Annotated in this window: 53 protein-coding genes, 2 tRNA genes and 1 rRNA gene (1 of these 56 running past the window's edge); 5 read left to right on the forward strand and 51 right to left on the reverse strand. The window is 43.3% G+C overall.

Going from position 1 to position 57,671, the window contains the following annotated elements:
- The 9 genes from FZC79_RS23490 to pabB form a co-directional block, all read right to left on the reverse strand.
- A 16S ribosomal RNA gene (locus tag FZC79_RS23490) occupies positions 1-413 on the reverse strand; the annotation flags it as partial.
- A 321-nt stretch (positions 414-734) separates the two neighbouring features.
- Positions 735-2,231 (reverse strand): lysine--tRNA ligase, encoded by a 1,497-nt coding sequence (gene lysS, locus FZC79_RS20875; RefSeq protein ID WP_187442914.1) that lies wholly within the window; start codon positions 2,229-2,231, stop codon positions 735-737.
- 489 nt (positions 2,232-2,720) lie between these two features.
- The gene (locus tag FZC79_RS20880) at positions 2,721-2,933 is read right to left on the reverse strand and encodes a helix-turn-helix domain-containing protein (protein ID WP_148942080.1); all 213 of its coding nucleotides are present in this window, start codon (positions 2,931-2,933) and stop codon (positions 2,721-2,723) included.
- On the reverse strand, positions 2,885-3,412 hold the full coding sequence (gene folK / locus FZC79_RS20885) for a 2-amino-4-hydroxy-6-hydroxymethyldihydropteridine diphosphokinase (RefSeq protein ID WP_148948611.1): 528 nt from the start codon (positions 3,410-3,412) through the stop codon (positions 2,885-2,887). Before folK ends, FZC79_RS20880 begins: the two co-directional genes overlap by 49 nt.
- 1 nt (position 3,413) lies before the next feature.
- Positions 3,414-3,773, reverse strand: a complete 360-nt coding sequence (folB, locus tag FZC79_RS20890; protein ID WP_148948612.1) for a dihydroneopterin aldolase — start codon at positions 3,771-3,773, stop codon at positions 3,414-3,416.
- Positions 3,766-4,602, reverse strand: coding sequence for a dihydropteroate synthase (gene folP / locus FZC79_RS20895; protein WP_148948613.1), 837 nt, complete (start codon positions 4,600-4,602; stop codon positions 3,766-3,768). The genes folB and folP overlap by 8 nt, the downstream gene beginning before the upstream one ends.
- A gap of 5 nt (positions 4,603-4,607) precedes the next feature.
- Positions 4,608-5,474: an aminodeoxychorismate lyase gene (gene pabC, locus FZC79_RS20900; RefSeq protein ID WP_148948614.1), complete on the reverse strand. Its 867-nt coding sequence runs from the start codon at positions 5,472-5,474 to the stop codon at positions 4,608-4,610.
- Between the two features lie 11 nt (positions 5,475-5,485).
- On the reverse strand, positions 5,486-6,073 hold the full coding sequence (gene pabA, locus FZC79_RS20905; RefSeq protein ID WP_148948615.1) for an aminodeoxychorismate/anthranilate synthase component II: 588 nt from the start codon (positions 6,071-6,073) through the stop codon (positions 5,486-5,488).
- On the reverse strand, positions 6,070-7,464 hold the full coding sequence (pabB, locus tag FZC79_RS20910) for an aminodeoxychorismate synthase, component I (RefSeq protein ID WP_148948616.1): 1,395 nt from the start codon (positions 7,462-7,464) through the stop codon (positions 6,070-6,072). The genes pabA and pabB overlap by 4 nt, the downstream gene beginning before the upstream one ends.
- A gap of 275 nt (positions 7,465-7,739) precedes the next feature.
- Here pabB and FZC79_RS20915 point away from each other — a divergent pair, with 275 nt between their 5' ends.
- A complete protein-coding gene (locus tag FZC79_RS20915) occupies positions 7,740-8,030 on the forward strand; it encodes a hypothetical protein (protein ID WP_148948617.1) in 291 nt (96 codons plus the stop codon).
- Between the two features lie 194 nt (positions 8,031-8,224).
- Here FZC79_RS20915 and cysK read toward each other — a convergent pair whose 3' ends face one another.
- From cysK to spoIIE, 10 genes are all read right to left on the reverse strand, one after another.
- Positions 8,225-9,148 carry a cysteine synthase A gene (gene cysK / locus FZC79_RS20920; RefSeq protein WP_148948618.1) on the reverse strand — a complete coding sequence of 308 codons (924 nt, stop codon included), beginning with the start codon at positions 9,146-9,148 and terminating at the stop codon, positions 8,225-8,227.
- A 195-nt stretch (positions 9,149-9,343) separates the two neighbouring features.
- Positions 9,344-10,246: a peptidyl-prolyl cis-trans isomerase gene (locus tag FZC79_RS20925; protein WP_187442915.1), complete on the reverse strand. Its 903-nt coding sequence runs from the start codon at positions 10,244-10,246 to the stop codon at positions 9,344-9,346.
- Positions 10,247-10,269: 23 nt separating this feature from the next.
- Positions 10,270-11,157, reverse strand: a complete 888-nt coding sequence (hslO, locus tag FZC79_RS20930) for an Hsp33 family molecular chaperone HslO (RefSeq protein ID WP_148948620.1) — start codon at positions 11,155-11,157, stop codon at positions 10,270-10,272.
- Between the two features lie 11 nt (positions 11,158-11,168).
- Complete coding sequence (locus FZC79_RS20935; protein WP_148948658.1) at positions 11,169-11,939, reverse strand: type III pantothenate kinase; 771 nt, start codon at positions 11,937-11,939, stop codon at positions 11,169-11,171.
- Between the two features lie 695 nt (positions 11,940-12,634).
- Positions 12,635-14,590 carry an ATP-dependent zinc metalloprotease FtsH gene (ftsH, locus tag FZC79_RS20945; RefSeq protein ID WP_148948621.1) on the reverse strand — a complete coding sequence of 652 codons (1,956 nt, stop codon included), beginning with the start codon at positions 14,588-14,590 and terminating at the stop codon, positions 12,635-12,637.
- Between the two features lie 123 nt (positions 14,591-14,713).
- Positions 14,714-15,262: a hypoxanthine phosphoribosyltransferase gene (hpt, locus tag FZC79_RS23710; RefSeq protein WP_252183423.1), complete on the reverse strand. Its 549-nt coding sequence runs from the start codon at positions 15,260-15,262 to the stop codon at positions 14,714-14,716.
- 12 nt (positions 15,263-15,274) lie between these two features.
- Positions 15,275-16,675: a tRNA lysidine(34) synthetase TilS gene (gene tilS, locus FZC79_RS20950; RefSeq protein ID WP_252183424.1), complete on the reverse strand. Its 1,401-nt coding sequence runs from the start codon at positions 16,673-16,675 to the stop codon at positions 15,275-15,277.
- 89 nt (positions 16,676-16,764) lie between these two features.
- A complete protein-coding gene (locus FZC79_RS20955) occupies positions 16,765-17,745 on the reverse strand; it encodes a serine/threonine protein kinase (protein WP_148948622.1) in 981 nt (326 codons plus the stop codon).
- Positions 17,714-18,451: a vWA domain-containing protein gene (locus tag FZC79_RS20960; protein ID WP_148948623.1), complete on the reverse strand. Its 738-nt coding sequence runs from the start codon at positions 18,449-18,451 to the stop codon at positions 17,714-17,716. Before FZC79_RS20960 ends, FZC79_RS20955 begins: the two co-directional genes overlap by 32 nt.
- A 765-nt stretch (positions 18,452-19,216) precedes the next feature.
- On the reverse strand, positions 19,217-21,706 hold the full coding sequence (gene spoIIE, locus FZC79_RS20965; RefSeq protein WP_148948624.1) for a stage II sporulation protein E: 2,490 nt from the start codon (positions 21,704-21,706) through the stop codon (positions 19,217-19,219).
- Between the two features lie 280 nt (positions 21,707-21,986).
- Between spoIIE and FZC79_RS20970 the strand changes: the two genes are divergently transcribed.
- A tRNA-Met gene (locus FZC79_RS20970) sits at positions 21,987-22,063 on the forward strand.
- 9 nt (positions 22,064-22,072) lie between these two features.
- Positions 22,073-22,144 (forward strand) — tRNA-Glu (locus tag FZC79_RS20975).
- Positions 22,145-22,561: 417 nt separating this feature from the next.
- Here the strand turns inward: FZC79_RS20975 and FZC79_RS20980 are convergent.
- From FZC79_RS20980 to yabG, 21 genes are all read right to left on the reverse strand, one after another.
- Positions 22,562-22,984, reverse strand: a complete 423-nt coding sequence (locus FZC79_RS20980) for a S1 domain-containing RNA-binding protein (RefSeq protein WP_148948625.1) — start codon at positions 22,982-22,984, stop codon at positions 22,562-22,564.
- A 75-nt stretch (positions 22,985-23,059) separates the two neighbouring features.
- Positions 23,060-23,458, reverse strand: a complete 399-nt coding sequence (locus tag FZC79_RS20985; RefSeq protein ID WP_148948626.1) for an FtsB family cell division protein — start codon at positions 23,456-23,458, stop codon at positions 23,060-23,062.
- Between the two features lie 14 nt (positions 23,459-23,472).
- Entirely contained in the window at positions 23,473-24,099 is a 627-nt protein-coding gene (gene yabQ / locus FZC79_RS20990; RefSeq protein WP_148948627.1) for a spore cortex biosynthesis protein YabQ, read from the reverse strand.
- Entirely contained in the window at positions 24,096-24,398 is a 303-nt protein-coding gene (yabP, locus tag FZC79_RS20995) for a sporulation protein YabP (RefSeq protein ID WP_113928187.1), read from the reverse strand. The genes yabQ and yabP overlap by 4 nt, the downstream gene beginning before the upstream one ends.
- A gap of 80 nt (positions 24,399-24,478) precedes the next feature.
- Positions 24,479-24,751 carry an RNA-binding S4 domain-containing protein gene (locus FZC79_RS21000; protein WP_187442916.1) on the reverse strand — a complete coding sequence of 91 codons (273 nt, stop codon included), beginning with the start codon at positions 24,749-24,751 and terminating at the stop codon, positions 24,479-24,481.
- Between the two features lie 168 nt (positions 24,752-24,919).
- Positions 24,920-26,386, reverse strand: coding sequence for a nucleoside triphosphate pyrophosphohydrolase (mazG, locus tag FZC79_RS21005; RefSeq protein ID WP_148948629.1), 1,467 nt, complete (start codon positions 26,384-26,386; stop codon positions 24,920-24,922).
- Positions 26,387-26,507: 121 nt separating this feature from the next.
- On the reverse strand, positions 26,508-28,106 hold the full coding sequence (locus FZC79_RS21010) for a putative polysaccharide biosynthesis protein (RefSeq protein WP_252183425.1): 1,599 nt from the start codon (positions 28,104-28,106) through the stop codon (positions 26,508-26,510).
- 293 nt (positions 28,107-28,399) lie between these two features.
- Positions 28,400-28,936, reverse strand: coding sequence for a stage V sporulation protein T (spoVT, locus tag FZC79_RS21015; RefSeq protein ID WP_148948630.1), 537 nt, complete (start codon positions 28,934-28,936; stop codon positions 28,400-28,402).
- A gap of 1,056 nt (positions 28,937-29,992) precedes the next feature.
- Positions 29,993-33,529 carry a transcription-repair coupling factor gene (gene mfd, locus FZC79_RS21020; RefSeq protein WP_148948631.1) on the reverse strand — a complete coding sequence of 1,179 codons (3,537 nt, stop codon included), beginning with the start codon at positions 33,527-33,529 and terminating at the stop codon, positions 29,993-29,995.
- Positions 33,530-34,150: 621 nt separating this feature from the next.
- The gene (locus FZC79_RS21030; protein ID WP_148948632.1) at positions 34,151-34,381 is read right to left on the reverse strand and encodes an anti-sigma-F factor Fin family protein; all 231 of its coding nucleotides are present in this window, start codon (positions 34,379-34,381) and stop codon (positions 34,151-34,153) included.
- A gap of 71 nt (positions 34,382-34,452) precedes the next feature.
- Positions 34,453-35,010, reverse strand: a complete 558-nt coding sequence (gene pth / locus FZC79_RS21035; RefSeq protein WP_148948633.1) for an aminoacyl-tRNA hydrolase — start codon at positions 35,008-35,010, stop codon at positions 34,453-34,455.
- 89 nt (positions 35,011-35,099) lie between these two features.
- Positions 35,100-35,753, reverse strand: coding sequence for a 50S ribosomal protein L25/general stress protein Ctc (locus tag FZC79_RS21040; protein ID WP_148948634.1), 654 nt, complete (start codon positions 35,751-35,753; stop codon positions 35,100-35,102).
- Positions 35,754-36,922: 1,169 nt separating this feature from the next.
- The gene (locus FZC79_RS21045) at positions 36,923-37,882 is read right to left on the reverse strand and encodes a ribose-phosphate diphosphokinase (RefSeq protein WP_148948635.1); all 960 of its coding nucleotides are present in this window, start codon (positions 37,880-37,882) and stop codon (positions 36,923-36,925) included.
- Positions 37,883-37,895: 13 nt separating this feature from the next.
- The gene (gene glmU, locus FZC79_RS21050) at positions 37,896-39,272 is read right to left on the reverse strand and encodes a bifunctional UDP-N-acetylglucosamine diphosphorylase/glucosamine-1-phosphate N-acetyltransferase GlmU (RefSeq protein WP_148948636.1); all 1,377 of its coding nucleotides are present in this window, start codon (positions 39,270-39,272) and stop codon (positions 37,896-37,898) included.
- Between the two features lie 228 nt (positions 39,273-39,500).
- Positions 39,501-39,797 (reverse strand): septation regulator SpoVG, encoded by a 297-nt coding sequence (gene spoVG / locus FZC79_RS21055; protein WP_113928178.1) that lies wholly within the window; start codon positions 39,795-39,797, stop codon positions 39,501-39,503.
- 246 nt (positions 39,798-40,043) lie between these two features.
- Positions 40,044-40,418 (reverse strand): 2-iminobutanoate/2-iminopropanoate deaminase, encoded by a 375-nt coding sequence (gene ridA, locus FZC79_RS21060; protein WP_148948637.1) that lies wholly within the window; start codon positions 40,416-40,418, stop codon positions 40,044-40,046.
- A gap of 1 nt (position 40,419) precedes the next feature.
- Positions 40,420-41,268 carry a pur operon repressor gene (gene purR / locus FZC79_RS21065; RefSeq protein ID WP_148948638.1) on the reverse strand — a complete coding sequence of 283 codons (849 nt, stop codon included), beginning with the start codon at positions 41,266-41,268 and terminating at the stop codon, positions 40,420-40,422.
- A gap of 62 nt (positions 41,269-41,330) precedes the next feature.
- Positions 41,331-42,200 (reverse strand): 4-(cytidine 5'-diphospho)-2-C-methyl-D-erythritol kinase, encoded by an 870-nt coding sequence (gene ispE / locus FZC79_RS21070; RefSeq protein ID WP_148948639.1) that lies wholly within the window; start codon positions 42,198-42,200, stop codon positions 41,331-41,333.
- 351 nt (positions 42,201-42,551) lie between these two features.
- Positions 42,552-42,731, reverse strand: coding sequence for a small, acid-soluble spore protein, alpha/beta type (locus FZC79_RS21075; protein WP_148948640.1), 180 nt, complete (start codon positions 42,729-42,731; stop codon positions 42,552-42,554).
- Positions 42,732-43,020: 289 nt separating this feature from the next.
- On the reverse strand, positions 43,021-43,287 hold the full coding sequence (gene veg, locus FZC79_RS21080; protein ID WP_006837798.1) for a biofilm formation stimulator Veg: 267 nt from the start codon (positions 43,285-43,287) through the stop codon (positions 43,021-43,023).
- Positions 43,288-43,880: 593 nt separating this feature from the next.
- Entirely contained in the window at positions 43,881-44,774 is an 894-nt protein-coding gene (gene yabG, locus FZC79_RS21090; protein ID WP_148948641.1) for a sporulation peptidase YabG, read from the reverse strand.
- 148 nt (positions 44,775-44,922) lie between these two features.
- Between yabG and FZC79_RS21095 the strand changes: the two genes are divergently transcribed.
- Positions 44,923-45,324, forward strand: coding sequence for a VOC family protein (locus tag FZC79_RS21095; protein ID WP_148948642.1), 402 nt, complete (start codon positions 44,923-44,925; stop codon positions 45,322-45,324).
- Positions 45,325-45,572: 248 nt separating this feature from the next.
- On the opposite strand, the gene rsmA is transcribed toward FZC79_RS21095, so the two are convergent.
- The 5 genes from rsmA to metG all read right to left on the reverse strand — a co-directional run bounded on the left by rsmA (position 45,573) and on the right by metG (position 51,757).
- Entirely contained in the window at positions 45,573-46,451 is an 879-nt protein-coding gene (gene rsmA, locus FZC79_RS21100) for a 16S rRNA (adenine(1518)-N(6)/adenine(1519)-N(6))-dimethyltransferase RsmA (protein WP_148948643.1), read from the reverse strand.
- On the reverse strand, positions 46,444-47,004 hold the full coding sequence (gene rnmV, locus FZC79_RS21105) for a ribonuclease M5 (protein ID WP_148948644.1): 561 nt from the start codon (positions 47,002-47,004) through the stop codon (positions 46,444-46,446). Before rnmV ends, rsmA begins: the two co-directional genes overlap by 8 nt.
- A gap of 229 nt (positions 47,005-47,233) precedes the next feature.
- Positions 47,234-48,469, reverse strand: coding sequence for a G5 and 3D domain-containing protein (locus FZC79_RS21110; protein ID WP_148948645.1), 1,236 nt, complete (start codon positions 48,467-48,469; stop codon positions 47,234-47,236).
- A 242-nt stretch (positions 48,470-48,711) separates the two neighbouring features.
- Positions 48,712-49,479, reverse strand: coding sequence for a TatD family hydrolase (locus FZC79_RS21115; protein ID WP_148948646.1), 768 nt, complete (start codon positions 49,477-49,479; stop codon positions 48,712-48,714).
- A 310-nt stretch (positions 49,480-49,789) separates the two neighbouring features.
- Positions 49,790-51,757, reverse strand: coding sequence for a methionine--tRNA ligase (gene metG, locus FZC79_RS21120; RefSeq protein ID WP_148948647.1), 1,968 nt, complete (start codon positions 51,755-51,757; stop codon positions 49,790-49,792).
- A gap of 482 nt (positions 51,758-52,239) precedes the next feature.
- Between metG and FZC79_RS21125 the strand changes: the two genes are divergently transcribed.
- Entirely contained in the window at positions 52,240-52,533 is a 294-nt protein-coding gene (locus FZC79_RS21125) for an AbrB/MazE/SpoVT family DNA-binding domain-containing protein (protein ID WP_187442919.1), read from the forward strand.
- 217 nt (positions 52,534-52,750) lie between these two features.
- Here the strand turns inward: FZC79_RS21125 and FZC79_RS21130 are convergent, their stop codons facing one another.
- The 6 genes from FZC79_RS21130 to holB form a co-directional block, all read right to left on the reverse strand.
- Positions 52,751-53,596 carry an STAS domain-containing protein gene (locus tag FZC79_RS21130; RefSeq protein WP_148948648.1) on the reverse strand — a complete coding sequence of 282 codons (846 nt, stop codon included), beginning with the start codon at positions 53,594-53,596 and terminating at the stop codon, positions 52,751-52,753.
- Between the two features lie 108 nt (positions 53,597-53,704).
- On the reverse strand, positions 53,705-54,580 hold the full coding sequence (gene rsmI, locus FZC79_RS21135; protein ID WP_148948660.1) for a 16S rRNA (cytidine(1402)-2'-O)-methyltransferase: 876 nt from the start codon (positions 54,578-54,580) through the stop codon (positions 53,705-53,707).
- A gap of 37 nt (positions 54,581-54,617) precedes the next feature.
- Positions 54,618-55,364, reverse strand: coding sequence for a tRNA1(Val) (adenine(37)-N6)-methyltransferase (locus tag FZC79_RS21140; protein ID WP_148948649.1), 747 nt, complete (start codon positions 55,362-55,364; stop codon positions 54,618-54,620).
- 409 nt (positions 55,365-55,773) lie between these two features.
- The gene (gene yabA, locus FZC79_RS21145) at positions 55,774-56,145 is read right to left on the reverse strand and encodes a DNA replication initiation control protein YabA (RefSeq protein WP_148948661.1); all 372 of its coding nucleotides are present in this window, start codon (positions 56,143-56,145) and stop codon (positions 55,774-55,776) included.
- Between the two features lie 13 nt (positions 56,146-56,158).
- Positions 56,159-56,986, reverse strand: coding sequence for a PSP1 domain-containing protein (locus tag FZC79_RS21150; protein ID WP_148948650.1), 828 nt, complete (start codon positions 56,984-56,986; stop codon positions 56,159-56,161).
- 6 nt (positions 56,987-56,992) lie between these two features.
- On the reverse strand, positions 56,993-57,671 hold the 3' portion of the coding sequence (holB, locus tag FZC79_RS21155) for a DNA polymerase III subunit delta' (RefSeq protein WP_148948651.1). 305 nt of this gene lie beyond the right edge of the window; only the last 679 of its 984 coding nucleotides appear in the window; its start codon lies off the right edge, out of view; it ends in the stop codon at positions 56,993-56,995.

Genomic DNA, 57,671 nt, shown 5'->3' on the forward strand with positions numbered 1-57,671 from the left:
CGCCGCGGCGTTGCTCCGTCAGACTTTCGTCCATTGCGGAAGATTCCCTACTGCTGCCTCCCGTAGGAGTCTGGGCCGTGTCTCAGTCCCAGTGTGGCCGATCACCCTCTCAGGTCGGCTACGCATCGTTGCCTTGGTGAGCCGTTACCTCACCAACTAGCTAATGCGCCGCGGGTCCATCTGTAAGTGGCAGCCGAAGCCGCCTTTCCACTTTTCCTCATGCGAGGAAAAGAACTATCCGGTATTAGCCCCGGTTTCCCGGAGTTATCCCAGTCTTACAGGCAGGTTACCCACGTGTTACTCACCCGTCCGCCGCTGATTTCAGGGAGCAAGCTCCCATCAATCCGCTCGACTTGCATGTATTAGGCACGCCGCCAGCGTTCGTCCTGAGCCAGGATCAAACTCTCCGAAAGAAGTTTGACTTGCTCATTTGCTAATTAAAGTGTTAGCAACTTTGTAAGAACAGTGTTCTTACTAGATTAACGTTGACGTTTTGTTTGTTAATGTTTTGTTCAGTTTTCAAGGTTCAATCTGCGTCGCTCGATTTTGGCGACTTGATTATCTTATCATTTCTCTGAAGCTGAGTCAACAACTTTTTTGAAAAAGTTTTCTGTGTCGGCTGCCGTGTTTCGCGGCAACAGATAATAATATACCACCATTCAGAGGCCCACGCAATACTTTTTTAAAAATAAAATAAAAAAGCTCCGGCCGATGACAGCCAGAGCTTATATATATTAGTCTTTATGACGCATTAACGGGAATAACAGTACGTCACGAATGGAAGGTGAGTTTGTCAGCAGCATTACCAGACGGTCGATACCGATGCCCAGCCCGCCTGTTGGCGGCATACCATACTCAAGCGCTTCGATGAAATCATCATCCATCATATGCGCTTCATCGTTGCCTTCTTCTCTTTCTTTCAATTGAGCTTCAAATCTTTCTCTCTGATCGATAGGATCATTCAGCTCCGTAAATGCATTTGCATGTTCACGGCCGACGATGAACAGTTCGAAACGGTCGGTGAATCGCCCGTCTTCATCATTCTTCTTGGCAAGAGGGGAGATTTCAACTGGATGGCCGTAGATGAATGTCGGCTGGATCAGTTTGTCCTCTACTCTTTGCTCGAAGAATTCGTTAAGGATATGGCCGTATTGCATAGTAGGTTTCACTTCAATACCGTGTTCTTTTGCAAGAGCATGCGCCTCTTCATCGCTCATTTCCTTCCAGAAGTCTGCTCCTGTGTGCTCTTTTACGGCGTCTGCCATGTGAAGACGTGTCCACTGAGGCTCAAGATTCACTTCGTACTCCCCGTATTGGACGGAAGTAGAGCCGAAGACCTCTTTAGCAATATGAGCAACCAGGTTTTCCGTAAGAGCCATAATATCGCGGTAGTCAGCGTATGCTTCATACAGCTCAATCATGGTGAATTCCGGATTGTGGCGGGTGGAAACACCCTCATTACGGAATACGCGCCCGATCTCATATACTTTTTCCATTCCACCGACAATCAGCCTTTTCAAGTGAAGCTCAATGGCAATACGCATATAAAGCTGCATATCAAGGGCATTATGGTGAGTAATGAATGGGCGTGCTGATGCTCCGCCCGCAATTCCATGCATCATTGGTGTTTCAACTTCCAGGTATCCGTTGTTGTCCAGGTACCTTCTCATGGATTGGATGATCTTGCTTCGCGCTATGAAAGTCTGCTTGCTTTCCTGGCTTGTGATCAAATCAAGATATCTTTGGCGGTAACGCTGTTCAACGTCTTTCAAACCGTGGAATTTTTCAGGAAGGGGTCTCAGCGCCTTGGTAAGAAGGATGAACTGTTTCGCTTTAATGGAAAGTTCCCCTACTTTTGTTTTGAATACCGTTCCTGTAATTCCAACAAGATCACCAAGGTCGGCTGTGTTGAAGATTTCGTATTCTTCATCGCCGACTGCATCTTTACGGACGTAAATTTGGACTTGACCGGCAAGGTCCTGAATGTGGGCAAAGCCCGCTTTTCCTTTTCCTCTCTTGGTCATGATTCTTCCTGCGATGGTAACAGAAACTTCTTTCTCTTCAAGTTCCTCTTTAGTGAAGGAATCAAACTGCTCTTTGATTTCTTGAGAATTATGTGAACGATCGAAACGTTTACCAAATGGGTCCATTCCTTTTTGACGAAGGTTGTCCATCTTTTCACGTCTCACCCGCAGCTGGTCATTAATTTCTTCGTGACTCATTTTCTTCACTCCTGTTCTATCTGCTAGTTTTAAATAAAGCTGAACGCCATGATTGCAAGCCCTTATTTCTAAATTGAAAGCTTATCCTTGCGGGGAAAGCTGTTCAAAGTCATAACTATTGTCAATTTTCACGAGAAGAGCCTTATTAAATTAGCCTATATGATTTTATACCATACTATTTTACACAATATATGTAATTCGAACACCCCTAAAGGCCTCTTTAATTGAAAAAGGTTGGTTTTTGTTGAGAAATCCACCTCGCCTGTAGGAAATTCCACTAACCAAAAAGGGACTGTTGCTCTGCAGCACTTCAGTCCCCCGGTGAATAACCTCATTTTCTATCTCTGCTCTGACCATTATGATTTCGTTCCATACTTTTGCATTACTAGTTGTACGCAGTGCGCTTCCGTCTATGTTTCCTTTACTGCGTTCTTCTATATAAGTTCCCCTTTTAGTAATACACATTGCAAACTTGCTATTTGCTACGAATCAATAGGGCTACTTATCCTCAGAAGGTTCGAGGTCCTCGCGCTGAATCCCCAGAAGTTCCGCCACATTTTCAAGAAATTCCTCTGTGGGCAGACGGCTGCCTCTTTCGATCTCTCCAAGGACAGAAACGGAGATGCCCAGCTTCTTGGCCAGACCTTCCTGCGTTAAGCCTTTCAGCTTTCTGAATGCACGTATACGTCTTCCCCACTTATCTGTTTCCATAATCGAACTCCTTCTTTATCAGGTATTTCGTCTAAAAGAGCCATCATAGAGGTATTAAACTTAGGATGTTTGATTGTTTGGGACAGTTCCGTCAGAGGCACGAGCACAAAGGCTCTTTCATGCATCCGCGGATGAGGAACAATAAGTTCTTCTGTTTCAATATTTTCTTGATTATAAAGCAAAATGTCAAGGTCTATAATTCTTGGTCCCCAGCGGAATTCACGTTCCCTTCCAAGATCTTTTTCTATCTGAAGACATTGGTGCAGAAGGTTTTGAGGCGTTAATGAGGTCCGGATTTCCACCGCCAGATTCAAGAAGCTTCCTTGATCTGTATATCCAACAGGATCGGTTTCGTATATGGAGGAGACCCTCTCCAGCTCAATTTCAGGGTGCCCGCTCAACTGTTTGATGGCTTTTTTGAGGTATCGTTCCCTGTGACCTACATTGGATCCAAGTGATAGATAGACCGTCTTTTTCATATCAGCGCCCCCTGGTAATTTCGACCGATACAGAGCGGTAATGGCCAGGAATCGGCGGATCTGGTTTGATGACTTCTATTGTGCAGTTCTCTACCTTGGGAAAATCACCGAGAATCCGGTCAGCGAGCGTTTCTGCGAGAGCTTCAAGCAACTTATACGGTTTTCCTTCGACAACTTCTTTGCACAAGGAGTATACTTCACCATAATTGACAGAGTCATCGATGTCATCACTTCTTCCCGCTTTAGAAAGATCCATCTCCAAGGACAGGCTTACCCTGAATCTTTGTCCAAGCTTTGTTTCTTCAGGGAAGACACCATGATAGCCGTAGAATTCCATGTCTTTCACGTTGATTTTATCCATCATACTCACCCTTCCCAAGCATGGCATCCATCATGACCGCCATCCTCTTGATTTCTTTCACATCGTGGACGCGGACAATTTGGCAGCCCTTCTGAATACCAAAACATACAGTGGCGCCGGTCCCTTCCATTCTTTCATCGACAGGCAGATCCAAGATGGTTCCAATCATCCGTTTTCTAGAAGTGCCTAGAAGCACTGGATATCCCATGGCTGCAAGCTGATCGAGATTTCTCATCATTTCAAGGTTGAGCTTTAGGTCTTTGGCAAACCCGATGCCCGGATCGAGGATGATACTTTCTCGAGAGACCCCCGCTTCCAATGCAATATCCACACTTTCCTGAACATCCTGCAGAGCATCTTTTATGAAGTCCTGATATTCCATGTTTTCCCGATTGTGCATCAGGATGATCGGAGCATTGAATTGGGCTGCCACCCCGGCAATTTCCCTATCCTTCTTCGCACCCCATACATCATTAATGATATGAGCACCAGCTTCAAGGGCTTTTCTAGCCGTTCCAGATTTGTATGTGTCAATTGATATCGGCACATCTACTTCTTTTGAAACAGCTTCTATAATCGGGCATACCCTCTCAATTTCTTCTTCTTCCGGTACTGGTTCATGTCCGGGCCTGGTCGATTCTCCGCCTATATCAATTATATCGGCGCCCTGGTGGACCATTTCCTTCGCACGGAGAACCGCTTCTTCTGACACATTAAACCTTCCGCCATCGGAAAAGGAGTCAGGCGTGACATTCAGGATCCCCATGATAAGTGTCCTTTTTTGGTAATCCAGCTGATAAGGCCCTGCTTTTATAATTGAAGAACTCATATACATCAGCCCCCATGAAGTTCATTTTTAGAAAAAAGCACTTGTGTATCGCGCTCGTAATGCGAATAGAGTTGTTGAGTGATTCTCCCTCTTTTACCCGGGAATGTGCGTCCCTCAAAAGTATGGATCGGGATGATTTCCTGGACAGAGTTCGTGAAAAAAGCTTCATCGGACTCTATCAAACTTTCCGGCTTATACAATCCAATCTCACTAGGAATGCCTAATGTACCTGCCAGCTTCAAGATATACTCCCTGGTGATCCCATTCAAGACTCCTGTCTCCAAGGCTGGGGTATAAAGCTTTCCAGCTGAAACCCAGAAAATATTTGAAGTTACACCTTCAGCAAGATGACCTTCCTTTGTCAGGAACAGACCTTCTTGTCCCGGGTCATCGCCAACCTCTCTTTTAGCCGCGATATTATTGAAATAATGGTGCGATTTCAGCCTTACCGGTGTCTCCGGAGTATTTCTTCTTAGTTCCAGTAAAACCGCTTCTTTTTCCTTAAGCGGTATAAGAGGCGGAAGTTCCTTCTGCAAAAGCAGAGTGTTCGGCTGATTATAAGGGGTTGTCCTCAGTCCTATTTCTCCTTCTCCTGCCGATATGTTCAGGCGGATATACGAGTCTTGCAAACCATTCTTCTCAGAAAGTGAGGCAATCATTCCGGAAATATCGAGTTTCTGTAAATCCAGATCTATATTGAATGTATTCAGCCCCATCTGCAGCCGGTCTAAATGATCATTCAGCAAGAAGGGATGACCGCTATAGGTCCTCATCGTTTCAAAAAGGCCCATCCCGTATAGAAAGCCATGGTCAAATGGAGAGATTTTGGCCTCATCCTTATGCAATATTTCACCATTTAAAAATAAGTACACTTCCGTTCCCCCTAAACAGTTACCGGTGCTTTCTTATAGGTGTTGAGGAAATTGGCGAGAAGCTGTTTTCCTTCTTCCGTGATGATGGATTCAGGATGAAACTGGACGCCTTCAATAGGAAGATATTTATGGCGGATGGCCATAATTTCTTCATCTTTTGTCTCAGCTGCAATTTCCAGACAATCCGGCAGCGTTTCTTTCCGCACTATAAGAGAATGATAGCGTCCAGCTTGAAATGGGTTTGAAATCCCTTCAAAGAGTGTTCTGCCATCATGTTTCACAGCTGAAGTCTTTCCATGCATCAGCTTGTCCGCTTTCACTACTTCCCCGCCAAAAACCTGAGCAATCGCCTGGTGTCCAAGGCAGACGCCAAAAATCGGGATACTTCCAGCAAAATAGCTGATCGCCTCAAGACTTATGCCCGCTTCATTAGGTGTACAGGGGCCAGGTGATATCATGAGATAATCCGGTGCCAGCAGCTCAATTTCAGCAATATTAATTTCATTGTTTCTTTTGACGACGATCTCTTCGCCCAGCTCTCCTAAATATTGAACAATGTTATATGTGAAAGAATCAAAGTTATCTATCATTAAAATCATGTGTCTGCACCCTCTGCCAATTCTTTTGCTTTCCAAACCGCTTTTGCTTTTTTCAGTGACTCCTTATATTCGTGGTTCGGATTAGAATCTATCACCACTCCTGCTCCGGCCTGTATATGAGCTTGTCCATCTTTAGCAAAGAGTGTCCTGATGACGATGTTCAGTTCCATGTCTCCATTAAAGCCGATCCAGCCGATTGAACCTGTATAAATCCCTCTTCTTACCGGTTCAAGTTCTTCAATAATTTCCATGGTCCGCACTTTGGGCGCTCCCGTTATCGTTCCGCCCGGGAATACAGATCTGATCAGATCCTTGCCGTTTTTATTATTGGCCAATGTCCCTCTCACATTGGAAACAATGTGCATGACATGTGAATATTTTTCTATGACCATGAATTCGTTGACTTCAACAGTTCCGTACTGGCAGACTCTGCCCAAGTCATTTCTTTCAAGATCAACCAGCATGACATGTTCTGCCCGTTCTTTTTCATTATGGATCAATTCATCTGCCAGCATCTGGTCTTCCTTTTCATTGTGACCGCGGGATCTTGTGCCGGCAATCGGCCTCGTACTGACTTCTGCTCCTTTCTTTTTCACAAGAAGTTCAGGAGACCCCGATGCGATTTGAAAATGGGGGGTATGGACATAGCTCATGTAAGGAGAAGGGTTCAGTTCCCTCATTCGTTTGTATATAGCATATGGCGAAGCGGCCAAATCCTGCGACTGCCTCACAGACAGGTTGACTTGGAACACATCGCCTTCCTTGATATAGGCCTGAATCTTCTCGACAGCTGAAATGAACTGCTCTTCATTCATAGAAACGGAGCGGTCAGCCGATACGGGGCCAAGGGTTTCATTCTTTTCAGGTATAGATCGATCCAATGCGGTTTTCCACTCACCCACATAAGAATCAAAGGTATGTGCTCCCTCTTCATCTGCCATCAGCCAAATCTGTTCGGAGTCGTGGTCATAGACAGCCCATTGGGAAAATATCATGTAGTAAAGATCCGGGACTTCGAGGTCATCATGGGCTCTGTTCCCAAGTCTCTCTATCTGGCGGGCATAGTCGTAACTGATGAATCCCATCGCTCCTCCCTGAAAGTCAGGAAGCTCCGGGTCTCTTTCCATATGCCGTTTTTGAAGACGGCTGTACAACACATCCAATGGATCTCCATTCACGATCTCTGTGCTGCCATTTTCGCAGATTTCCACCCTATTATCCTTTGCATTTAGTATGGATACCGGGTTGAATCCGCCAATGCTGTATTTCCCGCCCCGTCCGCTTTCAAGAAGGATATGGTGATCGATTTCAGCCGTCAGTAATTCATAGGCACGAAAGAAATCTGCTTTCGAGGATCGTATTTTTTCAAAATGAAGTTGTGTAGTATCCACGGATGGTTCACTCTCCTAGTTTTTCTCTTTCTCCATCATACATGAATTTCAGTAATGTTTCATAGTCAAAATGCACGCTTTAAACTGCCAGTTTGCAAAATCCCAGGGGAACAAATCGCTATTACCCTTCTTATAAACGCTCTATTCGATTATCGCAATTTATGAAGTGATTGAATTTCTAACACTCAGGTAATTTGTAAATATATGTTAAAATAGAAAGAGAGATAAATTTATTAATTTATTTTGAGTTCCCTTAAAAAAGAAAGGAGTAAAAAATGCCATTTCTTATAGGATACGGAGTAGCTATAATAGGTGCTCTTCTAGCTGATAATGCAAGTAAAGGAAAGTCTAAGAAAAGAAAATACATTGTGTGGGGTATTGCCCTTATGACAGCCATATCTCCGTTCTTATCCTTCGCAATTGGTTTAACCTATGGGAGCATCGTGCAGAACGGCTGGGCAATACCTGCAGTCATTCTCATTTTGTTTCCGATAGGTTTCATTACTGGGCTAATCATGCTGGTGAGGGGAATATTCATGAAGCAAGAAACTGATCATGCGATATAATTCTCCATCAAACACTTTTCACCCTCTTACCTGTACGTTTTTTCGCTTTGCTTTTAAGACGTATCGCTTTTTCATTTCTCTCATAAAAGCGGTAATGTCCGCCCCACTCCCTTAGTACGCCAATTCAAAATCAGTGGTTATTCAATACAGCCATAAAAAAAGATCAGGAAAGTTGCTTCCTGATCTTTAAAAAATTAATCTTCAAATTGATATAGCGGTGTGCTTAGATATCTTTCACCGTTACTAGGGATTACTGCCAGCACTTTCTTACCTTTGCCAAGCTGCTTTGCAACTTTCAATGCTGCACTGATGGCAGCACCAGAAGAAATCCCTCCAAGGATCCCTTCCTCTTTAGCCGCACGGCGGGCAAAATCAAAGGCTTCCTCATTTTGCACGGTGATGACTTCATCATAAACATCTGTGTTCAAAATATCCGGTACAAAGCCAGCGCCGATTCCTTGGATTTTATGAGGGCCAGGGCTGCCTCCGGACAGAACCGGTGAATCAGAAGGTTCAACAGCGTAAATTTTAACATTAGGGAAGTTTTCCTTCAGCACCTGTCCTGCGCCTGTAATGGTACCCCCTGTGCCGATTCCTGATATGAAGGCATCCAAACTGTCCATCTGCTCGACAATTTCCTTTCCTGTTGTTCTTCGGTGAACCTCAGGGTTTGCTTCATTTTTAAATTGCTGCGGCATGAAGAAGCCCTTTTGATCAGCGAGCTCTCCTGCCTTGCGAATCGCACCGCCCATGCCTTCAGAACCAGGTGTCAGGACCAATTCGGCACCATAAGCCCTGAGAAGGTTTCTTCTTTCCATACTCATTGTATCCGGCATAACCAGCACGGCTTTATATCCTTTAGCAGCCGCAATCATCGCAAGACCGATACCAGTGTTCCCGCTTGTCGGCTCTACAATTGTGTCCCCGAACTTTAAGTTCCCGGATTCTTCTGCAGCTTCGATCATAGCCAGGGCGATTCTATCTTTTACACTGCTGCCCGGGTTCATATATTCTAATTTCAAATAAACCTCAGCACTATCTTCTTCCACGAGACGATTAAGTTTTACAATCGGTGTCTGTCCCACTAAGTCGGTGATCGAGTTTGCTATTCTTGCCATACTATCACTCCTAATCCCAAGTAGTTTGATGGGTTTTCATTAAAATTATCAATTTTCTGTAAATATGTCAAACAAATGGATTCTGCTTTTTATAAGGGCTGTTTGCAAAAAAGAAGCACGGCGACTACCGGACTTCTTTCATTAGACTGCCTTTTAAAACAGCAGCTCTATAAAAGACATATGATCATCCGTTCTTTAAAGGCTTCCTTCATAAAACCACTCGACATCAAGTTCTTTCCAGAAATCCTCTGGCTTCATCGACTTTTCCACTTGTTCCATAGCGAGCCGCCTGTGGATTTGACCTTTTACATCCTCCAGAGAATACTGCTCGGCTTCCAGCTTATCATGGAGAAGGAAGATATAGAATTTCCCATCCATCTCAATGACCTTAGAGATGCTGCCCGGATCTAATGATTCAATTTCTTTGGCTGAATCCCCTGCTAATATATGCGAGCCCGCAGGAATATATCCAATATTTCCTCCTTGAACTGCAGACGGAGCATCCTCGGACAACTCCATTGCCATAGCTTGAAAGCTGGATCCGTCTTTGACCTCATCAGCAATCTGTTCTGCTTCTTTATGTGAGGCTGAGACGATTTGCGAAAGATTGAACATTTCCGGTATGGAGTATTGCTCCTGGTTCTCTTCATAATACCTTTCAATCTCTTCTAAAGGAATGACAACATCTTTGGTGACCACCTTTTCCAAAAGAAGCTCCATCCTTACTCTCTCCCTTAGAATCTCATCATCAACCGCCAAGTCTCTATCATAAGTATTATAAACACTTTTAATCAGCGTGATTTCTTTGTCTAGTTCCTCATCAGTCACCTTAATATCATACTTCGCAGCAAGCTGATCCATGACCTTTTGATTAATCAGCTCCCTAAGGACCTCTTTTCCATAACGCTGTTCCATTTCGTACATCCAAGACTCACGGCTGATCGACTCACCGTCTATTGATGCTGCGGTTTCAGTTCCAGCTAGCTTAGCGAACCCGGAGGCATCTTCGGATTTTGTAAAATAAAGCAGCAGCGTCAATAAGTTTGCTGCTGCCAAAATAAAGATCAACCCTATTAAAACCGACCTTTTTAATCTCACCTTTGCATCCATCCCCTTAGATGTTATTGCAGATTTTCTCCTTCATCCTTCAACGCTTTCAGCTCTTCCACTGTATAGTGATACGTTTCGTTGCAGAAATGACATTGAGTTTCAGCACTGCCGTCTTCATCGATCATTTCCTGGATTTCATTTGATCCCAAACTGGCAATCGCATCCCCGAAGCGTTCTTTGGAGCACCTGCACTCAAATTGGACAGGCATCTTCTCAAGGATTTTAACATTTTCTTCACCCAGCAGCTCATGTAGAAGCTCCTCCGGTGTGAGACCTTTTTCAATCAATTTGGATACAGGCGGAATAGTCTTTAGCCTGTTCTCGATTTCAGTGATGGTTTCATCAGCAGTCCCTGGCATTAATTGAATAATAAAGCCGCCGGCTGCGAGGATAGAGTTATCTGGATTTACCAGTACCCCTACTCCGACAGAAGATGGAACCTGTTCTGATGTTACAAAGTAATACGTGAAATCTTCCCCAAGTTCACCAGATACAATCGGCACTTGGCCGGTAAAATGGTCACGCATGCCGATGTCTTTAACAACAGACAACGTGCCGGAAGAACCCACTGCTCTTCTTACATCCAGCTTTCCTTGCTCATTCAAATCAAAGTGAACTTGAGGATTGGTCACATAGCCCCTCACACTGCCTTTCGCATCACTGTCCACGATGATAGCACCTAAAGGCCCGTCCCCTTCAACTTTGATGGTCAGTTTCTCCTCACCCTTCAACATTGCACCCATTATGACACCCGCACTCATCGACCTTCCGATAGCGGCTGAAGCCGTCGGCCATGTACCGTGCCTTCTTTGTGCCTCATTCACTGTATCTGTACTTCTGACAGCATATGCTCTGACTTGTCCATCAAACGCCAATGCCTTTACTAAATAATCGCTCATATTATTTCCTCCTATACTGTGCTGTTTCTTTCATAAATGAGCTTAAGCCCTTTTAATGTTAAATATGGATCAACAACGTCAATGACATCTGATTCTTTTGATATTAATTGTGCAAGTCCACCAGTCGCAATGACCAGCGGGTTAGTCGAACCTGTAGCTTTCATCCTTTTCACAATGCCTTCCACCTGACCTACGTATCCGTAAAGAATCCCGGATTGCATCGCAGACACCGTATTCTTGCCAATGATGTGATCAGGCCTCCCAATTTCTATTCTAGGCAGTTTTGCTGCTTTAGAATAAAGGGCTTCGGTTGAAATCCCAATTCCAGGGGCAATTGCTCCGCCCATATATTGTTTATCTTCATTGATATAACAGTAGGTTGTTGCCGTACCAAAGTCGACGATGATCAATGGCCCGCCGTATTCTTTAATTCCTGCTACCGCGTTGACAATGCGGTCAGCACCCACTTCACGGGGATTTTCATATTTAATGTTCAAACCCGTTTTAATCCCGGGTCCGACAACCAATGGTGTGATGTTAAAATATTTCTCACACATTCTTTCCAAAGAAAACATAATGGGAGGGACAACAGATGAGATGATGATTCCCTCAATGGAGTCCAGCGATAATTTCACATGCTGGAATAGATTCTTTACGATCATGCCATATTCATCTTCTGTCTTATGGCGGTTCGTCTCCATTCTCCAGTGATACTTTAACTCTTCGCCTTCATATACTCCAAGTACTATATTGGTATTCCCTACATCCAAGACAAAAATCACTTTTTTCACCCACTAAACATTGATTTCATTCTGCCAACATCATACCACAATTGAATCCGTTTGGTGAAAGCTGTTGTCTTACTCGTAAGCTGTTTTTAAACAAGTCTGTTTTCCCAAAGATTGTGGTTGATAAAATCGTAATGGATTTCCGCTCCAGGCGTGCGACTCCGCGGGGCGGGCGCCCGGCCTCCTCGGCTTCTCCTGTATAAAAAGTGGAAGCACCTTGGTCAGATCCGACAGGCAGATGTTCTCAAGAGAGGAAAAGGCGGGCTTTCCTTTTATTCTCTTGGGGTTAATTGATCCCGAGGGGCTGGGCGCTGGATCTAGACGCATCAAAAGTGGAAGCGCCCTGGTCAGCCCCGACAGGCAAATGTTCCGCATCGAAAAAAAGGGGGGCTTTCCTTTTATTCGATGCGGGTTATTTGATCCCGAGGGGCTGGGCGCTGAAACTAGACGCCCGCTATTCCCACAGGAGATCGCACGCCTGCAGCGAAGATCCCTCTATGTAAAAAAGTAAGGGGGGAGAACAATATAGACATCAAAAGCAACAATCTTTTAGAAAAGAACCTTAAACACACAGTAGTTTCTTTCCGCTATATATGCACCCCTCTGCGGGAAGTGTACCTTCCACAGCCATCAACTATGTCTTAAAAATACAAAAGACACCAGCATGGATGCTGGTGCCTTTGTATTAGTTAATCTTCTTTTTTATCCTCTGCAGCTGACTCATCTGATGTCTTTGGAGTATCATCCTTCTTTTGGATGTTCACTTTGACATCATCTTTGCCAGGTGCTTCGTCATCTCCATAACCGCGGTCCGGAAGTTTGCCGTGATCCATTAGATGCTTGATTTGTCCGGCATCCAATGTTTCTACATCCAACAATGTGTTTGCGACAAGTTCCAGTTTATCACGATGCTCTGTAAGAATTGTTTTAGCTCTTTCATAACAACTCTTAATCAAGCTTTGCATTTCCTGATCAATTTCATAGGCAATTGCATCAGAGTAGTTTTGTTCATTGTTAATATCCCTGCCAAGGAATACCTGCCCCTGTGAAGTAGAACCGAATTGCATTGGTCCAAGCTTATCACTCATCCCAAATTCAGTAACCATTCTGCGGGCAATGCCTGTGGCACGCTGGAAGTCATTGTGAGCACCAGTTGATACTTCACCAAAGATAACTTCTTCTGCTACACGGCCGCCAAGCAATCCGGTAATCTTATCCAAGAGCTCAGGCTTTGTCATGAAGTAACGATCTTCTTTAGGAAGCATTACAGCATAACCGCCAGCCTGGCCGCGTGGTACGATGGTAACTTTGTGGACCATTTCGGCTTCATCAAGCACAAGACCGATAACGGTATGCCCAGCTTCGTGGAATGCCACAATCTTGCGTTCTTTTTGAGAAACGACCTTGCTCTTTTTGGCAGGACCTGCAATGACACGGTCAGTCGCTTCATCGATGTCACGCATATCGATTTTCTTTTTGTTTTCACGGGCAGCTACAAGCGCCGCTTCATTTAACAGGTTCTCTAAGTCTGCACCAGAGAAACCTGGTGTTCTCATTGCGATTGCTTTTAAATCTACTGAATCATCAAGCGGCTTGTTTCTGGCATGTACATTAAGCACCGCTTCACGGCCCTTGACATCTGGTCTGTCCACTGTGATCTGACGGTCGAAACGTCCAGGACGCAGTAAGGCAGGGTCCAGAATGTCAGGACGGTTTGTCGCTGCGACGATGATGATTCCTTCGTTCGCTCCGAATCCATCCATTTCAACAAGCAATTGGTTCAATGTCTGCTCACGTTCATCATGGCCGCCGCCTAAGCCTGCGCCACGCTGGCGTCCCACTGCATCAATCTCATCAATGAAGATGATACACGGAGCATTTTTCTTCGCATTTTCGAATAGGTCACGCACACGTGATGCACCGACACCGACGAACATTTCGACGAAATCAGAACCACTTATAGAGAAGAATGGAACTCCCGCTTCTCCAGCAACAGCACGGGCAAGCAATGTTTTACCAGTACCCGGCGGTCCGACAAGAAGGACCCCTTTAGGAATCCGCGCGCCGACCTCAGAGAATTTTCTCGGGTCTTTAAGGAATTCCACGACTTCGACAAGTTCATTTTTCTCTTCATCCGCTCCCGCAACATCTTTGAATCGCACTTTCTTCTTCTCTTCGCTGTAAAGCTTGGCTTTGCTCTTGCCGAAGTTCATAACCCGGCTGCCGCCGCCCTGCGCCTGGTTCAGCAGGAAGAAGAACAGGATAAAGATGATCACGAACGGGATGATCGTTGTAAAGAAAGATACCCAGCCGCTTGTTTCTTTTGCCATAAGGACATCGACTTCAATGCCGCTTTCATCAGCTGCTGTATTGATCCGTTCCAATATCTCGGAGTCATTCCCCAGTACATTGGTAAGGAAATATTGCTCCTCTTCATATCCAGTCAGTTGTCCCCTAACCTGATAAACGCCTCTTTCAGGCTGGATGGAAAACGACTCTACCTCACCATCTTCCAAGTGAGTGATGAATTCGTTATATTTAATGTTTTCTGTTGGCTCGTTGCTGTTATTAAAGTAACTCACCACACCTATTATGACGAGAAATACTAGTAAGTAGAATATGGTGTTTCGAAAGATCCGGTTCATCCCTTACCTCCTCCCACGGTAAAAAAGCTATATAAAATAGTATCATAGAAAATCATGGTATGACAACAATTAGCTTCCTTTATTGATAGTTCCTGACAAATCTGCGTTCTCATTAGATTATTCTTATTCCTTGCCGCTATACACTTCAGGTTTCAGCACACCGATATACGGCAGGTTGCGGTACTTTTCTGCGTAATCGAGTCCGTATCCAACAACAAACTCATCAGGTACAATAAACCCAACGTAGTCAGCCTTAATGTCTGCTTTTCTTCCGGATGGCTTATCCAAAAGCGTTACAATCTTGATTGACTTTGCTTTACGGTAACGGAACAGTTCCACAAGGTAACTCAGAGTCAATCCGCTGTCAATGATATCCTCGATGATCAGGATATCCCTGCCCTCGACTTTTGTGTCAAGGTCTTTGACAATTTTCACTTCTCCAGAAGAAACGGTAGAGTTTCCATAGCTGGAAACATCCATGAAGTCCATTTCCAAATATGTATCCATACGCTTAAGCAGATCACCCATAAAAGGCATAGCACCTTTCAGTACTCCTATAGCCAGAGGAAAGCCATCCTTGTATTCCTCTGTAAGCTCAGCGCCCAGTTTCTTGATTTTCTCTTGAAGCTCTTCTTCAGTAATAAGCACTTTCTCGATATCTTTGTTTAACACTTGGTCTGCCTCCTAGGAAGATGTTTGCTGTGAATAGATTAACCTTACATGTTCACCCGGATCACCTGATTCATAACAGACAAAGACTGATTTCTTCAGGTTCGGGACCCAGAGTATCTCACCGTGATCGTCCGTGACGAGCGGCCAATTGTCTCTGAGGATGACTGGTATCTTTTCATCGATAAATATATCTTTTACCTTTTTGGTACCATTCAATCCTTTAACTTTCATGCGGTCCCCCGGTTTCCTTGTCCGAATCCTCAGCGGTAAGGCAATACTGCCTTTCTGGAAAATGACGGAATCAGCCTGGATGCCCGGTTCTTCAGCCTCTTGAAGTATAAATGTTCGATGATCAGGCAGTTCAACACTTTCACCTATGTTCAATGTATAACAAAAATCGCCGCTGTCCTCTGCTCTGCCTCCAAATGTAAATATACATTGATTATAGGAACGGATTGCTTTGAGGTTTCCTGGAAGGTCGAGACTCAGTGAGGGGCTGTCTTTCATTATTATTGCTAAGACATCTTGAATATGTATAGATGATAAGGATGAAGGCCTATCTTTGTAAAGATAATTTAATATTAGATGAATCACTCTTCTTTGTAAAGGCAGAGGCATCAGCCGGAAACCTTTAATATCAACAATGGCTTCATCCTTGCCTTTTGTAAGGATACTTTTCATTTTTTCTTGTGCCAGAGTCTGTAAAAGCGCTTCATCTTCAGCTGCTTCTTCACTGAATTGTTGAAATTTAAGATGAACAAGCGGATTTTCACCTTTAAGGAAAGGCAGAACCTCATGCCGGAACCTGTTCCTGGTATAGTCCCTTTTTTTATTGCTTGGGTCATGTTTCGGCTCCAGTCCGCTCTCAGAACAGTAAGCCAGGATTTCCGGCTTATCCAGGCAAAGAAGGGGGCGGATAATCTGTGCTCCATGAAAGTCCCTTATGACGGGTATCCCGCTGCGAGCCATGCTGCTTCCTCTCGTCATCCTCATCAGAATGGTCTCCACCTGGTCATCCCCATGATGCCCGAAAGCCAGCTTTGTGAATCCCTCTTCAATAACAAGCTTGGCAAACAGGCTGTACCTGATATTACGGGCACCTTCCTGCAGACCTTCCTTGCGTTCTTTCATGATTTCCTGCACATTCACTCTTTCACCATAAAAAGGGATGCCCATCTTCCCGCATGTGCCCTGCACAAAAAGGAACTCTTCGTGAGACTCTTCTCCTCTGAACATATGATCCACACACACGGCTGCCACCTTAGCATTCCAGAGCCTTTTGTATTTATCCAAGAAGTAAAGGAGTGAAAGCGAATCAGGCCCTCCGGACACGGCAGCCAGTATCGAGTCCCCCTCTTGAATCAGGTTGTGTTTCCTTATAAAGTCTAAGACTTTTCTTTCATATATGAACATACTTCCTCTTCCTGATCTATGTTTTCTTCCATCTTAACAATTTACGGTTCCGATTACACTTCAAGCGGCTCTGCTTCAGTAAGATAAAATTATAAAAGTTCACCATAGATGTATAAAAAGTATAGAAGAGATACGATCATGACAACCAGTACGGTCTCGAGGAAACCTCCCCCTGTTTTCTGCGACCTGAGCTGAGTACGGCTGGCTGCGGCCGGCTTCCTCTGAGGATTAGCTGCTGAGGCTTTATTATTGCCCGGTTTGCTTTTTACGGAGAACGTATCCAGCAATGCCTGGCGCATTTCCTGAGCTGTCCTGTATCTGCCCTCAATGGCACCCAGGATGGGCACTTTCATTTTCGCAAGCTCCGGCTTTGCCATTACAGCATTCCTTAATTGCTCTATTCCCTCACTCCCGCTTTTATTAAACCTTTTCGGATAGGAGAGGTTAATAAGAATCATTGCAGCTGAAAACAGGTCGTAGGATGGTTCTGCTTTCCTCGAATGCCCAAGCCAGTATCCTCTATCGAAGAACTCTGTGAACTCTTTAATTGCCCGGCCCTGTATTGTCGTTCCTCCAACATCAATACAGCGGAGTTTATAAGGCGGACCTGTTACAATCAGATTATCCGGTTTTAAATCTCCAAAGACCCAGCCTTCCTGGTGGATACGATGAAGGTCATTCAACAGCTGTACAACAAGGACACCTGTCCATGAGAAGCCTTTCTTTTGAACAAACTCCAGCAGGTCCGGTCCTTGAATATATTCCATGACATAGAAAGGGATTCTCCTGCCCCCCGCCTCCCAGTCATCCACATCAAGCAAAGAAGGTCCAAGAGGCGCTCCTTGGACCTTGGCAAAAGCCTTTAACACATTTACTTCCGAGGTGATGGACATCGAGCTGTCACTCATTTTAAGTGCTGCATAATCCGCACCCGCCTGAGCCAGGTAGACGATTCCGTTTGCCCCGTATCCAAGTTCTTTCACGATCGTATAATGTTGTTTGTGCCACTTGCCGGTAATTCTTGTTCCTGAAGAAAAATTATATTGTTTCTTCCAAGTATTGTTCATCATCACGTGAGAGCAAACCCCTTAATGAACGTTTTTTCTTGAATGAAGAAATCGCTTCACTAATTGCCGGCCCCGTTGGCGTTATTCCTCCTGATGACAGCTTTGAAAAGACGCTCGTCAGCGATTCAAGCTTTGGAGTCCAATCCAGCAATTTTTCGACATCTTTTCTTTTCCCGGGAAATACGAAAACCGAAAACATGTTATCTCCCATTCTTGCATTCATGCTGAGAGACAGGTCCAGCAAGGCTTCTTTAACCGTTGGCAGTTTATGCTTCATGCTCGCTGAAGTGTCGACAAGAATCAACACTTCAAGGTCTGCGGACTCGCCTAATTCATCTACCACTTCCATCACTTCGCCCCGCTGTTCCGGAGGAAGTTCTTCCATTGAGGTGTTTTTCCCCAAGATCTGCTTCAATTCCTTATTGACGACCCCCTGCAGGGTTTGGGTCATTGCTTTTCTTGTAACCATCTGGACTGTCTGTGACAGCTGCTGGGCATAAACGATCTGGCTTACACCGCCGCCCGACATGGCAATGCCTTCTATTTCCTCCATGCCTCTTTCATCAATAGAATCATTTTCCATCACACCTATTACATTCACGGTAATTCCTTGTTCCTTTGCCAGTGCAGCCATCGCTACCGGATCTTCGCCTTGATTGGAGCAGCCATCAGTGATTAATAGAACTTGTCGAAGTGTACCTGTCTTCAACAGTTTCCCCTCCTCTAACTTTGTTTGTTACCATCATCGCCAGTTTAGGAGGGAAATATACTTGGGATTGCTGATAGAATCTGCATATCATGCTGTTTTCAAAGTACCTGACACTGTCTCAAAGACCTTCCTTTCATTCTTTCTTCTGCTGTATACACGTTAGTAGACTTTCCCGGATCAGCCGATCAATCCAATTCCTTTTATGTTAAAAAGCTCTTTCGTACACTTTGCTGCTATTCCATATAAATTCAGAAAACAATTCGCCATAATTGAGCAGAAATAACCTGTTCAGATAAAAGTTCTGATTTCATCAGGAAATTCCGACACCAGGGATTTTTCTGAAATCAGCAATTTACGAGAAAACCCCTTGCTTTAGAATGCGATTCTACCTTAATCCCCTTTAGGCAGGAGGATTGGAGCAGAACCGGTGAGACCCCGCAATCTAGTTCCAGCGCCTAGTCCCTCGGTGTCGTGCGCCTGGAGCGGGAGTCCATTACTTTAAACATCCACAACACTTTGTGAAAACTCCTTTCGTAAACTTTGAAAAATACCGCTATCAATCACCGTAAATATTATGAGAAGTAAGAAAGAAAAGAGCTATCTCCTCCTTTAGAGAAAAACCTTGTACTCATGGGATACCCGAAAGCAGCAACCAATGCGAATGCAGCCTTTAACTAACTAAATAGAAATCACTTAGTGGCCACTTGGCAATGACAGAGATTCTAGCAAACTGCTTAAATATTTATTGAAAAGAGATACCTCTCATTACGAGATTTTTTCCTTTCTTTTGTATTTTTGCACTGGGATCGAACTCCATTTCGGGATATTGTGCTTTATTTTCGAAACCACGATGGTCATATCGTCTTCTATCTCTCCTGATCTTGTTCTTATCACTTCCTCCATGATAATATCAGCCATGGTCTGAGGATCGTCTGAATCCACTTCTTTAATCTTCCGTTTCATCCACACATCATAATTCTCCACATGCTTCGGCCCTTCAAATACTCCATCACTCATCATGACAAGCAGGTCTCCCGCCTTCAATTGTTCGCTCACCACATCGACATCGAACTCGTAGAAAATCCCCATTGGAAGATTGCCTGCTTCCACCTTCACTACCTTATCCCCTCTTTTTATAAAGCTTGGTGTGGAACCGATCTTCAAAAATTTGGAGGACGCATCCTGCAAATCAATCATCGCCAAATCAAGAGTCGAAAATATTTCATCATTCGTTCGTAAAGAGAGAATCGAATTGACCGCCTTTATCGCCACCTTTTCTTCTATACCGGACTGTAAGATCTTCTGAAGGAGACTCAATGTTTCATTACTTTCATAATGTGCCCTTTCCCCATTTCCCATTCCGTCACTTATCGCTACAGCGTACTTACTTGCACTCAATTCGATCATCGAATAGCTGTCTCCTGAAATAAGCCCTCCCCCTTTAGCCGCATGGGCTACACCAGTATCCACCATATAGGCCTTTGCAGAGCCGAAGGTTAATTGACAGTGACCACTTGGGAAAGCAGCAGGCTCCTCACGCAGGACAATGATGTTTTCTCCCAAAATATCCGAAAGCATTGGCGCAATCAGTTTTTCTCCTTCTCCGTGTCCATTCCCATTTGGCAGGGCCATCTCTATGTCAACACTTCCTTTATCCAGTGAATAGATTTCTACATTCTCTATTTCCATACCGAATTCTTGTAATGATTCGAGAATCTGTTCCTCCTGCTGTTGGTGGTTTTCTCTTTCTCTCTGAATCTCTCGGGCAAAATCGCCCATCACTTCGGACACACCTAACAATTGGTCTGCCACAAGTTTTCGGCTTTCTTGTACTTGTTTTTTTAATTTGAGGTTTGCTTGATAATAAGTCAGCTCCTGGGAAATGACATCTTGGACTTTTTTGGAACGAACGCAGTGTTTTTCAAGCTCCCTTCCTGTTTTTCCGCTAAGCGGGACTTGTCCCTGATCTATTTCATACATAACATCTTTCATAAGATCGTATGTTTGATTGAAGTTTCTGGCCCAGCATTGATCCTTTTTAAAGCAGGTCTGGCAGGTCTTTTCAGTCACATTGCTCAAAAATTGATCAAACTCTCTCTCCTCCTCCTCCTCATTGTTCATCTTATCCTCCAAGCCTGAGAAACTATTTGAAAGTGCCTGAAATACGGAAGAAAACTGTTCAACCCTGCTTGCTGTCACATCACGGACTTTCCTGATATACTGCTGCTGTTCCTGGTTGTATTCAGTTGTTCCCGGTATGTGTTTTGCCAGTTTTCCAGTGAGGGCAGGCGGGGTCAGAAACAATAGAAAGATGGCTGCACCCGACTCATACAGGGTTTTGGCCAGTGATGTATCACCATCCCCGTACATGCCGACAAGCAGCGTCGCGATAAGCAGACCAATGGCTGCTCCTGCTTTCTTCCCTTCTTTTAACAAACCTCCAAGAAGACCCGAGAATGCCAGGAGGCTCATCTGATAAAAGCTGGCCACATTCGCAAGGCTGAAAATCAAGCCGGTCACCACTCCGACGGTGGAGCCAACAGTAGCTCCCGCAACAAAGGAAAACAGCAAAACAAGATATCGCGATAGAATATGTTCTATAGAAAGATCATATACAGACCAACCGATGGTCCCGGTCATGACAGAAGCCAGGAGTATGATCAGACTTACCACTTCTTCTGTTTTGAGGGACTTCTTACGTTTGCTGATTGAGAACAGCGGGACACTTTGGATGAAAATCAGAGTTAAAATAAAGGAAAGTGTCGCTTCCACCCCCGCCATCGCACCGTCATAAATGGTAACGGCCCCCCTATTGACTATATAATCAAAGGCCAGGCTGGCTGTAATGGTCGTGAAGAACACAAAATACGGTATCGCCTTCAGCTCACTCTTTTGAAATTTCCTCGTTATCCTGAAAAGAATCAGGAATAATAGTGAACTGGCAAACGTATACGTAATATTAGATATGGATAATGTCATCGACCCGGCCAGCAGGCCCATCAGCGCGACAGGAGCACGGTCTCTTCGCACCATATAAACGGCCGCGAAAAAAGGCATGGCAAAAGGTGTCAAATGTGAGAGTATCAGGGCCCGTCCCAAAAGAAATCCCAAACCGAAGAGAACAAAACCTTTTTGAATGAAGAACCACTCCACCTTCTGCAAAAAGACTTTCATCCCCATCGCGAACTCCGATCTAGTTTGCTGGATGTCCACATTCCTCACCGGCTCCATGACACTATGCTCAGCTTTCTCCATACATATCCTCTCCCCTGGTCTTATTCATTGTAGTTAGTATATAGCGGACAAGCTTAGAAGTTTGTCAAAATGAGGACTTTAAATTCAAGAAACGTTCGACTTCTTTCTGCGAAAGGTCAGAAGATGGAAAGATACATGATTCTCAGGCTTTCCTGAAGCATCAAGGAGTGTATCCTATAATACAAGATTTATAAACTGACATTTTTCTCGAAAAATCTGTTGACAATATTTTTAGTTCTATGTATTATATTACTTGTGTCTCAAAACATTTTATTAATATGGCGGTGTAGCTCAGCTGGCTAGAGCGTACGGTTCATACCCGTGAGGTCGGGGGTTCGATCCCCTCCGCCGCTACCATATTATACCGGCCCATTGGTCAAGCGGTTAAGACACCGCCCTTTCACGGCGGTAACACGGGTTCGAATCCCGTATGGGTCATAGTGAAAAACACGACAGAATTCTGTCGTGTTTTTTTGTTTGTCCGCTGCTCAAACTGACTGCACTGATTCAGTTTCTGCCAAATCGATGCTGCCCGTAAATTCCCCAAGTCACACTGCAATCTAATCAAACAAAAAAACAACCGACCGCTTTCCAGGGATGAAAGGCAGTCAGTTGTTTTTTAATGGCTCTTTTCGTAAATTTGCTGCTATATGATACTAATTTCCGAAAAAACCTAGTCTACATGAAAAGAAAAGAGCTGCTATTTCCAAATAGAAAGAGAATCCTAGGTATCCGGGGAAAAATCCGGCTCATGGGATTCTTCCGAAAGCAACAATGCATGCGAAAACAGCCTTCTTACTAGTGGTTCTCACTCAGAACCCTCTATAAACCTGCTATATATAAATAGACAGCAAGTTATCCTCTTTTTGCTCCTCTGCCGCCGCGTTTTGATTCTGTATGGCGCTTTAATGAAGTTAAACGATCTTCGCTATCCTTTAAGAAGCGCGCCATCTTCTGCTCGAAATTTTCTTTCGGGCGAATGTCATTCGGTTTGTTGCTGCGTGGACGCTGAGGACGCTGCGGGCGCTGGGGGCGTTCCGGCTGGTCTTTTGCCTTCCGGATGGATAAACCGATCTTACCGTCTTTTTCAACATTCATGACTTTCACTGTCACTTCTTCACCGACTTTAAGATGCTCATTAATATCCTTTACATAATTGTCGGCAACTTCGCTGATGTGGACAAGACCTGTTGCACCTTCCGGCAATTCTACAAACGCTCCGAAATTTGTAATCCCTGTTACCTTACCCTGAACCTTGCTGCCTACTTCAATTGACATAAAAAGAATGCTCCTCCTTAGAATAATTAAAAAATAAAGCTTACTATATATTATAGCCAATTAAAAAAAAGAGTGTCAATGCGACGACTCTTCTTCTTCTTTTTTCGCTTCCGGCTCCGGAATATTAAAAATAATTTCGCCTTCGTCTGAGAGAAAGTAATCTCTTCTGGCCAATTTGGCAATGTACTCGTCATCGTTCAGCTTGATGATTTCTTCTTCGAGGATTGCCTGCTGCCTTTCAAGCTTTTCCAGCCTGGCTTCCAGCTGTGCCTTTTGTGTTTCCTTCTCTTCTAGGACGGAAGCGCGTGAGATGAGGGTCGAAACGAGAAAACCGCTTATCGTCAGGGCGAGGATAAATAACAGGGCCAAGCGGCGAAAAAGCCTCTTTTTTCTATGGTGACTGACTTTCTTTTTATGTTCCTGCTGTCGTACATAAGCATTTTCCATTGAACGGATATTTCGTTCCCGGCTCATCTCTTGCACCTCCTTTATCTCTTAAGCCATTTTTTCAGCTTTGTACTTATAACTTTACCAAATGGAAATAAATATCCTGCTAATTTATTATATAACTTCTCGACTAATTTTTTAATATTTTTCGGGAAAAGGCTTGAAATAATTTTTACCACCCAGAGGAGAGGAGCAAACACAATTTTCAAGATGGAAATAATTGCTTTGCTCAAGAAACCGAATACAGCCCATGTCCCCTTGGCAATCCCTAAGATGATTGAAAATAACAGGACCACCAGCCACTTGACAGGCGAGTAAACCAGATTCGTTACCATTTTCACTATGAATCTATAAAGAGAAATAAAGGCTTGGATGATCCTTTCCAGCATGGTCTTGTACATGGTCTTCAGAAGAGCCTGATAGCCAGCAAATCCACATAGCAGCGCAATGAATATATAAAATCTCACTTCGCCAAAATTCACTGAAAACAGGATGTAGAAAATAAAAAGGGCCTGCACAATCCAAAACAATACATCGTTCAGGAAAACAAGCCAGCGTTTTCTTTCGTTTCTGTTTAAAAAACGATTATACGTATCAAGGGCAGCTCCGAAAATACTACCCATGCCGACCATGGCCAGCATGGTGTAGAATTGTACTGAGAGTGTCATCGGAACAGCTTGCTAAAGAGCCCTTTAGCTTTTTCTCCGCTTTGTTCGTCTAAATAAACGATATCAAACACCTTGCCTTTGATTGATACAATCCCTTTATCGACATCCAGATTCTTCATTTGCAGATTCTGTCCCCTGATCGAGAGAAATCCCATAACCGTCTCAAGCAGAAATTCCTCATTATCGAAGCTTTCCACCTGCTTGACTCCTGTGATGTCCAAAAGGCGTCTGCCTCTCATCATGACATCATGCTCCTGCATCGTTCCTTTGTTATTCCCGCTTTCCTGATACTGATTCATTTTCATCCCCCACATTCACAAAGTACAGGCTTTGTAACTATATGTATGCGGGTGGGAGGAAAATAGAACAAGCTGTCAACTTACTCTTCGGGTCCTTCAGATAATCGTTCTTCGCTGATAATAGTATACATCGTGCCCGCGTCTTCTTTGCGGGTCGACTCTTGCAGGCGGTCCACTGTAGCTGTAACTACTTTCTGACCGAAGCGGACTTTCAACTCATCCCCTACTTTGACATTGGAACTTGCTTTCGCTTGCAGTCCGTTTATGGTGATCCTGCCTTTGTCCGCCACTTCCTTAGCTAATGTTCTTCTTTTGATTAAACGGGATACTTTTAAATACTTATCTAAACGCATTGTTACCATCTATTATCTCTCCTTTAATTTGTCTTGCTGGCTTAATATTTTCTCCGCTAAAGCCAACTCTTAATGAAGAGCTGCAGCCACTATAAAATGAGCTTTTTGCTCTTCAGAACATCTGCCAGTCGGAGTTTCCAGGGCGATTCCACAAATGATAATAATTATTTAACTGATTCCTCTCTCTTTCGCTTCATTCCAGAACCCATCGAGTTCGTCCAATGAAAAATCAGCGAAGCCCTTCCCGCTTTCCTTCACCTTCTGTTCTACATAGGCAAAACGGTTGAAAAATTTCATATTGGCTTTAGCCAGAGCCTCTTCGGGATGAATTTTATAGAAGCGGGCTATATTGATAAGCGAAAACAAAAGGTCGCCGAATTCGCTGATTTGGGCGTGTTTATCTCCTTTCGCTGCCTCGTCACGGAATTCCTCTATTTCTTCATAGACTTTCTCCCATGCCCCGTCCGATAGTTCCCAATCAAAGCCGGCTTTGGCTGCTTTTTTCTGGTACTCATAGGCTTTCATCAAAGATGGATAACCTTTGGCAATATCACTTAAAAGTGGTTTTTCCGTCTCCGTCCCGCCTTTTTCAGCTTTTTTGATGGTCTCCCAATTGGCTTTTACATCATCTGTATTCTCCACTGATATATCACCAAATACATGAGGATGGCGGCGGACCATTTTTTCCGAGACTGTTCCGATTACCTCATTAATGGTAAACATCCCTTCATCTTCACCGATTTGGGCATGAAGCATGATCTGAAGAAGAACATCTCCCAGCTCTTCAACCATGTGATCGATATCTTCTTCCTCTATTGCCTCCAGCAGTTCATACGTTTCTTCTATTAAATATTTCTTCAGCGAGTGGTGGGTCTGTTCAATATCCCAAGGACAACCCCCTGGTCCGCGCAATCTCGCAATAATCTGCCTGAACGTTGAAAACTGCTTATATCTTGTATCCATTTCCGCTGCAGGCGGCACGTATAAACTCGTCAAGTTGTTCAATTGCACTTCACGATCCAGTTCCACAAGAGGGATTGTTTTCACAAGCTCTCCTTTCGTTCCTGCCGCTGTCACGATGGTCACACTGTAATCATAAGGATATAACTCCATTAAGGTCAGTTTTACATCAGAAGCTGTGAAGGCATCATAAACCTGTCCAATAATTAAATGCTGATCCATCTTGATATCCTCAAGATGTAAATCGGTTCCATCCAGGAGCTGAAATCCTTCTATCGGATCTGCTTTTACAGCTGCAAACAAGGGATCAAGGAAGCTTTGTCCGCCGATGATTTCAAGTTCAAATCCTTCCCGTTCCGACGCTTCGATCAGCAGCTGGACAGTCTTTTCTGCCACCAGGGGGTGCCCGGGCACTCCATATAGAATCTCGCCTTTTTGCGCTTCTGCTTTCAGCACATCGACTATTTCAATATAAACCTTTTCAAAGCTGTCATGCTTTTCATATATGTAATCAAAGGATTGATAAACAAAACCTTCTTCTTTCAGCTCGGATACCACCGGGTGATGTTCCGTGCGGAGAAAAGTTGTCCGTTCCCCTTTGAGCTGCTTGTAAACACCAAGGGGCAGCTGATCGAGTTCCCCTGCTCCCAGGCCGGCTACCATAATTTTATTCATGCTGTACCTCCTATTATTTTATTTATTTTTTTAGATTGAAACCGCAATAAGAATAATAGACTTTCACACCAGATCTACTGAAGCGCAATCGCCGCCTGTGTTACTGCCCTAAACTGCATGCCTATTTAAAACGTTCAGAGATGGAGCTTAATTTATCTCCTCCGGGCAGCTGCCCGAGTTCTTCCGGAGAAAAGATGCTTCCTTTTAAAATTATCAGGATAAATACGGCAGCGCCAATGGCCGCACTGGAAAGGGATTCTGCCGCAGCCATTATACGGGATGGATTCTCTATGAGTGCCGAATATAGATATGAATATACTTGCAGCACCACGGTCATAACCATTCCTGCGAAACCTGTCACAAAATAAAAGTGCGGTTTCAAGAACGATGCGTGGAATTGTTTTTTTAAACGAAAAATTAAAATCGCGGTTATCATCCCTAAAGCGATGACTGTCGAGATCGAGGACCCCATTGTACCGTACTGAGTGACAAGCAAAATATTTAAAAAGTATTTAATCACTAATCCGCCCAGAATGGTGATGGCAGGAAAATAAATCAGTTCGAGCCCCTGCAGAATGCCTGAAATCGTTAAGATAATGGAACTGAAAAGAATTGACAAGCAAAAGACCGCAATCACATCTGAACCAAGGCTGTTTTGAAACAGCATAGTATTGGTGGGTTCGATAATATTGATTAAACCAAGAGAAGCAGCAAAACCTGCAAGGCTGCCTATTTTTAAGGCCAGCCTGATTTTGTTATTCATTTCGGCACTCTCCCCTTTACGGAACGCCGATGTGATGAGAGGAACCAGTGTTAAAGAAAGGGAGGTACTGACGACCGTGCCCAGCTGGATGAAGGGCTGTCCTCTGTCATAAATTCCTTTCAACTGTTTAGACTCTTCCTGAGATATACCTGATTGTACTAAAAGAGAGTATACATTCAAGGCATCTATCAACTGAAGCAGGACAAGCAGCATACCGCTGATACATATTGCAGTCCCATGCTTTAAAAGCCTGGTCCAAATCTCTTTGTGATTGATTCCCCGCAAGCTGACGAAAGAGAGGGGAAGATGGCTTCGGTCCCTCCAGACAAATGTAATCAGGATGAAGATGCAGACCAACCCTCCCGTTATGGAACCAAACAGCGCCCCGGCACCGGCCATATACAGGGAATAACCGTTCGCGACCAGGACAGCTGAGAACACAAGGATCGTGGCAACCCTGATGAACTGTTCTCCCACCTGGGAATAGGCAGTGGGAATCATATCGCCTTTACCCTGGTAAAAGCCCCTGAGGCCGGATATGAACGGAAGAAGCAAAAAGGTGACACTGATTAATTGAATTAGCTCCTTCAGCTGAGGATCACCCATCAGGGATGCAATGGATCCTGCGCCGAAGTAAATCAGCAGAAACCAGATCATACCGGTCACAGCCAAAAAAAGAAAGGAAGAACGCAGAACAGCCTGAACCTCTTGTTCGTTCTGTTCTTCCTGCCGCTCCGCAATCATTTTTGATATGATAACCGGAAATCCATATGTAGATAGAGCAAGGGCAATCCCATAAAAAGGATAGACCTGCTGATAAATATAAAAACCAATGTCGCCGACGATATTCTGGAATGGAACCCGGTAGACGGCGCTGAGAATTTTCGTAATCAATGCTGCCGCCGTCAGGACAAGGGTTCCCTTCATCAATTTTGCAGATGTATTTTTATAAGGCAACAGCTGTTTCCTGCCTTCCTAATTGCGAATTATTGTACTGTATTATAACACAAAACACCCTTTATCTTTCATTGCGGGCACTCTCAAAAGCGGAAGCGCCTCGATCAGCCCCGACAGGCAAATGTTCCTCAGAGAATAAAAGGCGCTCTTCCCTTTTATTCTCTGAGGGTTATTTGACCCCGAGGGGCTAGGCGCTGAAGCTGGACGTAGATTTCATAGCTAAAGTTATGTATAAAGATGAATTTTATACTCTTCTAAACAAAAAAAAGAAGCGGTATTCACCGCTCCTGATACTATGATTCCATTTGTCTTGCTAAAAAGCCAGCTGCCGTTTCTACTGCCTTTTGCTCAACTTCACCAATTGTTTTATCCTTCGAGAAGATCGTCACTGAACCGATCGGATCACCGTTAGCGATGATGGGTGCGATTGTGTAAGAAGAAACTTCCTCCTCAACACCTTCCACAAACTCGATTTTCCCTTGTTGGGTGTGAAGTAACGAATTGCGTTCTCCCATTTGTTTTTCAAGAAGATCGCTGATATTTTTATTTAAATACTCTTTTTTAGAGCCGCCTGCGATGGTAATCACCGCGTCCCTGTCCGAGATAAGGACGGAACTGCCAAGGCTGTCATACAATGCTTCCGCATATTCTTTTGCAAAATCACTTAACTCACTGATTGGTGAGTATTTCTTCAAGATGACCTCGCCGTCTCTATCAACGAAAATTTCCAAGGGATCACCTTCGCGAATTCTTAGAGTCCTGCGGATTTCCTTTGGAATAACGACACGACCTAAATCATCAATACGACGAACAATACCAGTTGCTTTCATCTATAGTTGCCTCACTTTCCATCAGATGATTTTTTTCGGTAATTACTGTTGGATATTCATTACCAAAGTTGACTTTAGTATCCTTCAAGAGGAAACTTCTATACACTAACCACTATTTTTTCTGTAATTACGTTTTTGTTCTAGTTAAGGTTTATTTTACCAAAACGGCAGCTGCATTAAATTAAATACCCTGACAATCCTAAATTAAACAAGAATAGCTTATTACATTTAAGTTACAGTTCATGCAAAGCCCTTTAAATCTCTTGCTTCTTCTCTTTAAGTTTCATTCCTTCACCTAACTTTTAATTATTCTTCAATAGTTATCCGGCGCCCCGCGCGTAGAGGTACAGTCCCTTTTTTAAAAGTACAAAAGCCCGCCAATCGAATGAGTGGGCACTGAAAAAGTCCAATAAAAATCTAAAAGGCAGAATCGTTCATTTCTAAGAATAATTCTGCCTTTTTCTCGTAGGTATTATTGGTTTCCGTTTAGGATGAGCGGCTCCACTGGGCTGGCGCACGGTGGAGTGGGCTTTATAGCAAAAGCGGCTTCTCATTTTCTTAATTAAGTATTCAGCGGTAAAAATAAGGGGAGTTTTTCCCGTTAATTGCAATTTCTAAGCTCATATTGGAGTAAATAGAGGGAATTTTTCCCCTTATTCGAAGAAATTGCACCTATTTTCTAGTGTTTGATGTCAAATAAGGGGAATTCCTCCCGTTATTTAAGCTCTTTTTATATGCTTTTTAGTAAATAAGGGGAATTTTTCCCTCTATATTACTAGCCAAAGTGCTGAAATTGGCTGGTCATTACCGCTGGTCACTATTCCAGATCCTTGAATCGGTATCTATCCAGGCCCGGCTGGCGAATGTTCCCAAAAACATTAAAAGACCTAAAGCTAATGGGGTAAAAAGAGCAACCTATCCAATGGATTCAAAGAAAAAAGTCAACCTTCTTCCGATTTAAGGAAGTATAGTTGACTCTTTCTTTGCTAAAGAAAATTTGATATTAGTTTCGGTATATTTTCAGTGCTCTCATCGAATGACGGGCGGGCTTTTTGCTTATGAAGAATGAACTTCTGCATCCTTCCTTGCCAGGTGTATGTTTTTGACGATATCGTATGCAATATTGAACCATTGTGACGTTTTCATTCTATTTGTATTGATGGTGATTTTTAGTTTTTGCTCTTCCATTCCAAGTCCGACGGCGCGGCCATGTTTGTTGCAGATATCAAAGACCTTGCTGCCATCAATTTCCTGTGTCCCTTCAGGAGACATATAAATGGATACTTCTTTTTTGTTCTGTTTGATGCTCTCCAGCTTTGCCTGGCGTGCATAGACCTTCATTTCAGCTATTTGGAACAGATACGCTGTTTCTTCGGGATACTCTCCAAAGCGGTCAAGCATTTCATCCTGCAGTTCAGCTGTTTCTTTTAGGGTTGAAACAGAACGGAAGCGTTTATACATTTCGATCTTCTGATGTCCATCCTGGATATAAGTATCCGGAATATAGGCATCCACTTCTATGTCCACCTCGAAAGAATATACCTTTTCTTTCGGAAGATCTTCCTTTCTTTCTTCAATGGCCTCTTTCAGCATTTGTGAATAGAGATCAAAACCGACAGAATCAATGAACCCGTGCTGCTGGGCACCTAAAATATTGCCTGCTCCCCGGATAGTCAAGTCGCGCATTGCAATTTTGAAACCGGAGCCAAGCTCAGTGAATTCTTTGATGGACTGAAGTCTTTTCTCCGCAACCTCTGTCAGTACTTTATCTTTTCGGTAAGTGAAGTAAGAATAGGCGACCCTGTTCGAACGGCCTACCCTTCCTCTTAATTGATACAATTGGGAGAGTCCCATTCGGTCTGCATCATACACAATAAGTGTATTAACATTCGGGATATCTACGCCCGTTTCAATGATGGTAGTGGTTACGAGAACATCATACTCTCCATCAAGAAAGCTGAGGATGATCGATTCCAGTTCATTTTCGTTCATTTTTCCATGAGCGAAAGCGACTCTTGCATCGGGCACAAGCATGGAAATCTCTTCGGCCTTCCGTTCAATATCTTCTACGCGGTTATAAAGGAAATAGACCTGTCCATCCCTCGCAAGTTCCCTTTCGATTGCTTCTTTGATCAGGGCCCCGTTATATTCCATCACATAGGTCTGTACCGGGAACCGGTTTTCCGGCGGGGTTTCAATGACAGATAAATCCCTGACACCAAGCATCGACATATGAAGGGTTCTAGGTATAGGTGTCGCTGTTAAAGTAAGAACATCGACATTGGTTTTCAACTGCTTGATCTTTTCCTTATGAGTGACGCCAAACCTTTGTTCTTCATCAATGATCAGCAGGCCAAGGTCACGATATTCAATATCCTTTGAAAGGATTCTGTGCGTCCCTATTACCACGTCAACTGTTCCCGCTTTGATTCCTTTAATTGTTTCCGTTTGCTGCTTCTTCGTGCGGAAGCGGCTCAACAGACCGACTTCGAGTCCGAAATCCTGAAACCTTTCTTTCATTGTTTCGAAATGCTGCTGTGCCAGGATGGTTGTCGGCACTAACAATGCGACTTGCTTTCCATCCACCACCGCTTTAAATGCTGCCCTGATGGCCACTTCAGTTTTACCGTAACCCACATCTCCGCAAAGCAGGCGGTCCATCGGCCTTTCTCTTTCCATATCCTTCTTGATTTCTTGAATTGAACGAATCTGATCCTCTGTCTCCTGATAAGGGAAGGAAGTTTCAAATTCCCTTTGCATATCTCCATCAGGAGAGAAAGCATACCCTTTGGAAGCTTCTCTTTCTGCATAAAGCTTAATGAGATCATCGGCGATATCCTGTACAGAAGATTGAACCTTATTCTTGACCTTCTTCCATTCAGAACCGCCAAGTTTATATAGCTTTGGCTCCTTGCTTTCAGAAGCCACATATTTTTGAACTAGATCGAACTGTTCTACCGGTACGTACAGCTTGTCAGTACCCTGGTACTTAATATGCAGATAATCTTTATGAACTCCATTGATTTCCAGAGTTTCTATACCGAGGTATTTACCGATCCCGTGATTAACATGGACAACATGGTCGCCGATTTTTAATTCGGAATAGCTCTTGATTCTCTCCGCATTGGAGAGCTTTTGTTTCCGGGGAGCTTTTTTTGTCTTCTTGTTAAAAAGCTCTTCTTCAGTTAGAACGGCTATTTTCATCATCGGAAGTTCGAAGCCGTTTGTAAGATGTCCGCTCATGATTTGAGCCTGCCCGATCAAAAGCTTCTCATTATCCGCTGTCACCGCTACTTCAATATCATAGTCATTCAATACCCTTTGAAGCTTCTTCTTCCGATCTTCATCAGGTCCTAATAGGATGATAGTGAAATTCCCCTTCTTCCATCGATCCAATTCCGCTTTTAAAACATTCATCTGGCCATGAAAACTCTGCATCGGCTTGCTTGAAAGATTAAATATGTTCTGCGGACTGGTATTGGGAACATGCCTCAGGAACAATGAGAAATAGACCTTCGGCAAACTGGTTTGGACCAGCAGCTTTGAAAGGTTATGAGAGACAGGGACATCATGGACAATTTCCCCATTTTGTAAAAGAGATGTATACCAGTCTGCTTCTTCTTTTTCCAATGATTCTCCCATTTCCTGCACTCTTCCCAATTCATCCAGGAAGAACATCGCGCCTTCAGGAAGGTAATCTAGCAAGCTAGCAGCTTCATCATAGGCATATGATAGATATTTATAAATCGCTTGAGGTTTTTGGCCGTTTCTCAGCTGTTCCAATTCATATCCGGTATTTTGGGTGAGCCGTTCTTTCACCTGGTCAGTTTTGATCTTTTTCAAGCTCTTGGATAGTCCTGTTTCCAGGCGCCCGATAATATTCTCCAGATGTTCACTCTTCATAATCGTTTCTGAAGCAGGGCCAATATGAACTTCCTTCAGCTTTTCAATGGATCTTTGATCTTCCAATGAGAAAGACCGAATGGAATCAATTTCTGTATCGAACAATTCGATCCGTACAGGTGTCTCCAATGTGTGAGGAAAAATATCAAGAATCCCTCCGCGCAAACTGAATTCCCCCGGTGTACCCACCATTTCATTCCGCTGGTAACCCATTAATAATAGTTGATCCAAAAGATTGTCCAGATCGATGTCTTCTCCGAGCGTAAAGGACAGCTGCAAGGATTTCCATAATGATTTGGGCGGCAGGATTTTCCTTAAACCTGCTGCCGGTACCACAAATACTCCGCTTTTTCCCAGCGCCAGCTTATTCAGAACTTCTATTCTCTGTGACTTCAGTTCAGGACTGGCTACACTGAGTTCGGCCGCAATCAGCTCATTCGCCGGATATAGAAACACTTCTTCATCAGGAAGGAATTGAAGAAGATCGTCATATATTTTTTGTGCCTGCAGAAGATTGTGGGTAAGAACAATCGCAGGCTTCCCTGTCTTACGAAACATCGATGCCATGAACACGCTTCTTGAGGAACCTGATAATCCCGCAACAAGCTGCTCCTCCAGCCCCTCTTCCACACCGGCAGCAAGAGCCTGCAATTCTTCATTTTGTCCAATGAAGTGTAAGATATTTTTCAAGGGAGTAGTCCTCCTCTCTATTTTCTTTTCTATTTATGAACAGAAGCGTAAGCGCCTTGGTCAGCTCCGACAGGCAAATGTTCTCTAGAGAAAAAAAGGCGGTTTTTCCTTTTATTCTCTAGAGGTTATTTGACCCCGAGGAGCTAGGCGCTGCAGCTAGACGGAACAAAAGCGCAAGCGCCTTGGTTAGCTCCGACAGGCAAATGTTCTCTAGAGAAAAAAAGGCGGTTTTTCCTTTTATTCTCTAGAGGTTATTTGACCCCGAGGGGCTAGGCGCTGCAGCTTGACGGAACAAAAGCGCAAGCGCCTTGATCAGCCCCGACAGGCAAATGTTCCAAAGAGAAAAAAAGGCGGTTTTTCCTTTTATTCTCTTTGGATTATTTGACCCCGAGGGGCTAGACGCGGCTAACATACCTATAAGTTATCAACTGAAGTTGATGTGATTTCCTAAGAATCAAGATAATCCCGCTTCATCGCAGGGATTTTGTGAAAATTAATCTGTTTCAGCTGATAGTCTATCAAAAAACGATCAACCTATAAAAGAAACGACGGAAACCGCCCCTTTTGGTTATAAACCTGTCCATCGCAACAGAAAAATGCTTTGGTCAAGACCAAAGCCCCTTAATGGATCAGATAATCTGATTGATGGTACTCCGGATTGCGGTTAAGTGATTCCTGGCAGTCCTCGCAAATCGTCTTGATATGGATATCCCCATTTTGTTCATATGATACCATATCCAAGCGGTCCTCATCAGAAAGTTTATGCAGGCCGACCTGCTCTGAGTGCACGGAAACCTGATTCAAGCTCCCCACTTTGTACCCGCAATGACGGCAGTGGTAATGAATCGCCATATCCTTCCTCCTTCAATAACACTATTATCCTTATTATGAACGTGTTAGGCAGGAGTTATACAGAAGCCGGTTCAGTTAAACTTATTCATGACTTCAAGGAAAGGCTTTTCGAGCCACTCTTCACAAGCAGCCGTGCTGGAAGCAATGACATCCTGCATGGTTTCCCACTCTTCAGGCGAGAATTTCCCTAAAACATAATCAGGAACTTTCATGCCGCTCGGAGGACGATCAATGCCCACTCTTATCCGGTTAAATTGCTGGGTTCCCAAATGACCGATGATGGATTTCATTCCATTATGGCCCCCGGGACTTCCTTTTTGGCGAAGCCTGATTTTTCCTACGGGCAAATCGAGATCATCATAGATCACCAGCAGGTCCTCTTCTTCAATATCGAAGTAATCCATCAAAGGAACAACGCTTTCTCCTGATAAGTTCATATATGTAAGAGGTTTAAGTAATATGACCTTTTCCCCTTTATGATGGACACTAGTATAGACCCCTTTGAATTTCGATTGATTCAAGGGGCTGCCGAATTTCTTTGCCAGTTCATCTATAATTTCAAACCCTATATTATGCCTGGTCCGGTCATATTGCGATCCCGGATTTCCAAGTCCAACAATCAATTTCATAGTTCCACCTCATTTTCCTGCACTATCAATACCATAATTATAAACGATAAAAGACGCAACCCGCAAAAGGCTGCGCCTGAAAAATTATTCTATTCTTCTTTACTTTCACTCTCGCCGCTTGCTTCTGTCTCACGGCCTTCCTCATTATCAGGAGTGCCTGGTTCCTGTTCTTCACCAGAACTGATTTCCTCCTCCTGGCGAGGCGCAAGGACAGAGGCAATCGTCATATCATCTTCCGTATTGATTGTGAAAGAAAAGTTCCCTTTGATATCTCCCACTGTTATGGTGTCTCCGACTTGAAGCTCAGAAATATCAACCTGAACGCTGTCAGGGATATCTGATGGCTTTGCTGTTACGGAAACATCATGAAGCGGCTGCTGCAGGACTCCGCCGTCCTTAACGCCTGCTGACTCGCCAACAAGCTCTACACGCACGTCCGCATCCATTTCAGTGGACATGTTGACTGCAAGGAAATCTGCATGAATGACAGCATCCTTAATATGGTCCTGCTGATAGTCACTCAGGACAACATTTTGTTTCTTTCCATCAATATCCAGAGAGATGATTCCGTTTCGGCCAGCCTCTCTCATTGTTTTAATAAATGCAATGGAATCGATGGAAATTGGTGTATTGTCTACTTTATATCCGTACACTACTGCAGGAATACTCCCTTGATGTCGAAGTTTGGTTAGATCAGATCTTTTGTCGCCTGTGCGGCCACTAGCTTTCAATTGTACAGCCATGAATAAAACCCCTTCCTCAGTTTTCTATAATAGTCTCTCTATAGAAAATACCCTAAAGCAGGGAATATTAAACAGGTTCTTCTTAAATTACCTTTATTTCTTGGGCTTTTGCTCCCTACGGTAAAAGAATTTCAGAAGTGATGAAGTGCGATTGTTACACAGGCAGCTGATGGTATTTACTAGCCGAGGTGGATCTGTTAAAGCGGGCTGCCGGGGTCACTCGGACTCTTTTTGAAGGATACCTAACCCTGAAAATTGGGCTGCTGGGGTCACTCGGACTCTTTCTGAAGGACACCTAACCCTGAAAAATAGGCACTTGGGGTAAGTGGGCACTGAAAAAGTCCAATAAAAATCTAAAAGGCAGAATCATTCATTTCTAAGAACGATTCTGCCTTTTTCTCGCGGATATTGGTGGTTTCCGTTTAAGATGAACGGCTCCACTGGGCTGGCGCACGGCGGAGCGGGCTTTATAGCGAAAGCGGCTTCTCATTTTCTTAATTTAGTATTCAGCGGTAAAAATAAGGGGAGTTTTTCCCGTTAATTGCAATTTCTAAGCTCATAATGGAGTAAATAGAGGGAGTTTTTCCCTTTATTTGAGGAAATTGCACTATTTTCAAGTGTTTGAAGTCAAATAAGGGGAATTTCTCCCGCTATTTCAGCTTTTTTTGCATGTTTTTTAGTAAATAAGGGGAATTTTTCCCACTATATTACTAGCCAGCCAAAGTGCTGAAACTGGCTGGTCAGTACCGCTGGGCACTATTCCAGATCCTTGAATCGGTATCTATCCAGGCCCGGCTGGCGAATGTTCCAAAAATCACTAAAAGATTCTAAAGCTAATGGGAGAAAAAGAGCAACCCATTTAACGGGTCCAATCGATTCAAATAAAAAGGTCAACCTTCTTCCGATTTAGGAAGGATAGTTTACTCTTTCTTCTAAAGAGAATTTGATATTAAATTCGGTATATTTTCAGTGCCCTGTGGGGTAACTCGGGCTCTTTCTAAAGGACACCCCGCCCTGGAAAACCACCCCCCTGGTGTTTCTCAAGAAAGCTCTCAGAATCACAGAGCAAAAGAAAAAGCAGTGCGGACTAGTAGTAAATATCCACACTGCTTCTTAATTCTATTCTATTTGATATGGACATTTACCATATCTATTTTGCCGGGTATTGATCAATCAAACAAAGTACTCACTGATTGCTGCTCATAAACACGGATGATGGCTTCACCGATTAGAGGAGCAACAGAAAGCTGTTTGATTTTGCCTATCATTTTTTCTTCAGCTAAGTCAATGGAGTTCGTTACAATTAATTCTTTGATTTTTGAGTTTTGAATCCTTTCGATGGCAGGGCCTGAAAGAACAGGGTGTGTACAGCATGCGTACACTTCTTTTGCTCCGTTCTCAACAAGGGCATTTGCTCCTAGCGTAATGGTACCAGCCGTATCGATGATATCATCGATCAGAATCGCAATTTTGCCGTCTATGTTACCGACGATGTTCATTACCTCTGAAACATTCGGTTTCGGGCGGCGCTTATCGATGATGGCGATTGGTGCTTTTAACCTTTCAGCAAGCTTCCGGGCTCTCGTCACCCCGCCATGGTCTGGTGACACAATGACAATATCCTCTGATTTGAAGCCTTTTTCCAGGAAGTAATCGCCCAGGATCGGCACACCCATAAGATGGTCGATCAGGATATCGAAGAAACCTTGAATCTGCGGCGCATGAAGATCTAGAGTGATGACACGCGTAGCACCAGCTGTTTCTAAAAGGTTTGCAACAAGCTTTGCGGTGATTGGCTCACGTGCACGCGCTTTTCGGTCCTGTCTTGCGTACCCATAGTAAGGCATGACGATGTTGATTGTTTTGGCAGAGGCTCTCTTAAGGGCATCTACCATGATGAGCAGTTCCATCAGGTTTTCGTTAACAGGGGCGCTGGTCGACTGGATGACGAAAACATCACAGCCGCGGATACTTTCTTCGATGTTGATTTGGATTTCTCCGTCACTGAATTGTTTTACTGTACATTGACCAAGCGGAATCCCCACTTCTTTCGCGATTTCCTCAGCAAGCGCAGGATTTGAATTCAAAGAAAAGATCTTCAATTTAGAATTAGAGTAACTGTTAGGCATGGCAACCTCCAAATTAGTTGTTGTTAAGATTTAATTTATTGACGTAGTTCTCTTTATTCACTTGACGGGCTCTGGCAATTGAAAGAGATTCTCCCGGCACATCTTGTGTAATCGTAGAGCCGGCTGCGACGTAGGCGCCCTTTCCGATATTTACAGGAGCAACGAGGTTTGAGTTGCATCCGACAAAAACGCCGTCTTCAATCTTTGTCAGATGTTTATTCTTTCCATCGTAGTTGACCGTGATGGATCCACAGCCGATATTGACGTCCTCTCCCACTTCAGCATCACCTATATAGCTCAGATGGGAAGCTTTACTGCCTTTTCCGAAGGTCACTTTTTTCAATTCGACAAAGTTACCGATTTTCACTTCATCCATTACTTGTGACTGCGGGCGGATATGAGCGTATGGTCCGATATTCACATGAGATCCAATTTCGCTGTCATGTGCTACAGATTGCTTAATGACTGTATTGTTTCCAATTGTGCAGTCTTTAATTTCCGTATGAGGCCCAATGACATTATCTTCACCAATCACTGTGCTGCCTTTGATGACTGTGCCCGGCTGAAGGACTGTATCGCGGCCGATTTGAACGTCCGCACCAATATATGTCGTGTTTGTATCAACGAAAGTGACACCGTTCCGCATATGCTTTTCGTTGATGCGTTTCTTCATGATTTGCTCTGCCTGAGATAGAGCTACACGATCATTGACACCAAGTGTCTCTTCAAAGTCATCAGTTTGATACGCACTCACGACTTCACCTTCCGCTTTCAGGATTTCAATGACGTCCGGCAGGTAGTATTCACCCTGGCTGTTGTCATTAGAAACCTTTTTCAATGCCTCAAAGAGAGCTTTGTTATCGAAGCAGTAAGTTCCTGTGTTGATTTCCTTCACAAGGCGTTCTTCTTCTGAAGCGTCCTTATGTTCCACAATCTTTTCCACAAGGCCTTCCTCATTGCGGATGATCCTTCCATAGCCTGTGGCATCTGCAGGTTTCCCTGTCAGAATGGTGGCTTTAGCCTGCAATTCGCTGTGATGCTTTAAAAGCGCTTCCATAGTTTCACCTTTAATAAGCGGTGTGTCTCCGCAAACTACCAGGGTAGTACCCTCAAGACCGCTCAGTACCTCTTCCGCCTGCATGACAGCGTGGGCAGTTCCGAGCTGTTCTTCCTGCAATGCGAATTCACTTTTTCCTTCAAGGTGAGTCTGGACAAGTTCAGCTCCGTGGCCGACGATTGTAACAGTCTTATTTATATCAAGTGTCGTGATTTGATCAACGACATGTTCTACCATCGGCTTATCACAAACCGGATGCAATACTTTATATAGCTTGGATTTCATTCTGGTTCCCTGTCCTGCTGCTAGAATCACTGCATATCTATTAGTCATATATATAGGGCCCTCCATTATCCTTTTTTCCATTACGAATATATCCTAAAAACCTATATAATTCAAGGAATCTCTTTAAAATACACATATTTGACAACGAAAGGAGGTGTGGACGATGAGGAATTATTCCAAAATGGAACATGGATGCCATCTTTATCGGGGAAAGGAGTATAAAGAGAGAAAAAAAAGAGCCTTACTATTGAAGTAGGCTCCTGCTGTAATATTCTATTAAGAAGCACTTCCTGCTTCTTCCAGTTCCACTTCTTCCAATTCACCTAAACGATGATATTCGGTAAGAACGGCTTCCTGTATCTTTCCGCGGGTACCTGAATTGATAGGATGAGCGATATCACGGAATTCTCCATCCGGAGTCCTTTTGCTCGGCATTGCAACAAACAATCCATTATTACCGTCGATCACACGAATATCGTGTACGACAAACTCATTGTCCAGTGTTATGGAAGCAATGGCTCTCATTCGACCATCGGTATTCACACGGCGCAATCTCACATCTGTTACTTCCACTGTGTTCACCACCTTTTTCCCTAGATGAAATCTACTTAAAATATTCAACGAAATTTTCTCAATTCCTTCTTAATTTGTAAAATTTTTTGAAAAATTTCCGTTTTTTTAGAATTTTTCATTAAAAAGTTGTTTCAACCCTTGATATACAGGGAATATTACCTGAATTAAAAATTTGACTTTTTTAAAGAAAATATAAAAAAACAGACAATGCCATTACGCATCACCTGCTTTTTAGGAAGAATTGATTTATTTAACAAGAGCAATTACTTCAATTTCAACCAGAGCATCTTTCGGAAGGCGTGCTACTTCCACACAGGACCTTGCCGGTTTATGGGTATCGAAATACTGTCCGTATACTTCATTGACCGCCCCGAAGTCATTCATGTCTTTTATAAATACAGTCGCCTTCACTACAGTATCAAAAGAGGCTCCTGCCTCTTCCAATACAGCTGTCAGGTTTTTAAAAACTTGATGAGTCTGGTCCTCTACAGAACCTTCAATCATTGAACCTTCAGCTGTCAAAGGGATCTGCCCTGAACTGTAGAACAAGTTATTGACAATGATTCCTTGAGAATAAGGTCCTATTGCAGCAGGGGCCTTTGAAGTGGAGATGCTTCTCATATTAGTTTCCTCCCATTTCAAGAAATGAAATATTTGAGTTAAAGTAATTTCCTTCAAAAACATTGATCTGCTTTTCTTTAACATCCACGTCAGACAATTTCACTAGTGAAATATACTCATCTACTAGACGCTCGTCCGCATTTTCTGCTTCTACCAAAACAGCGATGCCGGATAATTCAGCAGAAAATTCTTCTAGGAGATTTTTCATGCCGTTCACTGTGCCTCCAGCCTTCATAAAGTCATCCACAATCAGGACCTTCGAGCCTTCCTTCAAGCTTCTTTTAGAAAGGACCATTGTCTGGATTCTCTTGTTGGACCCTGAGACATAGTTAATGCTTACTGTCGAGCCTTCTGTCACTTTGCTGTCTCTTCTTACAATTACGACAGGGACATTCATATGGCTGGCTATCGCATGGGCAATCGGTATGCCTTTTGTAGCTACGGTCATAATGACATCAATATCACTGCCGCTAAATGCAGAAGCAAAGAGTTTTCCGACTTTGTCCATCGCCCGGGGGTTTCCCAGCAGGTCAGTCATATATAAATAACCGCCCGGCAGAAGCCGCTCGGGATTAGCTAAGTGTTCACACAATTCACCGATTACTTGTTTAGCATCAGGCGAACTTACTTTTGGTATATACTTTACGCCGCCTGCAGCACCGGGAACAGTCTGGACCTTACCGATCCCCCGTGTCTCGAATGTTTCCTTGATGATTCCGAGATCTTCACTGATGGATGATTTGGCAGAACTGTAACGCTCAGAGAAAAACGTGAGCGGCACTAATTGATGCGGGCGTTCAAGCATATAGTGCGTCATGTCAATTAACCGTTCACTTCTTTTAAATTTCAACGCAACATCAACCTCCTTTAAACCCGAATATTATAGACTAAATATATCATTAATATACGGATTTAAGCAAGAGGGTTTCGGTCACCTTGCATCCTGATGGCAAATACCTGGTCACAGAAGCCGCGAAGCCCGTTATATATTCTAGGCAGCTTTGATTCGTATTGGACAAGTCCGAATACGGTGGGTCCGCTTCCGCTCATCAAGACTGCATCCGCTCCGAACCTTTCCATTTGTTCTTTGATCTGCTGGACTTCAGGGTGCATTTTCAAAGTCACTGATTCCAGTACATTCCCTAAGTTTTTACACATGGAATCATAGTCTCCACCCTCAAGGGCCGACAACATGGCCTTAGTATCAGGGTGACGGATTCCTCCCAGGTTAAGATTTTTATATACATCACCTGTGGAGACACCTATTGAAGGCTTCGCTAAAATCACCCAGCAGTTCGGCGGTGCTTTTATATGCTGGATCCGTTCTCCTCTTCCTTTTGCCAGCGCTGTTCCGCCATATACGCAAAAAGAAACATCTGAACCGATTTCCGAGCCAAGCTCAGCAAGTTCATCCAATGTCAGCCCAAGCTTCCAGAGTTCATTCAATCCCCTCAGGGTAGCCGCTGCATCACTGCTCCCGCCTGCAAGCCCCGCAGCTACAGGAATCACTTTATCAATGGAGATGGAAACCCCTTTTTTAATTCCCAGTCTTTTCTTTAATAAATGAGCGGCTTGATAAGCCAGGTTTCGCTGGTCATCGGGTACAAACCTGTTATGGGACAAAATACTGATTCTGTCATCCATTAATTCATTCAATTCGATTCGGTCTGCCAAATCAATCGTGGTCATGACCATCTCGACTTCATGGAAGCCATCCGGACGTTTATGCAGGACATCCAGAGTAAGGTTGATCTTGGCCGGGGCCTTTACTAACGTTCTCAAAAAATTCACCTACTTTTATACAAACCAATTCAATGAACATTCACTTTCATTGTTAAATTCTATGAGAATGTTCGATTCGTTCGTTCATTTTTATGCTTTCTATGGAAATATCTATGGAAACTATTTTAGCATATTCCTTCTTTGGCATGCTGCAAAACCCCTACTTTTTTGTATAGTTACTTTCATGCTAGCCTTTTATAGGAAAGAAAATTCAATTAGATTGATTATTTTTCAGCAAAAACCAGAGGTTATGTAAGGATTTTACGCAAAAAAAGGATCGGCCAGAAGACTTCCCTTCTGTTTGAACCGATCCTTCTCAATGCAGCAAGTCAGCAGGGGGTCTCTCTGGAATCAAGAATTCTTATTGATCATCCCTCTTTGGGCAATTTCGATTGCTCTTTTCACCATATTGCCGGCATCTTTCGATTTAATGCCTCCCCAACCTTCCTGCTGGACGGTATCATAAAAGCCCAGTTCCTTTGCAATCTCTTCCTTCAATTGTTCGGACATCATGCCTCGTCTTCTGCTCATTTATGATTCCTCCTTATTTAAGGACCGTATCTTTAGCATGAACAGAAAGCTTGGAAATGTTACAAGGAGACTAAACCCTGTTATTCCAATAAAAGCAGAATGGCTTAAGTATCCCCATTTATTAGGATTAACCGATTTAAAAACTTTGTGAAAAACATCTTTTGAAAGTGAGTTTTTCCGGGGAAAACGGGAGCCTTTTTCCACCTTATATTGTTTTGCAGCAGCGAAAAGAGCCGGGACACTTTTCCTTTTGTTTTTAACACAAATAAAAAAGCAGCAAACAAAGTGTTTACTGCTCGAGGATCATTGCTCCTGCTGCTTCATCATAGAAAGTTAACTCAACTGTATCTGTGAGTACATCTGCATAGCTGTAAGAAACTCTTTCAAACGCATTTTCATCTTGATCTAATTGAACGACGAAGACTGAAGGGTAAGTTTCCGCTAGGACTCCTGACCGTTCGATTGTTTTACGACGTCCGCCATTGGCTTTAAGCATCAAGCGTTTTCCTAAATTAGAATCAAGGGATTTTTTTATGTCGGCTAATGTTTTTGGCATTACGCTTCCACCTCACTATAATTAGTGTAACACTTTATGTAGCGAAAGTCAAATAAATTTATTATTTTATCAATAACTTTTAATCCCTGTCAATGCTTTTCAATCAACAAAATGCAATTTTTTTCAACAAGTTTAGCATTCCCTGGAATATTTCATAATATGTAAGGGATTTTCCAGCACCCTTTTCTCCTGGATACCAAAAGATCTTGTCGAAAAGTTTTTAAAGGCTTTTTTGGAGCACCGCTATACCTTTTGCAATTCACATAGCTGTTTACCCTATTTTCAGTGATTCTACACATGAAGACCTGCCCGCATAGTAAGACTGTTAGTAGTTCCTGGCGATCGGATTTTCCCTTCCAGCAACTTGCTTACAAGGAGGGCAGGAATGATGCTGCAGCCGTGCGACCTCCCGCGGGACCAGCGGTCGTCTAGTTCCTGTGCCTAGCCCCTCGGGGTCAAATAACCTCAAGTGAATAAAAGGAAAGACCGCCTTTTTTTCTCTTGAGAACATTTGCCTGTCGGGGATGACCAAGGCGCTTCCGCTTTTGAATAGGAAGAAGCCGTAAAAGAATATTCTTCATACGGCTTTCTCTTTACTCATCATCCACTGGCTTATAGGGCATTCCTGTTCTCAGCACGCCCCTTGTTTCTATTCCGCCAAGCCCCTTATCACCTGTAAGGGTATTTCTTAAAATGTCCCACACATTGACGGGTTCTGTAAAAGCAGTAAAACTGATTTTGGCCACTATATACACCGGATCTAAGGCATGTATATTGACTCGCAGCGGAGAGCTCGCAAAGTTGGCTCCCGCATGGATCAAAGACTCAAAGTGGGACTGGCAGGCACCTGCGAAAATGACCAGCTGATCAAGATGCGGTACCCGTCTCCTTGCTTCCTTCACTGTATCAACGAAGTAACGGGAGTGGCGGTAAGCGTTTATATCCGACTTTTTCCCCTTGGCTTTCGTATAGGCGTCATGACCGGTGATTACTAGGATGTCCGGCCGGTATCGATCAATAAGAGCCCCGATTCTATCAGGCATTTCCTTTTCATTACAATGGACGCCTGTGACGGGAACACCTATTTTTTCATAAAGATCCAGGCACTTTTGGAGATAAGATTGATCTCCATCAAGGTGCAGCACTCTTCCGGGAATTTGGAAGTAATTGTACTCTTCACGGTAAGCATTCGTCGAAAAGTACTCCTGCTTCTGTTGCTGCAGGTCGATATCCTGCTGGAACAACTCCAGCGATTGTTCTTCCATTGATCGAAACTCCATGGTCCTCCGCTTATATTCGCGGGGATCGATAAGTTCCAGGTCTTCAAGCGGCGCATCTGCAACGAGTCTGTAATCTTCCCCATATAACATCGCCGTTTTACGGCCGCCTGACTCCATGATGTCAATGATGCGAAATAGTATATCGCATTGATGAGACTTCCGGCCGACGATGGCATTGACCTCTAATTTCACTGGCGTCAACTCCATTGGATAGTACATCCTTAAATAAATCTTCCTTTAGTAACCTATGCACCTGCCCGGAAATCGGTGTCTTTGAAAAAACGTTGAGACAGCGGAAGGAAATTTGCCTGCTTCATCGAATTTTTTAAATATTACCTAATAAGGGGGCATTAAGATGTCTGGATTTATTTCACATATAGCCACACTCGAAATTCCTGTGAGCAGCCTTGAAACGGCCATTCCATTCTATGTAGAGGTTGCAGGGGCAGAAGTTGAATTCAAAGGCGAAAGAAACGCGATGCTGACGTTCGGCAAAAAAGGGGTGCCAACCATATTTCTGGTTGAAACCGAGCAGACGAACCGTTTGTTTTTCAGGAACTCCCATAACGAGATAGAACACAGTATCATTGATTTCTATACTGCTGACTTAAAAGGATTTCACAATTGGCTGAAGAGTAAGGACATTGAAACAGGTCCATTGAATATCAATCCAGAGCATGGGTATGGAGGTTTTGGATTTAAAGATCCTGATGGAAATCACTTGAGTGCTACCAACGTATTGCATAAGGGGCAGTAAAAAAGTGTAATGAGAATAAAGGCGGCCTCTCCTTTATGCAAAGATTGCGGCTATGGATTTCCGATTTCCACTCCAGCCGCACGACTCCGCGGGGCGGGTCGGAGTCCAATAACCCTCAGAGAAAAACTCTAAGAATAAATGAATGAACTGCTGAGCAGCGGAATTTTATAAACGCTCTCTTACACAACGTATTCATAAGTTGGTAATAAAAGAACAAAGGACCGGCAGATAACCGGTCCTTTGCTTTTTTATTGAAAATGAGGAAGAAGCTCATTACTAAGATGTGCAAACTCTTGGATGCTGAGGGTCTCTCCCCTTCTCCCCGGGTCTATCCCCGCTCTCTCCAGGCTTGCAGTGATCTCATCCTTTTTCTGTTTTCCATCCGGAAGCTGGCTGGTAAGATTATTGAGAATCGTCTTGCGCCTTTGGGCAAAAGAAGATCTCGTCACTTTGAAGAAAAACTCTTCGTCATCCACTTGGGCGGCAGGCTCGTCCCTTTTGGTCAGCCTGATCACAGCAGAGTCCACATTAGGCTGCGGCATGAATACGGTTTTAGGAACGATCATGACCGTCTCTGCTTGCGTATAGTACTGTATTGCGATGGACAGCGAGCCATACTCCTTCGTCCCTGGTTTCGCCGCTATCCTGTCTCCCACTTCCTTCTGAAGCATGACACAGATTCCCTTGATTGGCAGACCTTCTGTCAAAAGCTTTAAAATGATCGGGGTCGTCACATAATATGGCAGGTTGGCAACGACCATGATCTCTTCATAGCCGCCCAGTTCCTTCTCAATCATAGACTGTACATCCGCTTTTAAAACATCTTCGTTCACGATGGTCACATTGTCATACGGAGACAATGTATCGGCCAGGATCGGCAGAAGCCTTTGATCAATTTCAAACGCCAGTACTTTTCCAGACGTTCTTGCCAGGTGCTCCGTCAGCGCCCCAATCCCAGGTCCAATTTCAATCACAGCCGTTTTTTTTGTAAGGCCGGCATAATCAGTAATATTTCTTAATATATTGGGGTCAATCAAGAAGTTCTGACCGAGGCTCTTTTTAAAAGAGAATCCGTACTTTTTCATGATCTCCTTTGTTCTTATTGGGGTAGCAATATCTTTATGCATGTGTTTCCTCCTGTAATATGGTTTGAATCGCTTCTGCAAATTCCTCTTGCTTTATCTGGAACATTTTCAATCTTTTATGAAGCTGTTTACCATTCGTGTATCCAATCCGCAGCAATTCCCCAAGCCGCTCTCTTCTGTCTTTGGACCTGCTTCCGCCTATCAGGCCGGCATCAATCAGATCATCTACACTGATTTCTTCTTCAATTGATTCATTCATTAAGTGAGCTTCTTTGAGAGCCTCTTGAATAACTTCAGGTGAGGCATGCTCCACTCCTATGCCTCTGCCTCTTTTCGGCAGCGCATCACTCTTGGTAATGAAAGCATGTTTGCAGCCCGGTACATGGTCATTCACTATTTTCCTTATACGTTCACCAGGATAATCAGGATCAGTAAAAATAATGACTCCTCTCTTTTCCTGTGCATGTTTGATTTTTAATAGGGTTTCCTCCGAAACAGCAGAGCCATTCGTTTCAATAGTGTCCGCCATGACAGCACGGCGTATGGCAGTGGTATCGTCCCTGCCTTCCACCACAATTATTTCTTTTATTTTCATATTTCCTCCAAAATAATTGAAACATTTTTGTAATCTTATTCGTCTAATTAGTAACAACATCTTTCATGTAATGTTTATTATATCGTTTTCGGGCTGAAAGAGAAAAGAATGTTGGTGTTTTTGCTTTATGTCGGTGAGCTCATAATTAAAATTATCCACAAAGGTTAAGATTATAGGTTTCTAAAAAACAAAAAAAGCAGGAGAAATCCCCTGCCTAGAAAAAATAATATTAGTTCAAGATCTTGATTTTTACTTGTTTTCTTCCCCAGCGGTAAGCCTCGGATTTGGAAGGAAAGAACACATCAATCTTGTTTCCTTTAATTGCTCCGCCAGTATCAGCAGCTACTGCATATCCATAGCCGTCAACATACACTTTTGTTCCCAACGGAATGATTGAAGGGTCGACTGCAATAACTTTCACTCCGGGATTTGCTCTTAGATTAATTCCCGTCGCAGTAATACCCGAACACCCGTTACAGCTGCCTGTGTAGGCTGTGGAGCTCACATAGAACTCTTTGCCTCCGCTGCTAGGGGCTGAGGCTGAAGTTGTCTGAGCACTGGAAGAAGAACTGCCGCGGGAGACTTGGGCAACCAATACCTTAGTTCCGACGCTGACAATTTTATCCTGGCTTTCCTTGACAGTCTTTTCACTGACAAGCTTACGGGATACCTCTTTGCCATTTTCTTTCACAACTTCATACTTCTTTTCAATTAAACCCTGCTGTCCCGCTTGAACAACTTCTTCTTTGCCTTTTGTAAGGTCAGAATCCTGACGGGTAACTACAGCAAAATCTTTTGGTTCTTCCACTACATCGGTGACTTTTTCAACTCGAACGACATTTATGACATCATTTGCTTTAACAGCGGTGTCTAAATTGGGTTCCACCCGGTCTTCATCCGTTAGTGTGATTCCTTGTTGCTTTAAAAAGTCAGCGACCGTAGTCGAAGTTGACCATGCAGCCTTTTCACTTCCCCCATCTACAAGCTTTACGGGGAATGCAGGTGCAATCTCAACTTTTGTTTCTTCTGTTACCTCTTCATCAAGGCCTACATTGATCTTATCATGTTCGCCAATCTCAATCTTCTCATCAGACAACAGTTCCTTGATCGTTCCCGCTGTCGTCCAGACCTTCTTGGTTTCACTTCCAACCTTGATTTCTACCTGTTTCGCCGGTTCCCAAACCACTTTCATGTTATTCGTAACCTCGGTTGCTTCCGTTGGATACAAATAGTCTTCTGATTGCAAAGGAATCTTTAAATCTTGCAAAATATCTTGTATAGTATTTGCGTGTGTCCTGACTTCTTGTTCTTTGCCATTCAAAGTCAGTGCGACTGACTTCTTTGTCCCCTCGAACAAAAGGTAACCGAATACTGCCGTAAAGGCTATTATACTCACGGTTAGAATGGCCCATTTCCTTTTTTTCATCGACTTGGAAAACAGGTTTTTCATGTTTTCATCACTCATGAAAAACGCCTCCTTTTCTCGGAGTGATTATATTAGACTAGCAGCACACTTGTCAAGCCTAACCCCCTTAGTTTATGAGTCTAGCAATTTTGGGAACGTATCGCCATTATGCTGAAACTTATAGAAAAAAGGAAGGATAACTTCTCGACACGGTTATCCTATGAGAGAGATGAGAAATGTAGAACTTTAGTTTTTTCATGGTAAGCAGGACAAGCTTTCCTAAACCTCGACAAAATCAGTTATCAATTTATGCCGAATAGTTTTTTTGCATTTCGGGTCGTAGTTTCGGCAACTTCTTCAAAAGAGACACCTTTAAGTTCAGCAATCTGCTCGGCAACCAGTTTAACATAAGAGGGTTCATTCCGTTTGCCCCTGTATGGATGGGGAGCAAGATACGGGCAGTCCGTCTCAATCAGCAGCTTTTCAAGTGGAACCTCTTCCGCTACTTCCTTTGGCTTCTTTGCATTTTTGAATGTCACAGGACCGCCAAGGGAAATTAGAAAATTCATCTCGAGGCATTCATGAGCCGTTTCAGAGCTTCCGCTGAAGCAATGCATGATGCCGCCAACCTCTTTAGCTTCTTCTTCTTTCAATATGTCCACAATATCCTGGGTGGCTTCTCGATTATGTATGACGATCGGCAGCTTTACTTTCTTGGCAAGCCTGATCTGTTTGCGGAATACTTCCTGCTGTATTTCTTTTGGCGACTTATCCCAATGATAATCCAGCCCTGTTTCACCAATCGCCACCACTTTCTGATGCGTTGACAATTCTTCAATCCACTGCAAATCTTCATCGGTCATATCAATGGCATCAACTGGGTGCCATCCTATGGCGGCGTAAAGAAAGTCATAGTGTTCAACAAGCTCCATCGCCTTATTGATCGTCGGCCTGTCAAATCCGACAACCACCATAGTTTCTACTCCCTCATTTTGAGCCCTCTCAATGACTTGCTCTAAATCTTCGCTGAATTGATCAGCATTCAAATGGACATGGGTATCAAACAACATATTAAGACTCCTTTTAATAGTATTATTTTATAATATTCTTCTGTGACAAGCTTCTCACTTATGTAACTTTTTATTAACAATTGAAATACTCTCCAATATTTCCAGATAAAAATAGGTAAATATTCACACAAATTTATTGTTACCCTCTCCACTCGACATTAAACATTTTTTGGAAGGGTTGTCTTCTTGCGGTTTAAAACACAGATTTCCTTCTTGCAGCAGGAGATTAGTTACCTGCAATTATAAAATCTTTTTGTTGTTTATGAATAATAAAGAGAGTGTTCCACGTGAAACACTCTCTTTTAATAGGTTACTTCACTTTAGCTCCATTTGCCAAAGATTGATCTACATTTGCTAAGGCAAGCACACCGTCTTTTTCCCCTGCGAGGATCATTCCTTGTGATAATTCACCACGCAGCTTGACTGGCTTGAGATTAGTCACACAAATGACTTTCTTTCCGACCAGCTCTTCCGGCGAATAGAACTTGGCAATCCCTGAAACTACCTGGCGTTTTTCATAACCGAGATCCAATTGAATCTTCAAGAGTTTATCGGCTTTCTTCACCGGCTCAGCATGTGTTACGGTTGCTACCCTTAAGTCAACTTTCATGAAATCATCAATCGTGATTTCTTCTGATTCCGGAACCTCTTCTTCTTTTGCTTTTTCTTCTTCTTGGGGCTGAGGAGCTGTGCCTCTCATTTTTTCTTGAATATATTCAACCTCTTCAGCAATATCCAGACGCGGGAAGATTGGCTCTCCCTTCTTCACTACGCTGGTGCCGGCAGGAATCATACCGAACTCTTCAAGGCTTTCCCATGTTGTCAGCTCTTCTTGCACTGTGTTCAATTGTTCAAAGATTTTCTTAGGAGTTCTTGTCAGGAACGGCTGCAGCATAACTGCTGCGCGGCGAAGAGTTTCTGCCAGGTGAACCATTACGTTGCCTAGATCTTCTTTCTTCTCTTCTTCCTTTGCAAGTACCCAAGGCTGAGTTTCATCAATATACTTATTCGTACGGCTGATCAGCTGCCAGAGGCTTGATAAGGCTACAGAGAATTCCATATTTTCCATTGCTTCTTCGTACTGCCTCACCGTCTCGTTATTCACTTCAAGCAGCTCTTTATCGAATGGTCCTTGAGATCCTTTGTATTCCGGGATTTCTCCATCGAAATACTTGTTGATCATAGCTACTGTACGATTCAACAGGTTTCCAAGATCATTCGCCAAGTCGAAGTTAATTCTTTCGACAAATCCCTCAGGTGTAAAGACGCCGTCAGAACCAAATGGAACTTCTCGCAGCAGGTAATAACGCAGGGAATCCAATCCGTAACGGTCAATCAGTGTGACAGGATCTACGACATTGCCCTTCGATTTCGACATTTTGCCGTCTTTCATCAACAGCCAGCCGTGAGCGAAGACTTTTTTAGGAAGCGGAAGGTCCAAAGCCATCAGCATGATCGGCCAGTAAATAGTATGAAAGCGGACGATTTCCTTTCCGACTAAATGCACATCTGCCGGCCAGTATTTAAGATACTTTGTATCTTCTTCCGTTCCATATCCCAGAGCGGTAATATAGTTGGAAAGCGCATCGATCCATACATAAATGACGTGCTTGGGATCTCCAGGGACCTTGACTCCCCAATCAAAAGTCGTTCTTGAAACTGCCAGATCTTCTAATCCGGGCTTAATGAAGTTATTGATCATTTCATTCTTACGAGATTCAGGCTGGATAAACTCAGGATTTTCATTGTAGTACTGGATAAGCCGGTCAGCATATTTACTCATCTTGAAGAAATAGGATTCTTCTTTTACTTTTTCGACAGGACGGCCGCAGTCAGGACAATTTCCATTTTCCAGCTGGCGTTCGGTAAAGAAAGACTCGCAAGGTGTACAATACCATCCTTCATATTGATCAAGGTATATATCACCCTGTTCAAGCAGCCGGCTGAAAATCTTTTCGACAATGTCTTTATGGCGCTTTTCAGTCGTGCGGATAAAATCATCATAAGATATATCCAGCTTACTCCATAGGTCTTGGATTCCGGAAACGATACCGTCCACATATTGCTGAGGTGTAATGCCATTTTCTTCTGCTTTTCTTTGTATCTTTTGGCCATGTTCATCTGTTCCCGTCAGATACATGACGTCAAAACCGCGCATTCTTTTATAACGGGCCATAGCATCCCCTGCTACAGTTGTATAGGCATGTCCGATATGTAAGTTCCCGCTGGGATAATAAATTGGCGTCGTCAGATAGAAGGTTTTAAGCTTTTCCTTCATATAATATTCCTCCCCTATATCTATCATTTTCATTTGTATTTAATTTAAGTTATAGCCTTATTTAAGCCGTATAAAAAAACCTGTTAATAATACTGCTGTAATAACTACATCATAACCTCTTGCATCCTCAAAATATACCTAAAATAACCCGATTCTGCAACTAACTGAAGGCAGAGCAGCATCTAGTTCGACATGAAATTAACCTTATTGTCGAAAATTGTCGATTTACACCTATGTGTTAACCGATAATTCGACATCAGTTTACATAAGTTAGTTTTCTGATAATAATAATAAATTGGAAATTCTTTTTCCGCCAATGCTTTTCAAACCTTATTGCACCAACATTAGTTCGAAAAGTGAAATATAAAAATTTACATTTTTTATTATTGACGGATTTTGGAATCGCTGTTATTATAGATTCATAATCAAAAATATGTCGAAAAATGACGAATTCAAATAGACCATATTTTCGAGAGGGGATAATAATAATGAAATCAACTGGTATAGTACGTAAAGTCGATGAACTGGGACGTGTGGTAATTCCGATTGAATTACGCCGTACCTTGGGTATTGCTGAAAAGGACTCTTTAGAAATATACGTGGATGATGAGAGAATCATCTTAAAGAAATATAAACCAAGCATGACTTGTCATGTAACAGGTGAAGTATCTGATGATAACATCAAACTGGCAGATGGAAAATTGATCCTGAGCCGCGAAGGTGCAGAAAAAATCATTAAAGAAATCCAAAGCTCTTTCCAGCTTGAAGAGAAATAAATCAATAAAAAAGTACCCTGCAGAATGGCTTCTCATTAGAGAGGCCTTCTCAGGGTATTTTCTTATTTTCAGTTCTTATTACAGAAATGATTAAATCTCTGGCACTATCAAGGCCGATAGGTTCAACACACAGAGAGTCTGCTTGCCCATTTGCCCTTTAAACTCTTTGAACACTGCCTTTTCACCTTCAGTATTGTTCTAATGAAAATATGACTGGCTAGTTGAGCCCTGTCTTTTGCAAAGCCTGCTTTAAAGTATTAAATGTATTGATTTGCTTAAAATTAATGCCAAGCTGGACGGAAGTCATGGCTACTTCCGGCCTTATGCCCGAAAGAGATGTCTTAATGCCCAGCAGGGAGAGAGCCTGAATGATGGAGTAAATCTGCTGAGCCACCATGGTATCCACAATAGGGACGCCGGATAAGTCGATGCATAGCTGATCCACTCGCTTTTCCATACATTTCATTGGAACAATCTCCATGATTCTTCTTGCTCTTTCGGTATCAATATCACCGATTAAAGGAAGGACCGCTATCGTATCTCCAACAGGTATGATCGGGGCGCCAAGTTCTGCAATTAAGTCATGCTGAGCTTTCATTCTCTCTCTTGTAAGATTGTAGTACATTTCTGAGAATTCCTGGATCAGCTGGTCAAATGCAGAGTGAATGGAATGATTCCACTTCATTATCTCTTCCTTCGTAATGAAATCCCCTTTTTCCATTACATAAGCATTCAAGAAATTCATAATAATACTCCGGAATCCATGGACAGCTTCCAGCACTTCATAAATCGGGGTTCCAAGGTCGGCCCGGCTCTTAGCCACCATAATTGCCCACTGTTCAAGGTTTTGTTGATATTCTTCTTTATCATCTAATAACGAACTCGCAATGGTCTTGGTCGTTAGAACGTTCTGCTCCCTGAGCAGCTTTTCATACTTTTCATCTGCATCTGCAGAATAGATGGAATCAGATTTCTTCGTTCTCAATTTTAGCCACTGATCAGCCAAGGTCTTCTGGTTTTCGATTATTGCTCTATACAGTTCTTCCGTAACATGTTGTGTCATGCGGTAACTCCCTTTTGGAAAATCATTTCCACTAAGTTTAACAAACTGGTTCACAATTGAACTCTGAAGGCCGCCTATCAAGAGATCATTTTATAGCTTAAATAGAAATCACTCTACATGAAATGCCTGGTAGACATCACGTTTAGGAACCTCCCTGTCCTTTGAAACCATTTTAATCGCCTCTTTTGACGAGACTTCTTTTTCTTCTATATAATGCTGCACATGCTCTGATAACGTAAGGCTGCTCCACCACTTTCCTTCCTCAATAGGTTCATGAGTGTCGGTACTGCCTTCAACAACAAGGCAGAATTCCCCGCGGACCTCTCCTTCACTGCTCCATTCCAGCACTTCCTCTAGAGAACCGCGTATGAATTCTTCAAATTTCTTCGTCAGCTCCCTTGATATAACGATTTGACGGTTACCAAGGATTTCTTTCATTTCCTTGAGAGTTTCTTTCAACCTATGAGGGGATTCATAAAAAATCAATGTGCTGTTCTGCCTTGAAAGGATTTCAAGTTCCTTTCGCTTCTCTTTCTTGCCTCGTGATAAAAAGCCATAAAAATAAAATGGCTGAGGGTCAATTCCAGACGCGATTAAGGCGGTTAAAGCAGCATTTGCTCCCGGCAGGGGTATGACAGCGATACCTCTATCGACCGCTTCCCTGACGATTTCATAACCCGGATCAGATATGCAGGGCATCCCCGCATCACTGACGAGAGCTACCGTTTCACCTCTCTCAATTCTTTCGAGGAGTTTTTCCCCGCTGCTCTCTTTATTATGCTCGTGGTAGCTGACAACAAAGGTATCTATTTCAAAGTAATTACATAATTTCTTCGTATTCCTTGTATCCTCTGCAGCAATAACATCACTTTCCTTTAGTATCCTGACGGCTCTGAAAGACATATCTTCAAGATTGCCAATCGGAGTCGGTACAAGGTAGAGGCTGCCTGTCTCTGTTTCCTGAAAGCTCTTCTGTGTCTTCACTCTCTTCACCTGCTCTTCTTTTTGTGAAACTAACCGGTTAACTGTCTTGTCCATACAGCATTCGATGGACTTCACTTCCATAACTGCCGTCTTCATTATAAACCACCAGTGGCTGCAGCACCCGCAAATCAGGGCTGCCATCCTTAATTCCTTCAACCAAAACTGTGTTTGCTTCTTTCTCTTTATTCGGATAAACAAACCGTACCCGTTTTGGCTCAATACGATACTTTCTCATCAGTGTGAGAAGATCCACCCCTCTGCCTGGGCGATGGACAAATGAAGCCTTTCCTCCCTGTTTAAGAAGTGTGCTGACTGACTTCACCACATCCTCCAGTGTGCAGAGCAATTCATGCCGGGCAATCGCATAGTGTTCATTGCTGTTGATTTTCACCTTTTCACCTTCTGAGAAATAAGGCGGATTACAAGTCACGGCATCAAATTTATCGTTCCCAAAATGGGCTGGTATTTCCTTGATATCACCATGTATCATAGAAATTTGATCTTCTAATTGGTTATATTCGATGCTGCGTACAGCCATATTAACTAATCTTTCCTGGATTTCCACCCCGGTGATCGGCACACTTGTCCTGTTGCTGAGCATCAGGGGGATCACTCCATTCCCTGAGCAAAGGTCGATGATTTTCCCTTTTCGTTTGGGAACATAAGCAAAGTTGGCGAGCAGGACTGCATCCAGCGAAAAAGAAAATACCGACGGACTTTGAATAATCCTTAAATTTTCTGCCAGTAAATAATCCAGTCTTTCATCTTCTTTCAATTCAACCATTTCTACTCCTCCGTCAGATTCTCTGTAAACTGTTAGTTCTATTGTTGGGAAAATTGTTTTTTTTACTCCTGCCAGTCCTGCTGGAGGGTCGTACATTTTCCGCTTCAATCTTACTTAATAATAGGAAGCAGGGTAAAATAGTAAGAAAGTCAATATTTCTTAAAACTATATGAAGACTGTTTTTATGCTGAAACGTCTAACCTAAAGGTTATAAAACTTGCTGCTGGCTGTTGATTATGGAAGCAGAGAGACAACGAATCCTCTACTCTTGTACAGAAATAATCATTGAACAAGCCATATTAAAAGAACAAGTTTTTACACCCAGTATTATCATTGACAAGCTTAGAAGAACAGCACATTTCTATGTAAAAACGAAGCCTTCCTGATGTCAGGAAGGCTTATATTGATGCTATTTTTTATTTAGGAAAGATAAACAGAACAAACAGTCTTCATCTTTACGGGGACTGCCAAAGTGGATATTGCAGATATGAAAGCCTTCTTGATAAAGCCGAGCAAGGTTATCATATCCTTCACCAACATCCAGTGACTTATCTTCAGCATGAGACTGTCTGGCCCCTTTCTTCCCTTTACGTGCAGCGCCTTTTGATGAGTTCCCTGTTTGCTCCAGTCTTCTGCGCAAATGTTCATTTTCCAGCTGCAGGGAATTATTCTCTTCTAAAATTTCCGCTAAGACCTGTTTCAATTCACCCAGCTGCTGGTAAAGCTGTCCTATTTGTTGCTCCATATTACTGACTGAATCAAAGAACTCCTTTTTATCCACTAACTCCACCCCGTTACTCTGTGGCTTGAATTGAGACGGCACTTTCGTTTGAGATTTCATCTAAAGTAAATTCAAGAACACGTTCGACTTCTTTGATATCCACCTTGATGACACGTTCCAAAATATTAAGACCGACCACTTTACCTTCACCATGCGGCGTACTGATTCTTTCTCCTACATCCGGAAGCTCTTCCTTGGCCGCTTCATACTCATCATTTTCGTATTTCAGGCAGCACATGAGCCGGCCGCACAATCCGGAAATCTTCGTTGGATTAAGAGAAAGGTTTTGATCTTTCGCCATTTTGATTGATACTGGTTCGAAATCTCCCAGATAAGTTGAACAGCAAAGCATCCTGCCGCAAGGGCCGATCCCGCCGAGCATCTTCGCTTCGTCCCTTACACCGATCTGGCGAAGCTCGATACGCGTCCTGAAGATGGATGCCAAATCTTTAACTAATTCACGGAAGTCCACTCTGCCGTCAGCCGTGAAGTAAAAGATTACTTTATTTCTATCAAATGTATATTCCACATCAACCAGCTTCATATCCAGCTGATGTTCTGTTATCTTGCTGCAGCAGACATTATATGCTTCTTCTGCGGCATCTTTATTTTCCTGCACGGCCATTTGATCCTTTGGATCGGCCAATCTAATCACTTTCTTCAAAGGAAGGACCACATCGTTTTCGCCAACCTGCTTTCGGTCCACTACTACTTTTCCGTATTCCACTCCTCTGACTGTTTCTACGATTACATAGTCGTTTTTCTCGATTCCGAGTTCACCCGGGTCGAAATAATATATTTTTCCCGCTTTTTTAAAGCGTACTCCTACAACATCGTACAAAGGAAATCACCCCTGTAATTTTAGCACAAGCTGCTCCAATAACAGCTGAGTATTCATATTTGCGTTCAGTTTTCGTTTGGCTTCAAGCACGGCCGTCATCTTGTCTGACAGACTGTTAGTGGAAACCTGAAGCGCATCTGACTCCCATTCCTGTTTCTTATCCGGGTACACCAGTTTATCTGCTTGATCTATCTGTATATACAGCAGATCTTTATATATAAGAAGTAAAAGATCCAACGCTCGATCTATTTGAGACTTCTCTTTGAAATGCTCGTTAAAATCCTCCTGCAAACTGATCATTGCCTGAAATGGACTTTTGCGAAGGACTTCATACAATTTTAACACTATTATTCTCGCTTGTGCAAACCACTCTTCGCTGCTTAATTCAAAAGCTTCTTGGTAATTATTAGTTAAACTTGCTGTCAGTGCAGCCATATTGACGTTTACACCTTCAGATATCAGCCTTTCCTTTATCATTTCCGTGGGAAGCGGCTGAAAGGATACCACTTGGCAGCGTGAAATGATGGTTGGAAGGATACGGTGCACCTGCTCAGTGATCAGAATAGCCGTTGTTTCTGAAGATGGTTCTTCAAGAAATTTCAGCAGGCTGTTTGCGGCATTTGGTGTCATCTTATCAGCGTGGGAGATAATGTAGATCTTCTTGCTGGACTCAACTCCCGTTTTA

Source organism: Rossellomorea vietnamensis (assembly GCF_008180615.1).
Classification (GTDB): domain Bacteria; phylum Bacillota; class Bacilli; order Bacillales; family Bacillaceae_B; genus Rossellomorea; species Rossellomorea vietnamensis_D.

Bases quoted from the DNA above. Each gene is read 5' to 3' on its own strand.
- FZC79_RS20880 (WP_148942080.1), bottom strand. From the start codon at position 2,933: ATGGAAACAGATAAGTGGGGAAGACGTATACGTGCATTCAGAAAGCTG.
- folK (WP_148948611.1), bottom strand. From the start codon at position 3,412: ATGAAAAAGACGGTCTATCTATCACTTGGATCCAATGTAGGTCACAGG.
- folB (WP_148948612.1), bottom strand. From the start codon at position 3,773: ATGGATAAAATCAACGTGAAAGACATGGAATTCTACGGCTATCATGGT.
- folP (WP_148948613.1), bottom strand. From the start codon at position 4,602: ATGAGTTCTTCAATTATAAAAGCAGGGCCTTATCAGCTGGATTACCAA.
- pabA (WP_148948615.1), bottom strand. From the start codon at position 6,073: ATGATTTTAATGATAGATAACTTTGATTCTTTCACATATAACATTGTT.
- FZC79_RS20915 (WP_148948617.1), top strand. From the start codon at position 7,740: ATGCCATTTCTTATAGGATACGGAGTAGCTATAATAGGTGCTCTTCTA.
- cysK (WP_148948618.1), bottom strand. From the start codon at position 9,148: ATGGCAAGAATAGCAAACTCGATCACCGACTTAGTGGGACAGACACCG.
- hslO (WP_148948620.1), bottom strand. From the start codon at position 11,157: ATGAGCGATTATTTAGTAAAGGCATTGGCGTTTGATGGACAAGTCAGA.
- ftsH (WP_148948621.1), bottom strand. From the start codon at position 14,590: ATGAACCGGATCTTTCGAAACACCATATTCTACTTACTAGTATTTCTC.
- tilS (WP_252183424.1), bottom strand. From the start codon at position 16,675: ATGTTCATATATGAAAGAAAAGTCTTAGACTTTATAAGGAAACACAAC.
- FZC79_RS20955 (WP_148948622.1), bottom strand. From the start codon at position 17,745: ATGATGAACAATACTTGGAAGAAACAATATAATTTTTCTTCAGGAACA.
- spoIIE (WP_148948624.1), bottom strand. From the start codon at position 21,706: ATGGAGAAAGCTGAGCATAGTGTCATGGAGCCGGTGAGGAATGTGGAC.
- FZC79_RS20980 (WP_148948625.1), bottom strand. From the start codon at position 22,984: ATGTCAATTGAAGTAGGCAGCAAGGTTCAGGGTAAGGTAACAGGGATT.
- FZC79_RS20985 (WP_148948626.1), bottom strand. From the start codon at position 23,458: ATGAGCCGGGAACGAAATATCCGTTCAATGGAAAATGCTTATGTACGA.
- yabQ (WP_148948627.1), bottom strand. From the start codon at position 24,099: ATGACACTCTCAGTACAATTCTACACCATGCTGGCCATGGTCGGCATG.
- yabP (WP_113928187.1), bottom strand. From the start codon at position 24,398: ATGAATCAGTATCAGGAAAGCGGGAATAACAAAGGAACGATGCAGGAG.
- FZC79_RS21000 (WP_187442916.1), bottom strand. From the start codon at position 24,751: ATGCGTTTAGATAAGTATTTAAAAGTATCCCGTTTAATCAAAAGAAGA.
- mazG (WP_148948629.1), bottom strand. From the start codon at position 26,386: ATGAATAAAATTATGGTAGCCGGCCTGGGAGCAGGGGAACTCGATCAG.
- spoVT (WP_148948630.1), bottom strand. From the start codon at position 28,936: ATGAAAGCAACTGGTATTGTTCGTCGTATTGATGATTTAGGTCGTGTC.
- FZC79_RS21030 (WP_148948632.1), bottom strand. From the start codon at position 34,381: ATGGCGATTCATTACCACTGCCGTCATTGCGGGTACAAAGTGGGGAGC.
- pth (WP_148948633.1), bottom strand. From the start codon at position 35,010: ATGAAATTGATTGTTGGACTTGGAAATCCGGGATCGCAATATGACCGG.
- FZC79_RS21040 (WP_148948634.1), bottom strand. From the start codon at position 35,753: ATGGCTGTACAATTGAAAGCTAGTGGCCGCACAGGCGACAAAAGATCT.
- FZC79_RS21045 (WP_148948635.1), bottom strand. From the start codon at position 37,882: ATGCCTAACAGTTACTCTAATTCTAAATTGAAGATCTTTTCTTTGAAT.
- glmU (WP_148948636.1), bottom strand. From the start codon at position 39,272: ATGACTAATAGATATGCAGTGATTCTAGCAGCAGGACAGGGAACCAGA.
- ridA (WP_148948637.1), bottom strand. From the start codon at position 40,418: ATGAGAAGCATCTCCACTTCAAAGGCCCCTGCTGCAATAGGACCTTAT.
- FZC79_RS21075 (WP_148948640.1), bottom strand. From the start codon at position 42,731: ATGAGCAGAAGACGAGGCATGATGTCCGAACAATTGAAGGAAGAGATT.
- veg (WP_006837798.1), bottom strand. From the start codon at position 43,287: ATGCCAAAAACATTAGCCGACATAAAAAAATCCCTTGATTCTAATTTA.
- yabG (WP_148948641.1), bottom strand. From the start codon at position 44,774: ATGGAGTTGACGCCAGTGAAATTAGAGGTCAATGCCATCGTCGGCCGG.
- FZC79_RS21095 (WP_148948642.1), top strand. From the start codon at position 44,923: ATGTCTGGATTTATTTCACATATAGCCACACTCGAAATTCCTGTGAGC.
- rsmA (WP_148948643.1), bottom strand. From the start codon at position 46,451: ATGCATAAAGATATTGCTACCCCAATAAGAACAAAGGAGATCATGAAA.
- rnmV (WP_148948644.1), bottom strand. From the start codon at position 47,004: ATGAAAATAAAAGAAATAATTGTGGTGGAAGGCAGGGACGATACCACT.
- FZC79_RS21110 (WP_148948645.1), bottom strand. From the start codon at position 48,469: ATGAGTGATGAAAACATGAAAAACCTGTTTTCCAAGTCGATGAAAAAA.
- FZC79_RS21115 (WP_148948646.1), bottom strand. From the start codon at position 49,479: ATGTTGTTTGATACCCATGTCCATTTGAATGCTGATCAATTCAGCGAA.
- metG (WP_148948647.1), bottom strand. From the start codon at position 51,757: ATGAAGGAAAAGCTTAAAACCTTCTATCTGACGACGCCAATTTATTAT.
- FZC79_RS21130 (WP_148948648.1), bottom strand. From the start codon at position 53,596: ATGACACAACATGTTACGGAAGAACTGTATAGAGCAATAATCGAAAAC.
- FZC79_RS21140 (WP_148948649.1), bottom strand. From the start codon at position 55,364: ATGGTTGAATTGAAAGAAGATGAAAGACTGGATTATTTACTGGCAGAA.